The organism is Mycobacterium yunnanensis (genome assembly GCF_025823185.1).
GTDB classification, from domain to species: Bacteria; Actinomycetota; Actinomycetes; order Mycobacteriales; family Mycobacteriaceae; genus Mycobacterium; species Mycobacterium yunnanensis.
The window spans coordinates 1-55,995 of record NZ_JACKVK010000009.1 but is presented as its reverse complement, the minus strand read 5'-3'; the positions used below and the strand labels follow the sequence as shown (position 1 = coordinate 55,995).

The window sequence follows — 55,995 nt, the reverse complement described above, 5'->3', positions numbered from 1 at the left end:
CCTCCGGCCATGCCCACCTCGACGCACACGTCCAGTGGGCGGCTGGACCCGGCGGCGGCCAACGCGCTCGTCGCGAGTTCGACCCCGCGAATCGAGTCGACCCAGCACACCACGTGGAAGTCCGGGTCCTCGTCCAGTTCGGTTGCCAGCCAACGCAACCCGGCCTCGTCGACCAGTTCGTTGGCCAGCACCACGCGGTCGACGCCGAACGCGCGGAACACCCGCACCTGGCTGATCGTGGCAAGGGTGACGGCCGTGGCACCGACGCCGAACTGCCGGGCCAACAGCTGCGGGGACATGTGGGTCTTGCCGTGTGGCGCCAACTCGACACCACGGTCTCCACACCACGCCGCCATCGTCGCGAGGTTGTGTGCGAGGGCGGATTCGTCGAGCACGCACAGCGGTCCGACTGCGCCGTCGTCGAACGGGTCGACGGCGTCGGCGCGCACCTGGGCCGGCGTGCGACCCCACCAGCGGGTGGGGAGTCCCTTGTACCGCCAGTCCAGCGGTTCGTCGGACAGGGCGGCGACCTTGGTCTCGTCGACGGTCGCTGGCACGGTCGCGGGCATCGGACCATTGAAGCCTCATTTAAGCTGGCACGTCGTGAGCTCCGCAGATGTCCCCGACGCCGGCCAGAAGAACGACGACTCCGATCTTCCCGAGCAGTTCCGCATTCGGCAGGCCAAGCGGGAGAGGTTGCTCGCCGAGGGGCGCGACCCGTATCCGGTCGAGGTGGCTCGCACCCACACGCTCGCCGAACTTCGGCTCGAGCACGCCGATCTGGACGTCGACGTGGCGAGCGGTCACATCGTCGGAGTCGCCGGGCGCGTGGTGTTCGCGCGCAACTCCGGCAAGCTGTGCTTCGCCACGCTGCAAGAGGGTGACGGCACCCAGTTTCAGGCGATGATCAGCCTCGACGGCGTTGGCAAGGAGTCGCTGGACGCCTGGAAGGCCGACGTCGACCTTGGTGACATCGTCTTCGTCCACGGTGAGGTGATCAGCTCTCGACGTGGGGAGTTGTCCGTTCTCGGCGACTCGTGGCAGATCATCTCCAAGGCCCTTCGCCCCCTGCCCGTCGCACACAAGGAACTCGGCGAGGAGACCCGGGTCAGGCAGCGCTACGTCGACCTGATCGTGCGTCCGGAGGCTCGCACCATCGCCCGTCAGCGCATCGCTGTGGTCCGGGCGATCCGGTCGGCCTACGAGCGCCGCGGGTTCCTCGAGGTGGAGACGCCGATGCTGCAGACGCTCGCCGGCGGTGCCGCGGCGCGGCCGTTCGTGACGCACTCCAACGCGCTGGACGCCGACCTCTTCCTGCGGATCGCGCCGGAGTTGTTCTTGAAGCGGTGCCTGGTGGGCGGTTTCGAGAAGGTGTTCGAGATGAATCGAAACTTTCGAAACGAAGGCGCCGATTCCACGCATTCGCCGGAATTCGCCATGCTCGAGACTTATCAGGCCTTCGGAACCTATGACGACTGCGCGCTCGTGACGCGTGAGGTTATTCAAGAGGTGGCCGACGAGGCGATTGGCACCAGAAACGTCCCACTGCCCGATGGCACTACCTACGACCTCGACGGAGAATGGGCGACGGTTGAAATGTACCCGTCGCTGTCCGAAGCACTCGGTGAGGAAATCACCCCGGATACGCCGGCCGATTACCTCTGGTCGATTGCCGAGGCACGCGGTGTCGAAATCCCGCGTGACCGTGGTTTCGGACACGGCAAATTGGTGGAGGAACTGTGGGAGGACGCGGTCGGTGCCGACCTGTGGGCGCCCACGTTCGTGCGCAACTTCCCCGTGGAGACCTCACCGCTGACCAGGGAGCACCGCAGCATTCCCGGCGTGACGGAGAAATGGGACCTCTACGTCCGTAGATTCGAATTGGCCACGGGCTACACCGAATTGATCGACCCGGTGGTGCAGCGGGAGAGGTTCGAAGCCCAAGCCAGGGCCGCTGCCGCCGGTGACGACGAGGCAATGATCCTCGACGAGGACTTCCTGGCGGCATTGGAGTACGGCATGCCGCCGACCGCTGGCACGGGAATGGGTGTCGACCGCTTGCTGATGGCGCTGACGGGCTTGTCGATTCGCGAGACGGTTTTGTTCCCGCTGGTGCGCAGGCAGGGCTAGCCGAAGGCATTTCATACTTTTGTGTTGAATTGCCCGGAAACGTATGCCAACATTGGTCAGGGTTTCAAGCGAAGTATGACTCGCGCCCGTGCGGAAAGGGCAGTGTGAGCCAATGGCAAAAAAGGTGACCGTCACGTTAGTCGATGATTTCGACGGTGAGGGTTCTGCCGACGAGACCGTCGAATTCTCTCTCGACGGCGTCAGCTATGAGATCGATCTGTCGTCGAAGAATGCCACGAAACTTCGTGGCGATCTCAAACAATGGGTCGAGGCGGGCCGCCGAGTGGGTGGCCGACGCCGCGGTCGTTCGGCCGGGTCGGGTCGTGGTCGCGCCACCATCGACCGGGAACAAAGCGCTGCCATTCGGGATTGGGCGCGCCGCAACGGCCACAGTGTGTCCACGCGCGGTCGCATTCCCGCCGACGTCATCGACGCCTTTCACGCGGCCACCTAGTTGCCGGCCGTAGCGCCGGCCACCATCGACACTGCCCCCTGCTGAGCTTTCGCTAGCGGCGAAGCGTTGCCGCGCTCGTCGTGGAACCGATCCCCTCCCGTCGAGCGTTGGAACGCGTGCGGCTGGGAAACGGTCATCGTTTGGTCTTTCACTAGGAGAGGACAAGCGGGGCACCCCGAGCCGCCGCCCACTACAGTGGACGTCAAGTGCAGTGCACGGTTAGCCGTGTCGAGGACTGCACTATCTACGGAGGGCAGGTAACCACCGATGTTCGAACGCTTCACAGACCGCGCACGGCGCGTCGTCGTCCTGGCTCAAGAAGAGGCCAGGATGCTGAACCACAACTACATCGGCACCGAGCACATCCTCCTTGGCCTCATTCACGAAGGCGAGGGAGTGGCGGCGAAGTCGCTCGAGTCGCTGGGAATTTCGCTCGAGGGTGTCCGCAGCCAGGTCGAGGAGATCATCGGGCAGGGGCAGCAGGCCCCGTCCGGACACATCCCCTTCACCCCGCGCGCCAAGAAGGTGCTCGAGCTGAGCCTGCGCGAAGCGCTGCAACTCGGCCACAACTACATCGGCACCGAGCACATTCTGCTCGGCCTGATTCGTGAGGGCGAAGGCGTCGCCGCTCAGGTGCTGGTCAAGTTGGGCGCCGAGCTGACGCGCGTGCGCCAGCAGGTCATCCAGCTGCTGTCGGGCTACCAGGGCAAGGAGACCGCCGAGACCGGTACGGGTGGCCGCGGGGGCGAGGCGGGCAACCCGTCGACGTCGCTGGTGCTCGACCAGTTCGGTCGCAACCTGACCGCAGCCGCCATGGAGGGCAAGCTCGATCCCGTCATCGGCCGCGAGAAGGAAATCGAGCGGGTCATGCAGGTGCTGAGCCGCCGCACCAAGAACAACCCGGTGCTCATCGGCGAGCCCGGCGTCGGCAAGACCGCCGTCGTCGAGGGTCTCGCCCAGGCGATCGTGCACGGCGACGTGCCGGAGACGCTCAAGGACAAGCAGCTCTACACGCTCGATCTCGGCTCGCTGGTCGCGGGCAGCCGTTACCGCGGTGACTTCGAGGAGCGCCTGAAGAAGGTCCTCAAGGAGATCAACACCCGCGGCGACATCATCCTGTTCATCGACGAGCTGCACACGCTCGTCGGCGCGGGTGCCGCCGAGGGTGCCATCGACGCGGCCTCGATCCTGAAGCCGAAGCTGGCCCGCGGCGAGCTGCAGACCATCGGCGCGACCACGCTCGACGAGTACCGCAAGTACATCGAGAAGGACGCCGCCTTGGAGCGTCGCTTCCAGCCCGTCCAGGTGGGCGAGCCGACGGTCGAGCACACCATCGAGATCCTCAAGGGTCTGCGCGACCGGTACGAGGCGCATCACCGCGTGTCGATCACCGACGGTGCGATCGTCGCGGCCGCCACGCTGGCCGACCGCTACATCAACGACCGGTTCTTGCCCGACAAGGCGATCGACCTGATCGACGAGGCCGGCGCCCGGATGCGCATCCGCCGGATGACCGCTCCGCCAGACCTGCGCGAGTTCGACGAGAAGATCGCCGACGCCCGTCGCGAGAAGGAATCTGCGATCGACGCGCAGGACTTCGAGAAGGCGGCCAACCTGCGCGACCGCGAGAAGACGTTGGTCGGGCAGCGCGCCGAGCGGGAGAAGCAGTGGCGCTCCGGTGACCTGGACGTCGTGGCCGAGGTCGACGACGAGCAGATCGCCGAGGTGCTCGGCAACTGGACCGGCATCCCCGTGTTCAAGCTGACCGAGGCCGAGACCACGCGTCTGCTCCGCATGGAGGACGAGATCCACAAGCGGATCATCGGCCAGGTGGACGCCGTCAAGGCCGTCTCGAAGGCGATCCGTCGCACCCGGGCCGGCTTGAAGGACCCCAAGCGTCCGTCGGGCTCGTTCATCTTCGCCGGCCCCTCGGGTGTCGGCAAGACCGAGCTCTCCAAGGCGCTGGCCAACTTCCTGTTCGGTGACGACGACGCCCTGATCCAGATCGACATGGGCGAGTTCCACGACCGCTTCACGGCGTCGCGGCTCTTCGGTGCTCCTCCCGGGTACGTCGGCTACGAAGAGGGTGGCCAGCTCACCGAGAAGGTCCGCCGCAAGCCGTTCTCCGTCGTGCTGTTCGACGAGATCGAGAAGGCTCACCAGGAGATCTACAACACGCTCCTGCAGGTGCTCGAGGACGGCCGTCTCACCGACGGTCAGGGCAGGACGGTGGACTTCAAGAACACCGTGCTGATCTTCACCTCGAACCTCGGTACGTCCGACATCAGCAAGGCGGTCGGTCTCGGCTTCACCCAGGGTGGCGGCGAGAACAACTACGAGCGGATGAAGCTCAAGGTCAACGACGAGCTGAAGAAGCACTTCCGCCCGGAGTTCCTCAACCGCATCGACGACATCATCGTCTTCCACCAGCTCACGCAGGACGAGATCGTCCAGATGGTGGAACTGATGATCGCCCGCGTCGGCAACCAGCTCAGGGCCAAGGACATGACCATGGAGCTGACGCCGAAGGCGAAGGCGCTGCTGGCCAAGCGTGGCTTCGATCCGGTGCTGGGTGCGCGGCCGCTGCGTCGCACCATTCAGCGCGAGATCGAGGACGCGTTGAGCGAGAAGATCCTCTTCGAGGAGGTCGGCCCGGGTCAGCTCGTCACCGTCGACGTCGACAACTGGGACGGCGAAGGGGCCGGCGAGGACGCGGTGTTCACCTTCTCCGGTGCCACCCGGCCCGTGGTCGACGCCCCGGACCTGGCTCCGGCAGGCGCCGCGGAGTAGTCCTCGGCTCGACCCAGTCCTATCCAAATGGGCGGTATCCCTCGCGGGGTGCCGCCCATTTGGGCATCTGTGCCTATGATGCTCGAGTACCCGACGTACTGAGGAATGCTGGTGAAAATCCAGAGCGGTCGCGCCACTGTGAAAGTCAGACCCGACGTACGTCACCCCTGAAACGGGACGCGAACTCCCGAAAGGACTCATCGAGATGACTACGTCGGACACTCGCCGGAGCGCTGCTCCCGCAATCGACTTCACCGCCACCAAGGCAGCCCTGTGGCTGTCGCTGACGGCTTTCTTCGCCCTGCTGGTGCTGTACTTCGTCGGCGTCGACCAGGGCGCCACGTCAGTGTTCGGCGACAACATGTACATCCACGAATTCGTGCACGACGCACGTCACCTCCTCGGGTTCCCCTGCCACTGACGGGCAGGAGACCCACGATGGAAAAGCGAATCATCGGGCGCGGCCTTCTGGCTGGCGCCGTCGCAGGCGTGCTCGCGTTCGTCTTCGCGAAGATCTTCCTCGAGCCCGTGATCGGCCGGGCGATCGACTTCGAGGACGGCACGTCCGCCGCGCACGAAGCCATGGAGATGGGCGCTAGTGGCGGGCACAGCCACGGTGAGGGCGGCGAGCTGTTCAGCCGTGGCATCCAGTCGACGGTCGGCATGGGCTTCGGCGTGCTCTTGTTCGCCGTCGCGATGGGCGCCTTGTTCGCCGTGGTCTTCGCGGTGGCCTACGGCCGGGTCGGCAACGTGTCGGCCAGGGTGCTCTCGGTCTTGGTGGCGGCCGCAATGCTGGTCTCGCTGTGGATCGTCCCGGCTCTGAAGTATCCGCCGAACCCGCCTGCGACCAGTGAAGACTCGACGATCTTCCAGCGTTCGATGCTCTACCTGCTGATGGTGGGACTCTCGGCGCTGCTGATGGTCGCCGCGGTGTACCTCGCGCGCCAACTGGTCCCCAAGCTCGGCGCCTGGAACGCGACGCTGGTCGGCGGTGCGTCCTACCTCGTCACGGTCTTCGTGGTGATGGCGGTCCTGCCGTCGATCGACGAGACACCTGGACCCATGGTGAACGGGGCAGGCACGATCGTGTTCCCCGGCTTCCCGGCGGTGGACTTCTACGAGTTCCGGCTCTACACCTTCCTGACCCAGCTGATCGTGTGGACGACGATCGGCCTGGTCTTCGCCACGTCGATCTCGAAGGTGTTGGACGGCAGGAGAAGCGAGCCGAGCGCCAACGCCGCGGCGTGAGAAGACGTTGAGTGAGATCGTCCGGCTGACCCTTGTGTCGCACGCGATGACCGATGCGATGGCGGCCGGACGATTCCCGCGCGACGAGCCTCTCAACGCCCTCGGACAACGTCAGGTCGACGCCACCGTCGACCTCGGCGTCGTCGACGCGGCGGTCTGCGCGCCGGAAACGCGGGCACGCCAGACCGCCGAACGTCTCGGTGTGCGCGTCGAGACCGAGCCCCGGTTGGCGGACCTGAATTGCGGTGCGTGGCGCGGCAGTGTGCTCGGTGGCGTCGACGCCGGTGAGCTGACGGTGTGGCTCACCGATCCCACCAAGGCTCCGCACGGCGGGGAGTCGGTCGCCGACCTCGTCACGAGGGTGGGCGGCTGGCTGGACTCGCTGTCGGACCGCCGGGGGCGCCTGGTCGCGGTGACCCACCCCAGCGTCGTCCGGGCGGCGGTGATCCATGCCCTAAATGCGCCACTGGCGTCGTTCTGGCGCGTCGACGTGGGACCCGTGTGCCGCACGGTGATGCACTTCCGCGGGGGTGCGTGGACGCTGCGGTCGACCGGGTGAGGTCGCTCAGCCGGGTTGGACGAGGCTGAATGCGCCCTGGGCCACCGACAGCAGCCAGCTGGCCGCGGTCAGGCTTCGGAACTTCGGCCAGTTCAACTGGAAGCTGACCACCCACGGCTGCCCCGTCCGGTCGACGGCATACCAGCTGAAGCCGATGTCCCCTGGCAGGTTTCCGCCCTTGGCGCCGATGTAGGTCCACTTCGTCTTGTCCAGCTCGATGCCGGGCGTCTCGGCCAGGATGTCCTTGATCGGCGCCGCGGGCCCGACGGCTGCGCCCTGCAGCGCGGCGTGCACGCGGCAGATGTCACCGGCGGTGCCATACCACTCGGCGCCGTACGGCGAGGCAGGCGTATGCGTTCGCGTCGGATCCGGTTCGTAGTGGCGGGAATCGGTCTGCGCCATCAGGCGCGCGCGATCGGCGGCCGAGCCGGTCTTCCACTGTTCGCGGATGTCGGGGGTTCCCCAGCCGACCGAGAACATCTGGTGGGTGGTGGGGAACGGCGTGAGGCTGGCGGGATCGTGATGGCCGGCGTGAATGAGGGCGCGATGCAACGCATCCGGGCCGACGCGGGCCATCAGCATGTCGGTGGCCATGTTGTCGCTGGCCGAGATCATCTGCTGCGCAGCATCTCTCACCGACACCCTGGACCCAGGAGGCAGGGTGTCGAAGCCGGCCGATCCGACCGCCTTGTCTTCCTTGGTGATGGTCAGCTGGTCGTTCCACGCGACCCGGCCCGCGTTGACCTCGTCGGCGAGTGCCAGTAGAACGTAGAGCTTGAAGATCGAGGCCAGCGGCAGCGAGTCGTCGACGTTGCTGCCCGCCACCTTCGTGCACGTGCCGTCGACGACCTTCGACACCTGATAGGAGTAGCGGGCCCCGGTCTTGGTCAGCTCGGCGTCGACGTCGGACCACTGCTTGATGGTGGCCTTCTTCAGGGTGACCTCGAAGCGGTCCACCATCCCGGCGTCGTCGGTGCGCAGCTCGACGTCCTGCCCGACGCCGTAGGACGTCAGCAGGTGCAGGGTGGCTTGCCCCGCGCCGTAGTCGATGCCCGAGACGGTGAACGGCCGGTCCCACCACATCCGGTCCATCATGAACGCGACGTCGTTCACCTGAGGGGCCGCCGCGAGGGTTGCGACGCCCGGCACGCCAATCGGCCAGTCGGAGTTGAGCATGTCCACCGTCTGCTTGGCGCGCAGTCCCGGGGGAGTGTTGGTTTGGATGCGCGCGCCGTAGGCGGCCTCGGCCGGACCGGTCGGGCCGGTGTTGGCGCAGCCAGACGCCAGCGCGGCGATCAGGGAGGCGGCCAGCCCGATCGCCGTCGCCCGCCGTCGCACCTAGCTACGCCCCCGACCGTTGGACGTCGAGTACGACCTCGAATTCGAGGAGTGACGCGCCGGTGGCGACGGGGTTCGCGCGCTGTCCGGCGTGCGCCTCGACCGCGGGACCGCTGGCCCAGGCCTGGAACGCCTCCTCGGATTCCCACTGCGTCACCACGAAGTAGCGATCGTCGCCCTTGACGGGGCGCAGCAACTGGAAGCCGAGGAACCCGGGCTGGCCGTCGACGGCGTGCGCGCGGTTGGCGAACCGCTTCTCCAATTCGGGTCCTGCGTTGGGCGGAACCTCGATTGCGTTGATCTTCACGACTGCCATGGGCTCTACGTTACCGGTCCGTTATCTGGAGTCGGCGAGCTGCTGTCAGGATGTCGGACATGCGTTCGGGGTTGCTCGAGGGTCGCGGCGGTGTGGGCGAGCCGATCGTTCTGGTGCACGGTCTGATGGGCCGCGGGACGACGTGGTCGCGCCAGTTGCCGTGGTTGACCGCGCTGGGGGAGGTCTACACCTACGACGCTCCGTGGCACCGCGGGCGCGACGTCACCGACCCGCACCCGATCAGTACGGAGCGCTTCGTCGACGACCTCGCCGAGGCCGTCGCCGCACTGGGCCGGCCCGCCAAGATGGTCGGACATTCGATGGGCGGTCTGCATTCCTGGTGTCTGGCCGCGGCGCGTCCGGAGTTGGTGTCGGCGTTGGTCGTGGAGGACATGGCCCCCGACTTCCGAGGCAGGACCACCGGACCGTGGGAGCCGTGGTTGCGGGCGCTGCCTGCCGAATTCGCGTCCGAACGGCAGGTGCTCGACGAATTCGGGCCCGTTGCCGGGCGGTACTTCGTCGAGGCCTTCGATCGCACCGAGATGGGGTGGCGGTTGCACGGCAGGCCCGAGCGGTGGATCGAAATCGCCGCGCAGTGGGGCCATCGGGACTACTGGCAGCAGTGGCAGGCGGTGCGCGTGCCCACGCTGCTGGTCGAGGCGGGCAACTCCGTCACCCCGCCGGGGCAGATGGAGCGGATGGGCGCCACCGGGTTTCGGGTCACCCATCTGCGGGTGCCTGGCGCGGGCCATCTGGTGCACGACGACGCGCCACGGCAGTACCGCGATGCGGTGGAACCGTTCTTGGCTCAAAACCCTTAGCGGCGTTCGCCCCTCGCGCCCGAGCTCGGCCAGGAGGGCTGATGCTCGAAGCGGGTCCGCGCTGCGTCGACCTCGTGCAGCACGCGGTAGTAATCGGGATCGCCGAACTCTCGCAGCAGGGCACTGCGGACGGAGTCGTTGCGGTGGCTGGCCCAGCTCAGCAGCGCGGCGAGGGCAAAGGGGGCGGACAGGATGAGGAAGGCGAGTATCACGTTCATGGCAGCAATTATTTGACCGAAAACATTCCGCCAACAGTGGCAGTACGGACGGGGTCCGCTAAAATGCTGCCATGCTCAAGAGTGTGTCCGTCTTGGCGCTCGACGGGGTCACCCCGTTCGAATTCGGCGTCGTCTGCGAGGTATTCGGCATCGACCGCACCGCCGACGGCGTGCCCAACTTCGACTTCAAGGTGTGCGGCCCCGAGGCAGGACGGCCCCTGCGGATGTCGGTGGGTGCGCACCTGACACCCGACCACGGGCTGGACGCCCTGGCCGGCGCCGATCTCGTCGCCATCCCCGCGTTCCACCGCAGCGATTACCCCGAGGAGGCCCTCGCCGCGGTGCGGGCCGCAGCCGAGGCCGGGTCGACGATCCTCACCGTGTGCTCGGGGGCGTTCGTGCTGGGCGCGGCGGGGCTGTTGGACGGCCGCAAGTGCACCACCCACTGGATGCACGCCGACGAACTCGCGCGGCAGAACCCGACCGCCCAGGTCGACCGCAACGTTCTCTTCGTCGACGACGGCAACCTCATCACGAGTGCGGGGACCGCCGCCGGCATCGACGCCTGCCTGCACCTGGTGCGGCGCGAACTGGGCAGCGAGGTCACCAACATCATCGCCCGCCGCATGGTCGTCCCACCGCAGCGCGACGGCGGTCAACGGCAGTACATCGAACAACCCATCCCGGTTCGTTGCTCGGACGGCTTTGCCCCCCAACTGGATTGGATCCTCAGCAATCTCGACGCGCCGCACTCCGTCGGCTCGCTGGCCGCTCGGGCGAGTATGTCGGCGCGTACCTTCGCGCGCCGGTTCGTCGAGGAGACCGGTCGCACCCCGATGCAGTGGGTCACCGACCAACGGATCCTCTACGCCCGGCGACTGCTCGAGGAGACCGACCTCGACGTCGACCGGGTGGCGGACAAGGCGGGCTTCGGCACCGCCACGCTGCTGCGGCACCACTTCCGCAGGATCGTCGGCGTCACGCCGTCGGACTATCGGCGCCGGTTCTCCAGCGACGAATCCGCTTGTGCCGCAACGGCGTGACCGCTACGGCGAGTAGACGCACCAGGTACCGGGCACGCCCCTGAGGCGATGCTCGCCGCGTTCGGTGAAGACCCGGTGCGAGCCGGTGACGATCTCGCGCACCGTCGAGGAGACCAGGATCTCTCCTGCCCCGGCCAGCGCGGTGATGCGAGCACCGATGTGCACCGCCATGCCGGCGATGTCTTGGCCGCGGACCTCGACCTCCCCGGCATGGATGCCGACCCGGACGTCCACCCCGAGGGTCGCGACCGCGGCCACGATCTGTTCGGCGCAGTCCAATGCGACGCTGGGACTGCTGAAGGTGGCGACGAAACCGTCACCGGCGGTGTTGACTTCGCGGCCGCCGTAGCGTGCCAGCTCCCGGCGCACCAGGCTGTCGTGGCTGTCGAGGAGGTCGCGCCAGTGGTCGTCGCCGAGCGCGGCGGCGCGCTGGGTCGACCCGACGATGTCGGTGAACACGATCGTCGTCAGCACGCGTTCGGCGTCCGAGCCCCCGCGTGAGCCGGTGACGAACTCCTCGATCTCGGCAAGGATCGGCGTCGCGTCCCCCACCCAGTACAGGGTGTCGGCGCCCGGCAGTTCGACGTAGCGCGCACCCGGAATGTGCTCGGCGAGGTAGCGGCCGTGGCCGACCCCGACGAAGGTGGCGTCCTCACGGTGCACGATGAGCGTGGGCGCCTTGATGGCGGGCAGTTTGTCCCGCACGTCGGCGTCGGTGAGCGCCTGACTGGACCGCCTCGCCATGCTCGGGGAAGCCGCCCGGTTGCCTGCGGCGTCCCACCACGTCCGGAACACCTGATCGCGCGCGACCGACGGCGCGACCATGGCGAGCACGTCGACGCCCTGCTCCACGGCGTCGGCCTGAACGGCCGCCGTGGCGAACGAACCGGCGGCGTGGGGGTGAGCGCCCACCGGGTAGTCGGGTGCCCACACCACGCGGGCAGCGCCGTTTACCACCACCAGGTTGGCCACGCGCTCGGGGCGGTCGGCGGCCAGGAAGAGCGCGCTCATCGCGGTGTACCCCGAGCACATGATGGTGGCGCTCTCGCAGCCGACGGCGTCCATGACCGCGACGGCGTCCTCCGCCCAGCAGGCGGGCGTGATCTTGTCCGCGCCGATGCGCGAGGACATCCCCATACCGCGGTGGTCGAAGCGGATCACCCGGCAGAACGACGACAAGCGCCGGTAGAAGCGGTACATGGACGGTTCGGAGTCGATCGAGTCGACGGGGACGAACGGTCCCGGCATCACGACGAGGTCGACGGGACCGTCACCGATCACCTGATACGCGATGTCCAGATCGCCCCGCGACGCGTAACGAGTCCGCGGAGCCCGCGAAACGGGTACGGCCACCAGGTCAGGCTAGTTCACCAGCACGTTCGAGGTCCCGGCTTCACCGCCTTCTCCGCTGAGCGCGAACAGCCCGTCGGCGGTCTGCTCGACCAGGCCGTCGACGAGCAGTGAGTCCAGTGCGCGGTCTCGCTGCGCGGGATCGGTCAGCCACACCACGTCCAGCGCGGCGCGCGCCACCGGGGCCTCGTTGGCCCGCAGGACGTCCAGCAGTTTGCCGCGGACCTGGCGATCGGTGCCTGCGAACTTCTGGACGCGCCTTGCCGGCTCGGTGGACGGCGGGAAGCCGGCCGAGCGCCAGGCGCAGATGCTCAGCGGGCACACCCCGCACTTGGGTGAGCGGGCCGTGCAGACGATGGCGCCCAGCTCCATCAGGGCAATCGAGAACTCGGGCGCACGTTCGTCGTCGGGCAGGATGGCGTCCACGTCGGCGAGGTCGCGGACGCTGGCGGGGGAGTCGGCGCGGCCGTGCACCACCCTGGCGACCACCCGCCGAACGTTGGTGTCCACCACGGGAACTCGCTTGCCGTAGGCGAAGCAGGCGATGGCCCGTGCGGTGTAGGTGCCGACGCCGGGCAGCGCCAGCAGGGCGTCGACGTCGTCGGGCACCACGTCTCCGTGCTCGGTGGCGATCACCGTCGCACATTCATGCAGGCGCTTCGCCCGACGCGGGTAGCCGAGCTTTCCCCACGCCCGCAGGACGTCGGCGGCGCTGGCGGCGGCGGTCGCCGAGGGGGTCGGCCAACGGGCCACCCAGTCGCGCCAGATGGGGTTCACTCGCGCGACGGGAGTCTGCTGCAACATGAACTCGCTGACCAAGATTTGCCAGGCCGGAACGCCAGGCTGACGCCACGGCAGATCACGCCGCGCATGTGAATACCATTTGAGCAGTTCACCCGCGTCGACCATCAGGACGGACTCCAGGCAGAATGTGGCCATGCCGAATACGAGTCCGATAACCGCATGGAAGGCACTCACCGAGGGTAACGAGCGCTTCGTCGCCGGTACCCCTGAGCACCCGAGCCAGAGCATTCAGCATCGCGCCAGCCTCGCCGAGGGGCAGAAGCCGACCGCTGTCCTGTTCGGTTGCGCTGACAGCCGCGTCGCCGCCGAGATCATCTTCGACCAGGGTCTTGGCGACATGTTCGTGGTGCGCACCGCCGGTCACGTGTTGGATTCCGCGGTTCTGGGTTCCATCGAGTACGCGGTGACGGTGTTGAACGTGCCGCTCATCGTGGTTCTCGGGCATGACAGCTGCGGTGCGGTCAAGGCGACGCTCGACGCGCTCGACGACGGCGCGGTGCCGGGCGGTTACGTTCTCGACATCGTCGAACGCGTCACCCCGTCGATCTTGCTGGGCCGCAAGGAGGGCCTGACGAGGGTCGACGAGTTCGAGGCTCGACACGTCACGGAGACCGCGAAGCAACTCGTCAGTCGGTCCAAGGTGGTGTCCGACGCCATCGAGTCCGGCAAGCTCGCCATCGCAGGCGTGACCTATCACCTCGCCGACGGTCGGGCGGTTCTTCGCGAACACGTGGGTGACATCGGCGCAGGCTAAGGGGCGACACGCCGGGCGAGGTCAGACGGCTAGGTGTGAGCTGGCCTTACCGTAGATTCGTGCTGGAAACTGAACCGCATCACCCGCTGCCGCCGGAGATCTACCGGCGGAGACGGTTCCTCGCGATCGGCGTCGGGGCACTGGCCCTCGTCATCGTCATCGCAATCTCGGTGGTGGTGTTCTCCAACAGCACCGGCGGAGACTCGACCGCCACGCAGCCGTCCACGACGGCGACCCCCGCGGCGACGCAGCTTCCCGGCGCGAATCCCGAGGTCAAGACCCCGATCCTGCCGCCGGCTCAGCAGTCGCCGTCGCCGACTCCGACCCCTGCGTCGGCCGTCGTGCCGCCGCCGGTGCTCAAGGAGGGCGACGACTGCCCCGACTCGACCCTCGCGGTCAAGGGCATCACCAACCAGCCGAACTACGTCGTCGGTGATCAGCCGAAGTTCACGATGGTCGTCACCAACATCGGCCTGGTGGCCTGCAAGCGCGACGTCGGCGCCGCGGTGCTGGCGGCCTACGTGTACGGCCTGGACAACAACCGCCTGTGGTCCAACCTCGACTGCGCGCCGTCCAACGAGACCCTGGTCAAGCAGTTCAACCCCGGTGAGCAGGTCACCACCGAGGTCACCTGGACCGGAATGGGCTCGGCCGCCAACTGCCCGCTCCCTCGCCAGCCGATCGGTCCCGGCACCTACAACCTGGTGGTCCAGTTGGGCAACCTGCGGTCGGCGACGGTGCCGTTCACCTTGGCCGCGCCGGCCAACGTGCCTGCCGGCGAGGCGCCCCCGGCTCCCACCGACGCGCCCCCGCCAGAGGTGCCCGCACCCGCGCCCGCCGGCAACTAGTCACGCGGCGTCGAAGGCTCAGCTCAGGCGAGCTGGTCGGCGATCGTCGACTCGGCCAGCTGGGACAGTCCCTCACGAATGTGCCTGGCCCACATCGACCCGATGCCGTCCACCGACTGCAGATCGTTCGCACTTGCCGCCAGCACGCCCTGGAGCGACCCAAAGGACCGGACCAGCAGGTCCACGTGGGCGAACTGCAGCCGTGGGATGCCGGCCATCGCGCGGTATCCCCGGGAGCTCATGGCCGAGTCTTGCGCCTCGAGCGTCGAGGGATAGCCGAAGACCCGTGCCAGGGCGGTGAAGTCGAGGAGCTCGTTGTCGCTGAGGGTGTCGAGCTCGTCCAGCGTCGCGAGGACCTGCGCGGTCGAGGGCGGGTCCGGATTGGCGTGGTAATCCCTGGCAATCAGCTCGCGGGCGGTGTCGTTGTCTCCGACGAGCTCCTCGAGCTGCAGTTTGAGCTGACGGCCGTCGGTGCCCAGTTCGACCACGTCGGCGTCGATCTCGAGGCTGATGCGACGCACCATCTCGAGGCGCTGCACCACCGTCATGACGTCGCGCAGCGTGACGAAGTCCTCGATCTCGGCCGTGGACAGCTGCCGGTTGACCTCGTCGAGGCGCGTCTTGTAGCGCTCCAGGGTGGCGATCGTCTGGTTGGCCCGCGACAGGATGGTCGCCGAATCGGGCACCACGTGTCGTTCGCCCGCCACGTAGACCGTGACGATGCTCATCGAATGGCTTACGGAGACAACGGGATAACCGGTCTGCACGGCAGTGCGCTCGGCGGAGCGGTGCCGCGTGCCCGACTCGTCGGTCGGGATCGAGGGATCGGGGACGAGCTGGACGTTGGCGCGCAGGATGCGGGTGCCGTCGCTGGACAGCACGACCGCGCCGTCCATCTTCGACAGCTCGCGCAACCGCGTCGGCGCGTAGGCGATGTCCAGTGCGAAGCCGCCGTCGCAGATGGCCTCGACCGAGTCGTCGAAGCCAAGCACGATCAGGGCACCGGTCCGGCCACGCAGGATGCGTTCCAGACCGTCGCGCAGCGCGGTGCCCGGTGCGAGCTGCCCGAGGGTCTCACGCAGCGTCGGTCGAGCAAGCTGGACGACGTTGCCGCGTCCGCCCCTGGCAGCCTTCACGGCCATCACCACTCCTAGCGTCGGCCGCCATTGTCCCTCACATTGTCGGAGATGTTCCTCAGCACCCGCAAGGCGCCCGAGATGTTGTCGGCCGACTGCACGGCCAGACCGGCAGGCACGTCCGTCACCCCCGGCGGCACCACCGCGCACGTGAACCCCAGCCGCGCAGCCTCGGCCAGGCGTCGGTCCATGCCCGTCACCCGGCGCAGGTCGCCGGCGAGGCCGACCTCGCCGATGGCCACCACCGTCGTCGGCATCGGGATGTCGGCGTAGGCCGAGGCGATTGCCAGGGCCACCGCCAGATCCGACGACGGATCGGTCAGGCGCATGCCGCCGACCGTCGAGAGGTAGATGTCGTTTTGTCCGACGTTGAGGTGCGCGCGCTTCTCCAGCACCGCGGTGATCATCGCCGCGCGGGCCGAGTCGATGCCGCTGACCGCCCGCCGCGGATTGCCCGCGGATGCGGAACCGATCAGTGCCTGGACCTCACCGATGAGCGGCCGCTTGCCGTCGAGGGTCACCGTCACCGACGTTCCAGGCACCGGTGCCGGACGCTGGTCGAGGAACAACCCCGACGGGTCGGCGACGCCCTCGATTCCGTTGTCGTGCAACAGGAAACAACCGACCTCGTCGGCCGCGCCGAAGCGGTTCTTGACCCCGCGCACCATGCGCAGCGCCGAGGCCCGGTCACCCTCGAAGTGCATCACGACGTCGACGAGGTGCTCGAGGGACCGAGGGCCGGCGATCGCTCCCTCCTTGGTGACGTGGCCGACGAGGATGATCGCCGCCCCGTTGGATCCGGCAGCCTTCGCGTGCGAGGTCAACGCGGTGGTGACCGCGCGGATCTGGGTGACGCCACCGGTGACGCCGTCGGCCTCGGTGGTCGACATCGTCTGCACCGAGTCGACGACGATGAGCGACGGTCGTACCTGTTCGATGTGGCCGAGCGCGGTCTGCAGGTCGGACTCCGCGGCCAGGAACACCTCGTCGTGGGTGCAGCCGGTGCGTTCGGCGCGGAGCCGAATTTGTCCGGCGGACTCCTCGCCGGACAGGTACAGGGCGCGCCGACCGGACCGCGCCCAGCGATGGACGACCTCGAGCAGCAGCGTCGACTTCCCGACGCCCGGCTCGCCCGCCAGCAGCGTCACGGAACCGGGGACCAGACCGCCGCCGAGCACCCGGTCGAGTTCGTCGACGCCGGTGCTCACGTGTCGGGTGACGCCAGGATCTATCGAACTGATCGGAACGGCGGGCGAACTGGGTGCCACCGCGCGGTTGGCGACCCCACCGGAGATCGGGGTGAGCATCGGGATCTCGTCGACGGTGCCCCAACTACCGCAATCGGGGCAGCGCCCGACCCATTTCGCGGTGACGTGCTGGCACTCCGAACAGCGGTGCTGCGAACGAGCCTTGGAACCGACCTTTGCCACGTGTCGACCGTATCGGTCCGCACCGACAGATCGGCCGCGCTGAAGGTCAGTGACCGCCCGTGTCGGTCTCGGCGCCTGCCTCGACGGCGGCCTCGCGCCGCGGGGCCTCGCCTGCCGAGATCGGGACGTTGACCTGAGTCTGGCCCGACCGCTGGAACGTGAACGTGAACGGGTAGTTGATGCCGTTGGTGATCGGCTTGGTCAACCGGACCACGGCCTCGGCCGTGTCGGCGCCCTCCGTGGCGTCTAGCGCACTGGGCACACCGTCGGGCGTCCCGACGATCAGGGTGCCGCCAGCGGGCACGCGGAGGTCGCCGGTGAGGCTCACGGTGCCGATGTCGGACGTGATCGACACCAGCCGATCCTCGTTCTCGGCGGACTCGTTGACCGCCACGAACAGCACTTCGGCCTGGTCGCCGGGCCGGACGAAGTCGGAGGTCTGCGGTGCGCGCAGATGGACGTTGCGCAGCGCGATGCCCGAGGTGGGGTCGCCGACCCAGGCGAGGGTTCCGTTGACGGCCGGCTGCTGCGACGCGGTCTGCGAGATCTGGCCCGCGCCGCAACCGGACAGGACGACGGCGGCGGACAGGCCGCACGCCGCCAGTGCGACCACGGAAGTCCGCGATGTCGAGAGGGTCACTGCAGCCTCCTGCTTGGCGACGGGACGACGGTGACGTGCATCCCGAGTGTCGACTATGCAGAGTAGTAGGTGCCGGCGAGGGGCGGTAGGCGAGGGCTCGTCGAACTGCCAGGAGACGGGGTCTCGGCCCTCGCCGAGGACGCGTCCCCAGGGTGCGCCGATGGGCGGCCCGGGGTTGCCCAGTGATCTGCGCGTTGCACGGATTCCTGGCCGTGTCAACCCCTAGTTGTCACCCGCGGTGCCCCTGACCTGCAACGTTGCGCAACACCCGTCGTAGCCCCGTGCTAACATTGGGTTGTGAAAGGGGCTCTAATCTGATGATTTTCAAGGTCGGAGACACCGTTGTCTATCCACATCACGGTGCTGCATTGATCGAGGCGATCGAAAGCCGAACCATCAAGGGCGAGCAGAGGGAATACCTCGTCTTGAAGGTTGCGCAGGGCGATCTCACCGTCCGAGTTCCCGCGGACAACGCCGAGTACGTCGGCGTCCGCGACGTCGTCGGACAAGAAGGTTTGGACAAGGTCTTCCAGGTGCTGCGCGCGCCCCACACCGAGGAGCCGACCAACTGGTCGCGTCGGTACAAGGCCAACCTGGAGAAGCTGGCCTCCGGTGACGTGAACAAGGTCGCCGAGGTCGTGCGTGACCTGTGGCGTCGCGATCAGGAGCGTGGGCTGTCCGCGGGCGAGAAGCGCATGCTGGCCAAGGCCCGGCAGATCCTGGTCGGCGAGCTGGCCCTGGCCGAGAACACCGACGAGGAGAAGGCCGAAACCATCCTCGACGAGGTTCTGGCCGCCGCGTCCTGACGTCGCGCCGCGCCTCGAGGTGCGGCCTGGTTCGATGAACATCAGGATCGGTCTTGGGACCGACGTACACCCGATCGAGGCAGGGCGGCCGTGTTGGCTGCTGTGCCTGTCGTTCGAAGATGCCGACGGTTGTGCTGGGCACTCCGACGGGGACGTCGCCGCGCACGCATTGTGCGACGCCCTGCTCAGCGCAGCCAGTCTCGGCGACCTGGGTTCGGTCTTCGGCACCGACCGTCCGGAGTGGCGTGGTGTTGGCGGTGCCGACATGCTGCGCCACGTGCACGGACTCTTGCGCGACGAAGGCTTCCGAGTCGTCAACGCCGCGGTCCAGGTGATCGGCAATCGGCCCAAGATCGGTCCACGCCGCGCCGAGGCGCAACGCGTGTTGTCCGGGTTGCTCGACGCGCCGGTGTCGGTGTCGGCGACCACCACCGACGGGCTCGGCTTGACCGGGCGCGGGGAAGGGCTGGCCGCAATCGCGACGGCCCTGTTGACCACAGACGAGCAAGGATGACTGTTGAGCACTGACGGGCCGGTAAGCTGGCCCGTCGTGACCGTTGCGCCCCTGCGAATTCACGACACCATGACGGGTGTGGTGCGCGATTTCGTGCCCCTTCGTGACGGACACGCGTCGATCTATCTGTGCGGCGCCACCGTTCAAGGCTTGCCCCACATCGGCCACGTCCGCAGCGGCGTCGCGTTCGACGTGCTCCGTCGATGGCTGACGGCCAAGGGTTTCGACGTCGCGTTCATCCGCAACGTCACCGACATCGACGACAAGATCCTCACCAAGGCCGCCGACGCCGGCCGACCCTGGTGGGAGTGGGCGGCGACCTTCGAGCGCGCCTTCAGCTCGGCCTACGACTCGCTCGGCGTGCTGCCGCCGTCCGCCGAGCCGCGCGCCACCGGCCACATCACCCAGATGGTCGAGTTGATCGAGCGCCTGCTGACGGGCGGCCACGCCTATACGGGTGACGGCGACGTCTACTTCGACGTGCTGAGCTACCCCGAGTACGGCCAGCTCTCCGGCCATCGCATCGACGACGTCCACCAGGGTGAGGGCGTCGCCACCGGCAAGCGCGATCCGCGGGACTTCACCCTGTGGAAGGGCGCCAAACCCGGTGAACCGTCGTGGCCGACGCCGTGGGGTCCCGGTCGGCCCGGGTGGCACACGGAATGCGTCGCGATGTGCGAGGAGTACCTCGGCCCCGCATTCGACATCCACGCCGGTGGCATGGATCTGGTGTTCCCGCACCACGAGAACGAGATCGCCCAGGCACGGGCCGCTGGCGACGGCTTCGCCCAGTACTGGATGCACAACGGCTGGGTCACCATGGGTGGCGAGAAGATGAGCAAGTCCCTGGGCAATGTGTTGTCGATTCCGGCTGTCCTGCAACGGGTTCGGGCCGCCGAGCTGCGCTACTACCTCGGCTCCGCGCATTACCGGTCGATGCTGGAGTTCTCCGAGACGGCGCTACAGGACGCGGTCAAGGCCTACACCGGCATCGAGGACTTCCTGCACCGGGTGCGCAATCGGGTGGGCACCGTGGTGCCCGGCGACTGGACCGAGAAGTTCGGCGCGGCACTTGACGACGACCTGGCGGTCCCGACTGCGCTGGCCGAGGTGCACGCCGCGCGGGCCGAGGGCAACCGCGCGCTGGACACCGGCGACCACGACACGGCGATGACGCACGCCAGATCCATCAGGGCGATGATGGGCATCCTCGGCTGCGACCCGCTCGACGAGCGGTGGGAGTCGCGCGACGAGACGTCGGCTGCGCTCGCCGCCATCGACGAGCTCGTCCATTGGGCCCTGGCGGGTCGCGCGGAGGCCCGTGAGCAGCGAGACTGGGCGAAGGCCGACGAGATTCGCGATCGACTCAAGGCGGCGGGCATCGTCGTCACCGACACCGCCGACGGACCTCAGTGGGAGCTCGGCGACGGGAGCAACAAGTAATGGCAGGCAACTCCCAACGGCGCGGCGCGGTCCGCAAGGCGGGCACCAAGAAGGGGCCGACGACCGGTTCGGGCGGCGTGCGCAGGCGCGGGCTGGAGGCCAAGGGCGCCACCCCGCCGGCCAGCGCGCGACCGCACCACCCCGCCGGCAAGCGCGCGGCGGCTGCGGCCCGCAAGGATCAGGGGCGGCACAAGAAGACCGACGAGACCGAGGTCGTGCTGGGCCGCAACCCCGTCCTGGAGTGCCTGCGCGCCGGTGTGCCTGCCACGGCGCTGTGGGTGGTCCTCGGCACCGAGTCCGACGAGCGGCTTACCGAGTCGGTGCAGCGTGCTGCGGACAAGGGCATCGCCATCCTCGAGGTGCAGAAGCACGACCTCGACCGCATCAGCGCGAACGGGCTGCACCAGGGCATCGCCCTGCAGGTGCCGCCGTACGACTACGCCCATCCCGACGATCTGCTGCGGGCGGCCAGGGCCGATTCCACGCCGGCGCTTCTGGTGGCGTTGGACAACATCTCCGACCCCAGGAATCTCGGGGCAATCGTGCGGTCGGTGGCCGCGTTCGGCGGCCACGGTGTGCTGATTCCGCAGCGCCGCTCGGCGTCGGTGACGGCGGTCGCGTGGCGGACCAGCGCGGGTGCGGCGGCGCGACTGCGCGTCGGGCGCGCCACCAACCTCACCAGGACGCTGAAGAGCTGGGCCGACGAGGGTCTGCAGGTGGTGGGTCTCGACGCCGGTGGTGACACCCAGCTCGACGAGCTCGACGCCACCGTGCCGATGGTCGTGGTGGTGGGCTCCGAGGGCAAGGGACTCTCACGCTTGGTGCGGGAGAACTGCGACGCAATCGTCTCGATCCCGATGGCCGGGCCGACGGAATCCCTGAACGCCTCCGTCGCCGCCGGTGTGGTGCTGGCCGAGATCGCTAGGCAGCGGCGCTAGCCGTCTGCTTGGTCTCGGGCATGAACCGGGCGTAGAGCACCAGACCCACGGCCGCGATGGCGGCCAGCGTCCAAAACGCGATCGTGTAGCCCTCGGCGACGATGACGAAGCCCGCCACCGTCGCGCTGAGCGACGCGCCGAGGCCTTGCACGGTCGCGACGGCGCCCTGTGCGACGTTGAACCGCCCCGATCCGCGGGTGAGGTCGGCGATGACGATCGGGAACAGCGCTCCGAAGATGCCCGCGCCGATGCCGTCGAGGGCCTGCACGGCCAGCAGCCAGGCCGCGTTGTCCGACACGGTGTAGAGCAGGCCGCGCAGCGTGAGTACCGCGAACGCCACCAGGAAGATCGGTTTTCGGCCCCAGCCGTCGGCCTTGCGTCCCACGACGATCGCCACTGGCACCATCACCAGTTGGGCGGCCAGGATGCACAGCGCAACCAGAGACGTGGCGCTGTCCTTGCCGACCACGCGGGTCAGCAGTTGGCTCACCGAGGTGAGCATCGCCGCGTTGGCCAGATGGAACGTGAAGGCGATGATCGCGAAGATCAGCAGCGGACGGTTGGTCACCAGCGTCGTCCACGCGCCGACGGACGCGCCGCCGTCGTCGTCGGGGGTGAGGCCGCGGGCTAGGTCGTCGTCGATCTCGTCGCCGCGGATGCGCATGGTGGCCACGACGCTGAGCACGGCCAGCACACCCATCAGCCAGAACACCACGACCGGGCCCATCGACCAGGCCAGCAGCGCGGCGACGCCGGCGGCGGTGGCGTTGCCCGCGTGGTTGAAGGCCTCGTTGCGACCGACCCTTGGCGCGAACATCTTCGGGCCCATCAGGCCGAGGGTGACCGCGGCGATGGCCGGTGCGAAGACCGCCGCGGCGAGCGAGGCCACCGACTGGCTGACGGCGATCAGGGCGAAGCCACTGACGAAGGGCAGTACCACCGAGCTGACGGTGACTGCCAGGGCGGCGACGACGATGATCGCGCGCCGGTTCTTCACGCGGTCGATGAGAATCCCCGCCGGTGTTTGGGAGAGCAATCCGACGATGCCGGCGATCGTGATCACCGTTCCGACGGTCGCCTCGTTCCACCCGTGCTCGGGACCGCGCACCGCGAGGAGGTAGATCGCGAGATAGGGCCCCAGTCCGTCGCGGACGTCGGCGAGGAAGAAGTTGACGGCGTCCAGCGCGCGCAACGACTGGCGTGAGGGCATTTCGAGCAAACTACCGCACCCCGACCGATGCGGTCCGGTCCCATACCCGGCGTCCCGAACACGTCAGATTCGGCAGGCCATGGTCAGGTCCACGGGTCGGCGCGTTCGAACGCCGTCGGAAAGTGCAGTGCCACGCCGTCTTCGGCAGCGAGCCTGGACAGAGTTCGCATCGACGCGTCGAGGTCGTCGGCGGCATACGGCAGCGCCCGCAGCGGCTCGTGCAACGGCCGGAAGAAGTCGTCCCAGTGGATGACGACGACGCGGCGTGCGCCGACCGCGCGGACCGCCTCCTGCCAGTAGTCGACGACGTATCGTTCGGGTTGCAGGCCCAGTTGCCCGACGCCGAGGTAGACCACGTCGGCCCGCCTGCCGCGCAGCGCGCCGGGCACGAACCCGGCGCTGCCGACGACCAGCAGGCGTCGCCCGGACGGCCGATGGTGAATCAGCGTCGACCACGCTTCGCCGCATCGGTAAGCCGAGGCACGCACCGGCGGGACGACGGGTGCGTCGACGACGCCGGGGAAGCGGTCGGGCGGGCAGTGCGAACCCTCGACGAGTGTTACCTCGAACGCTCCCAACGAGATCGGCTCACCGGAGGTGGCGACGGTGAGTCGGTCGTCGGGCAGGCCCGCGCCGCGACCCAGGTGTGCCGCCGAGGTGCCGCCAACCAGCCTGCCCCCGGTGCGCTGGGCCACCACCGCGGAGTCCATGGCGTGGTCGAAGTGGGTGTGGACGGGGAGGACCGCCTCGAGGCGGTCGACGTTCAGGCGGGCCAGGCAGCCGTCGATCCGAGCCACCGACGGGGCGATGCTTCGGGTGCCCACCGCGAGAAGGCTTGGGCGGGAGAAGAATCCGTCGGTCATGAGGGCGGATTCGCCGTCGTCGACCAGCAGTGTGGTGACGCCGGCCCAGGTCACGGTCAGCGGCGAGGACGCGGTGGCGGGGGGTTGGTCGAAGAGCTCGCGGTAGGCGGCGAGGTCCGGCCTGCCGAGTTTGAGCCTCATCGGGTGAACGCTCGCAGGGTGACGCCGTCGGCGCCGAGACGGTCGCGCACGGCCGTCGCGCTCCGGACCGCACCGGGTGAATCACCGTGCACGCACACCGATTCGGCCGCGATCGCCACGGTCGACCCGTCGACGGCCTCGACCGTCCCGAGGCCCACCATCGACGACACCCGGGCCGCGATGGCGTCGGCGTCAGTGAGAACGGCGCCCGGCTCGCGCCGGGAGACCAGGGTGCCGTCGGGCTGGTAGGCGCGGTCGGCGAAGGCCTCGGAGACGGTTCGCAGGCCCAGAGCGTCGGCGGCGGCGAAGAACGCCGAACCGGTCAGGCCGAGTACGGGCAGGCCCGGGTCGACGGCGTGCACGGCCGCGGCGACGGCGACCGCTTGGCCCTCGTCGCCGACGATCGTGTTGTACAGCGCCCCATGGGGTTTCACGTAGCTGACGCTGGACCCGGCGGCGGTGGCCAGGGCCTGCAGGGCGCCAATCTGGTAGATCACGTCGGCGGTGAGGTCCTCGGCGGTCACGTCGACGTAGCGTCTGCCGAACCCGGCGAGGTCGCGGTAGGCGACTTGTGCGCCGATCCGCACGCCGCGTCGGGCCGCGGCGCGGCACACCCGCAGCAAGCCGGCCGGATCACCGGCGTGGAATCCGCACGCCACGTTGGCACTGGTGACGACCTCGAGCATGGCGTCGTCGTCACCGAGTGTCCACACCCCGAAGCCTTCGCCGAGGTCGGCGTTGAGGTCGACGGTCACGGTGGACACGTCGTCGAGCCTACGGCGGGTGCCGTGGATCCCCAGCCGTTCTCGGCGACGAATTCACCGAGCGGGCGCGCGTGCGTCCAGTCGTCGATCTCGAGTGCGGGCCGGTCGGGAAAATCTGGGACGGGACCCAGGCACAGGATGGCGACCGGTTGGGCGTCGTCGGGCATGGCGAGCAGCGCGCCGAGGCGGTCCGGGTCGAAGATCGACACCCACCCCATGCCGAGGCCCTCTGCGCGGGCGGCCAGCCACAGGTTCTGGATGGCGCATGACACCGAGGCAAGGTCCATGTGTGGCAGGGTGCGGCGGCCGAAGACGTGCCCGTCCCGCCCGTCCCGAAGTGCGACGACCAGCAACTCGGCGCAGTCCAGCACGCCCTCGACCTTCAGGCGCAGGAACTCCTCACCCCGGGGCCCCAGCGCCGCCGCGGTGCGCCCCCGTTCGTCGGAGACGAGGTCGTGGATCCGGTGCCGCAGGGCGGTGTCGGTGATGCGAATGAATCGCCACGGCTGCATCAATCCGACGCTTGGCGCGGCGTGGGCCGCGGCCAGCAACCGAGCCAGGACGTCCTCTGGAACCTCACCCGGGACGAAGCGCCGCATGTCGCGCCGCTCGGCGATGACCCGGTACACGGCCCGTCTCTCCGTCGCGCTGAACGCGTGCTGCTCGGCCACGCCGGTCAGCGTACGTTCAAGCGGGTGAGATCCGAGGTACTGGTCACGGCAAGCGAACTCGACGAACTGATCGCCTCCGGCACACCGCCGAGGATCCTGGACGTGCGGTGGCGGCTGGACGCACCCGACGGCCGGGCGGCCTACGAGTCGGGCCACGTCCCCGGCGCGGTGTACGTCGCCCTGGACGACGAGTTGAGCGATCACGGCGTCACGGGCCGGGGTAGACACCCACTGCCGTCGGGCGCCGCACTGCAGGCCGCGGCGCGGCGGTGGGGCATCCGGGACGGCGGCGCGGTGGTGGTCTACGACGACTGGAACCGGGCGGGGTCGGCGCGGGCCTGGTGGGTGCTGAAGGCGGCGGGCTTGGCCGACGTGCGCATCCTCGACGGAGGCCTACCCGCGTGGACGGGACCGCTGGAGACCGGAGTCGTGCGCCCGGAGCCGGGTGACGTCGTCCTGGCCCATCACGATCTCTACGCAGGCGCGCTGCCGACCCTGAGCGCTGACGACGCCGCGGCCCTCGGCTCCCGGTTGGCCGACGCGCGGGCGCCGGAGCGCTTCCGGGGCGAGGTCGAGCCGGTGGACCCCGTCGCCGGTCACATCCCCGGTGCCGTCAACGTGCCGAGTACGTCGTTGCTCGACGCCGACGGCCGGTTCCGCCCGACGACGGAGTTGGCCGACGCGCTTGGCGCCACGGCGGGGGCGTATTGCGGGTCGGGCGTCACCGCCGCGGTGACGGTCGCGGCGCTGGCGGTCGTCGGGGTGGACGCGGCGCTGTTCCCTGGATCGTGGTCGCAGTGGTCGGGAGAACCGGCGCGCCCGGTCGCTACGGGCGGCTGACGCGACGGCGGCTGCCGATCGCCCAGCAGGCCAGGAAGATTGCGAACGAGATCGTGGTCACGAACACCGAGACGGGCACCCCGGGGGCCAGGGAGAGCAGGATGCCCCCGACCGCGGAGATCTCGGCGAACACCACGGAGGCGACGATGGCCGCCGGCGGTGAGGTGAAGATGCGGGCCGCCGCAGCGGCGGGGGTGATGAGCAGAGACATCACGAGAAGGGCGCCGACGATCTGCACGCCCTGGGCGGCCGCGACGCCGACCAGCGCGGCGAAGACGATGCCTAGTGCGCGCACGGGTACGCCGCGGCCCGCCGCCACCTCGGGGTCGACGGTCGCGAACAGCAGCGGGCGGTAGCTCACCGCGAGGACGGCCGCCACCAGGACGGTGATCACGCTCAGAAGCGCCAGACCCGAGTAGCCGACGCCGACGATCTGTCCCGTCAGCAGGGCGAAGCTGGTTCCCGTGCGCCCCGGGTAGAGGTGGATGAAGAGCACCGCAAGGCCAAGGCCGAAGGCGAGCACGACGCCGATCGCGGAATCCCGCTCGCGGGTCCGTTGTCCGAGGAAGCCGAACAGCACTGCGGCCAAGGCACTTCCGACGAGCGCGCCGAGGCCGACGTTGAGCCCGGTGAGCAAGGCGAACGACGCACCGGTCAGGGACAGTTCGCTGGAGCCGTGCACGGCGAAGGACATCTGCCGCATGACGATGAACGGTCCGATCGCACCGGCCAGCAGCGCCAGCAGGGCCGCCGCGAGCAGCGCTTGCTGCACGAAGTCGCGCCGCAACAGGTCCACGGTGACGTCGAAGGCGAACAGCTGCGAGAGCAGTTCGGTCAGCCGGTCAGTCATGGTGATGTCCGCTCGCGTGCTCCGAGTTGTCGTGCGGGGTCTCGCAGTGCTCGCCCACGACGACGTACTGCTCGCCGATCTTCACGACCTGGACGTCGGCGCGGTAGAGCTCGGAGAGGGTCTCCGACGTCATCACCTCGGCGACGGTGCCGACGCGGAAGCGACCGTCGACCAGATAGAGCACCCGGTCGACGTAGGGCAGCACGGGGTTGACCTCGTGGGTGACGAACAGGACCGCGGTCCCGGCCTCGCGGCGCCGCTGGTCGATGAGCGCGGAGATCAGCCGGGCGTTGGCCGGATCGAGGTTGAGCAGTGGCTCGTCGCACAGCAGCAGGGCGGGGTCGGTGGCCAGGGACTGGGCGATGCGCACGCGCTGGAGTTCACCGCCCGACATCACCCCGACCGGCAGATCCCCGAGGTGAACGCCGTCGACCTGCTGCAGTGCGGTGGCGACGACGTCCCTCTTGGCGGCGCGCTGGCGGGGTCCGGTCAGGCCCCACCGGTGGCCGTCGTAGCCGAGGCCCACCAGATCGCGTCCGCGCAGCGTCAGGTTGCCGTCCATCGAACGATGTTGTGGCACATAGCCAATTCGTCCGGTGACGGTGGCGGTGCCGCCGCTGAGCGGCATCTGTCCGAGAAGCACCTTCAACAGAGAGGTCTTGCCCGTGCCGTTGGGGCCGAGGACCGCGATGAACTCACCGGCCCGCACGTCGAGGGTCAGGCCGGCCCACAGCACGCGGTCGCCGAACGCGAGGTGGGCGTCGGCCAGCTCGACGACCGTCATCCCGCCACGGCCGGGGCGCGGTCCAATTGGTCGGCGAACTCCGCGGCGGTACGCCGCTGCCAGCCGAGGTAGTCCAGGCCGTCCTGCAGCGTCTCGTCGACGGTGATGACGGGGACGCCCGACGTACGGGCGGCGTCTTGGATCTGGTTGGTCACGGGTGTCTCGGTCTGCCGGTTGAGCACCACTGCCGACACCCGATGCGCGGTGATCAGGTCGAGCATCGCGGCGACGTCGGCGGGCGCGGGGTCGTCCCCCTCCTCCACGGCGCTGGCGAAGGATGCGGGGGTGCGGTCGGCGATGCCGGCGGTGGCCAGCATGTAGTGCGCGACGGGTTCGGTCGCGACGACGGCGACGCCGGGGTGCTTACGCCCGATCGCGCGCTCGGACTCGGCGATCGCGTCCGCCTGGGCACCGAAGGAGGCCGCGTTGGCGCGGTAGGTGCTCGCGTTGGCGGGGTCGTCGGTCGCGAGGTGGTCGGCGATGCTCGCCGCCACGGCCTTGGCCGTCGCGAGGTCGTAGAACACGTGCTCGTTGGCGGGTTGGCCGTCGGATGGCTTCGCGGTCAGCGAGTAGGCGTCGACGGTGGTGACGTCCGGGTGGGCGAGCAGCACGTCATCGGCCCATTGGTCGTAGTGGCCGCCGTTGTAGACGACCAGGGTGGCATCGGCCATGGCGGCGGCGTCCGACGCGGTGGCCTCGTAGGAGTGCGGGTCGGCCGAGGCGCTGGTCAGGATGGAATGAACCGTTGCATGGTCGCCCGCCACCGCGGTGGCGATGCTGCCCCACACGTCGGTGGAGGCGACGACGGTCGGGTGGCTCTTGTCGCCAGTGGCGGGACTTCCGCACGCCGATGCGCCGAGCACGGTCACGGCAACGGCGACGGCGACGGCCAGCGGCAACGTGGATCGGACGAGGTGGCGACGACGCACGCGTGAACTCCCTGTACAAATGAAAATCGTTTCCAAAATGTTAGGGCATGGGCCGCTCCTCGGGCAAAGGCACCGCACATGGGGTCGACGAACCCAGAACCATAGGGGAATCCCCGATGCGACCACGGGCCGTCGGGGACGATCATCGTGACAGACGACGTCGTAAGGACAACGTCGGGCGCGAAGCGGCGAGGGGCATCGGCGGTGAGCAAGGTGAAACGCCTCCGGTGCGCGGGGGCCCTCGCGGCCGCCGTCGGATTCGGCTCGGTCGCGATGATCCACCCGGGCATCGCGCTGGCCGATCCGTCGGCCGACCCGGGCGGCGCGTCGCAGGTCGAGAGTCCGGGATCGGGGGACCCGGGCTCGAAGACGGGGTCCGAGGTGGTGTCGTCTGGGGGGTCGGCACCACCTATGGGGGCGGGCTCCGTCGTTGCCGGGTCGGGGTCTGACGTGTCGTCGGGCCCCGGCCAGGCCTCCGGGTCGACGACGTCGTCGTTCGACCCGGCGCCCGGGGTCTCCATTCAGAGTTCGGGCGGCGCGCTGACCTCCGTCCTCTACGGCACCGATCCCGGTCACCCCGAGGCGACGACGGTGGGCGATTCGTCGGCGGGGGGTTCGTCCACGGCGTCGACCTCCAGTGCGTCGACCTCCAGTGCGTCGACCTCCACCGCGACGACGACGTCGGCCCCGGCCACGACGACCCCGGTCGCCGCCCAGTCGGTCTCGGCGGTCGAGCCCGTCGAGCCGGCGGTAGCCGTCACCGAGACCCGCGTCGCCGCGCGAGGTGTGGCGGCACCGTCGGGGGACGTGGTCCGCGCCGGAATCGTCGACGACGTGCTCGCGTCGACGTCGTCGACGCCTGCCCGCACGACGATCTCGCTCCTGGCGGCTGCCAACGGAACGCCGTCGGGCGCCGGTGACCATTCGTCGACCGTAGGCGGCGCCGCCGAACCGGTCCTCGTCGCCGCCCGACCGCCGGCCGCGACGCCCACCGACGACGGGCCTGCGCCCGAACCGGTGGCGACCTTCACCGGCATCCTCGCCGCGGCCTTGGCGCCGTTGGTGGTCCCGGTGCCCGGCAGCCCGGTCGACGCCCCCACGCTTTGGGTGGTCCTCGCGTGGGTGCGGCGCCAATCCGAGGGTGTCCCCGTGGGACGAGGACGGTCCCCGGTCGCGGCGCCCAGGCAGACCGAGATGGTGCTTGCCGACCCGGCAGCTCCCCGGGCGGTGGTCGACGGGGTCGACCGGACGACGGGGCGCGTGCAGGGGCACGTCGACCTCGGCGGCTCCGAGCCGGACGGCTCGCCGACCCATGCGTTGGTCGGCCATCTGGACCCGCGGGTGGGCGCCGCCACCGTCGACCCCGACTCCGGGCAGTGGACCTTCACCCCCACCCCCGCCGCCCGCCTGGCGACGCATCTGCAGCTGGGCGCCGGCGTCGTGACGTTCGCCGTCGGCACGTCCGACGGTCGGACGGTCGACGTCGAGGCCCCCGTCGACCCGGCTGAAGCCGTCGTGACCGGGACCATCGACGTCGGCTCGGGCCTGACCTACGGCATGGCGGTCATCGGGGACCGGCTCTACGTCCTCAACGGTTCCGACGACGCCGCGGGCAACGGCTCGGTGAAGGTGGTCGACGCGCCGACCAGATCGGTCGTGGGTTCGGTCGAGGTTGGCGGCATGCCCTTCGCGATGGCGGCCAGTGGCCGAATGCTCTACGTCGGCAACGCCGACGACGGCACGGTGTCGGTGATCGACTCGCGGACCAACGCCGTCGTCGACGTCGTGCACGTGGGGGCCAACCCGTTCGGCCTCGAGGCCACCGCCGACCACCTCTACGTGGCCGATCTCGCGGGCACGGTGTCGGTAATCGACTTGGCCGACAACACCGAACTGGTCCGCATCCCCGTCGGCGGCGACCCCTTCGCACTGGCCGCCACGGCCGACCGCGTCTACGTCACCAACTACGGCGGCGGCACCGTCGCGGTGCTCGACTCGACCACCAACACGGCCGAGGGCGCCGAGACGGCCGGCTACCCGTACTACGCCGCCGTCGTCGGCAAGCGGCTGTACGTCGTCAACGTGGCCACCAACGCACTCACCGTCGTCGACCGGTCCACCACCACCGCGGTCGACGTCGACCCCAAGACCCGTGCCCTGGACGCGATCCCACCGGATGCAGCGCCGGTCGACATGGTCGTGCGTGGTGATCGCTTGTACCTGAGCAACATTCACTGCGGCACCGTCACCGTCGTCGACGTCGCCACCAACCGAACCGTCGAGAACGTCGGGGTCGGCATTCAGCCCGGACTGATCGCCGCGAGCCGCGACGGCCGTACCGTCTACGTCTCCGACGTCATGGGCGGCACCGTGCGAGTCATTACCAGCGTGCGCCACGCAGCCCAGTCGACGGTGTGAACTGCGCCGAATCCGCTAGCGTCATACTCCATGTCCAGAGGACCAGCGCCACGCCGGCGCGCAACCCTGGCGTCGCTGGCCGCCGAATTGAAGGTCTCGCGCACCACCATCTCCAATGCCTACAACCGGCCGGATCAGCTCTCCGCCGACCTCCGCGAGCGCGTGCTGGCCACGGCCAAGCAGCTGGGCTACGCCGGACCCGATCCCGTCGCCCGATCGCTAAGGACCCGCCGGGCGGGCGCCGTCGGCCTGATCCTCACCGAGCCGCTCAACTACTCGTTCCGGGACCCGGCGGCCTTGGACTTCGTGGCGGGGCTGGCCGAATCGTGTGAGGCGGTCGGACAGGGACTCCTGCTGGTCGCCGCAGGCCCCAACCGCAGCGTGAGTGACGGCACCGCCGCCGTGCTGTCCGCAGGCGTCGACGGGTTCGTCGTCTACTCGGCCTCAGACGACGACCCCTATCTGCAGGTGCTCGCCCAGCGAGCGCTCCCAATCGTGGTCGTCGACCAACCTCGCGACGTCCCGGACGCGTCGAGCATCGGCATCGACGACCGGGCCGCGATGCGCGGCGTGGCCGAGCACGTGATCGGACTCGGCCACCGCCACATCGGCGTGTTGACGATGCGCCTGGGACGCGAATGGCCGCACGGTGACGCCCAGGCTGCCGAGGCCGACGTCCAGCGGATGGACAACCCGCACTTCTACGTTCAGCGGGAACGCATCCGCGGAACGCTCGAGGCGATGGAAGCCCATGGCCTGCAGCCTGATTCGTTGACCGTCGTGGAGAGCCGCGAACACCTGCCCACCTCGGGCGGCGCGGCGGCCGAGGTCGCGTTGGAGATCAACCCGCGCATCACCGCGCTGATGTGCACCACCGACGTCCTGGCGCTCTCGGCGATGGACTATCTGCGGGGGCGGGGCATCTACGTGCCGGGGCAGATGACCGTCACCGGATTCGACGGCGTGCCAGACGCCTTGGCGCGCGGGCTGGTGACGGTCAAGCAACCGAGCGTCGAGAAGGGCCGCCGGGCAGGGGAATTGCTGCACACCCCGCCGCGATCGGGGCTCCCCGTCGTGGAGATCCTCGACACCGAGTTGGTGCGCGGCCGTACCTCGGGCCCGCCGGCCTAGCCTCGCCGACGCTCGAGCAGGTGGTGCAGCGACTCCGCGACGTCCTGGGGCGAGTCGACCCGGTAGGCGGCCAGCGTCTCGCCGGGGCCCACCTTCACGCCGACGTCGTCCCCGACCATCCGCCGGAACGCCTTCTCGTCGGTCACGTCGTCGCCGAAGAACACCGCAACCGTGGCGTCGGTCTGCGCGCGAATGACGTCGACCGCCTCACCCTTGTCGGTGGTGATGACGGCGAATTCGAGCACGTCCTTGCCCGCGGTGATCTCGACGCCCGAGGCGACGCCCACCGCGCGGGCCGCGTCCAGCACCGCCTCACCGTCGGAGGGCGAGGCGTTGCGGACGTGGATCGCCACGCTGGCGGGTTTGGGCTCGACCGTCACACCGGTGCGGTCCGCGGCAATCGCCTCGAGTTCGGAGGTGATGTTCGCCAGCAGCGCCTCGTCGACCTCCAGGGCGAAGCCGCTGTCGAATTCCGCGCCGTGGCTGCCGACGAGGTGGACGCTCGACGGCATGCCGGAGTACGCCCGCAAGGTGGCCAGCGCGCGCCCGGACACCAGGGCGACGTCAGTGGACGGCAGCTCGGCCAAGGCGCGCAGCGCGTCGGCGGCGCGGGGCAGCGGGCGAGCCGTGGCGGGATCGTCGACGAGGGGCGCGAGGGTGCCGTCGAAGTCGGAGGCGACGAGCAGCCGCGCGGCGCCCGCGGCGACGTCGAGGGCGCGGACGAGGTCTGCCGGTAGGTCACCCACGGGTCAGATCTTAGGGTGCTCCCCGTCGCCGATGAGCAGTCGCACCGCGAGATCCAGACGCTTGCTGACGTCGGTGGCCGAGGCGCGTCGAGTCAGCCACGCCAGCAGGTTGGACAGCCACACGTCGGAGATGACGCGGGCGATGTGGAACTGGTCTTCGGTGGGCTCGCCGTCGCTCATGGCGCGGGCGAACATCGAGTCCATCAGCTTGCCGACGTGATCGACCTCACCCGCGGCCGAGGCGTCGGCGAAGACGAATGCCCGCGTCATGGCCTCGGTGAGCAAGGGGTTGCGCTGCATGGAGCGGTTGAGCTTTCCGACCATGATGTTGAGTCGCTGATACGGGGTTCCGCCCGTCAGGGACGCCCGATCGGTCTTGGCGTCGATGCGTTCGAACTCCCGGCCCAGTGCGGACACCAGCAGGTGCACCTTGGAGGGGAAGTACCGGTAGAGGGTTCCGACGGCGACGTCGGCGCGCTCGGCGACCGCACGCATCTGAACTGCCTCGTAGCCGCCCTTGGACGCGATGGCGAGGGTGGCGTCGAGGATGCGCTTGCGCCGCTCGCGCTGCGCTTCGGAGCCAAGTTCGGACTCGGCCAGGACGGCCACCTTGGTCACCTGGCGGGGACCGGTCGACGACGACGCCCCTTGCCCCGGGCTGGTTGGTGCTCGATCGCTTGCTGGCACGGATGAACCGGACATGCGGTTGGCATCTCCTTCGTAGGACGCATTAGGTGAAAACGATACGCACGCGAACCAGGAATGTCCCACCTCCGTGCCCCCGGGTCACCGACCTGTCCTGCAGTGTTGCCAGTCGACTTGACGTTCGAACAGTGTCACCATTAGAACACGTTCTAGTGAGAAGCATCGTCTTCTCTCCGAGACCCAGGAGGGCCCGACGATGGCTTCGACAGGTTCGGTGTCCACCAGCATCACCGACGAGCAGTTTGCCGTGCGGGACCTCGTCCGGGACTGGGCGACCTCTGCCGGCGCCGTCGCGGCGGTGCGCGGCGTCGAGGCGGGCGACCCCGACGCGTGGCGGCCGGTGTACGACGGCTTCGCCGCGCTCGGCACGTTCGGGGTGGCCGTGCCCGACGAGCTGGGCGGTGCGGACGGCAGCGTCGAGGACCTGTGTCTGATGGTCGACGAGGCCGCCGCGGCCCTCGTGCCAGGCCCGGTCGCGACCACGGCCCTGGCCACCCTGGTGATCACCGACGAGAAACTCCTCGACGCGCTCATCTCCGGGCAGCGCACCGCCGGGGTGGCCCTGGGTGCCGACATCGCCTTCGACGGTGCGACGGTCACCGGCTCGGCGAAGTACGTCCTGGGTGCGGTGGTGGACGGGCTGCTGGTGCTGCCGACCCACGACGGCTGGGTGCACGTCGACGCGACCGCCGCCGGGGTGACGGTGGAACCGCTGCAGGCCACCGACTTCTCCCGCCCGCTGGCCCGCGTCGAGCTGACCTCGGCCCCGGCCACCAGGATCGACCTGCCGCACCAGCGGGTCGTCGACCTGACCGCGACCCTGCTGGCCGCCGAGGCCGCCGGGCTGGCGCGGTGGTGCCTGGAGGAGGCCACCGAGTACGCGAAGGTGCGCGAGCAGTTCGGCAAGCCGATCGGCAGCTTCCAGGCGGTCAAGCACATGTGCGCCGAGATGCTCTTGCGCGCACAACAGATCGCCGTCGCCGCCGCCGACGCCGCGAGTGCGGCACCCGAGGGGGACGCCGACCAGCTGTCGATCGCCGCCGCCGTAGCCTCGGCGATCGGCATCGAGGCCGAGAAGGTCAACGCCCGCGACTGCATTCAGGTGCTCGGCGGCATCGGCATCACCTGGGAGCACGACGCGCATCTCTACATGCGGCGCGCCTACGCCAACGCCCAGTTCCTCGGCGGCCGGTCGTCGTGGCTGCGGCGGTGCGCCCGGTTGACGCGCGACGGGGTGCGGCGTCGGCTGCACGTCGACGTCACCGAGGGTGAGGACATCCGGGCCGAGGTGGCCGACACCGCGGCAGGCATCGCGGCGCTGCCGGAGGAGAAGCGTCAGGCCGCGCTGGCCGAGGCAGGCCTGATGGCACCGCACTGGCCCGAGCCCTTCGGGCGCGGCGCCTCACCAGCGCAGCAGTTGGTCATCGACCAGGAACTGGAGGCGGCGGGCGTGGTGCGGCCCGACATCTCGATCGGATGGTGGGCGGCGCCGACCATCCTGGGGCACGGCAGCCACGAGCAGATCGAGCGGTTCATCCCCGGCACGCTCGACGGCGACGTCTACTGGTGCCAGCTGTTCAGCGAGCCGGGCGCCGGATCGGACCTGGCGGCGTTGCGTACCAAGGCAATTCGAACCGATGGTGCGCACCCGAGAAGCGATGGACGGCCAGGCTGGTTGCTCACCGGTCAGAAGGTGTGGACGTCGAACGCGCACCGCGCCGACTGGGGCATCTGCCTGGCCAGGACGAACCCGGACGTCCCGAAGCACAAGGGCATCACGTACTTCCTGGTGGACATGAAGTCGCCGGGCATCGACATCCGGCCGCTGCGCGAGATCACCGGTGAGGCCCTCTTCAACGAGGTCTTCTTCGACGACCTCTTCGTGCCCGACGAGATGGTGGTCGGCCCGGTGGACGGCGGCTGGCCCTTGGCTCGCACCACGCTGGCCAACGAACGGGTGGCCATCGCCACCGGTGGCGCGCTCGACCGCGGGATGGAGCACCTCCTCGACGTGCTCGACGACGACCTCGACCCCGCCGAGGCCGATCGCCTCGGAGTGCTGATCGTGGCGGCTCAGGTCGGCGCGCTGCTGGATGCGTTGATCGCGCAGATGGCGGTCGGCGGTCACGACCCGGGTGCCGCGTCGAGTGTGCGCAAGCTGATCGGGGTGCGGTACCGCCAGAACCTCGCCGAGGCGATCATGGACTCCCGCGACGGCGCGGGCATCGTTGACTCGCCCGACGTGCGCTACTTCCTCAACACGCGGTGCCTGTCGATTGCCGGTGGCACCGAACAGATCCTGTTGAATCTCGCCGGTGAGCGGCTGCTGGGGTTGCCGCGTTGACCCGTCAGGTGCGCACGGGACGGCGGTAGGTCAGCTTGTCGATGTCGCGGCCGTATTCGTCGACCGCCGTGACGTCCATCTCGCTCATCAGCGTTCCCGGTCGCACGTCGACGCGGACGAAGGCGTAGTTGGCGAAGCGCACGCGCGACCACGCCACCGCCTCGGTGGTCTTGGCCCCCGATGCCGCGTCCCACACGTAGCTGTTGGGGACGAACGTGTCGGATAGCTCACTGCCGCGGTAACTTTCGCGCTCACCGTCCTGGAAGGAGTAGCGCGGACGCCCGCCGCTGCCGACGGTGTAGTACACCGTGCCGTCGGTGTCCGGGTAGACCGTTCCGTTGTCGGGCGCCACCGTGGTTGGAGCGCCGGCCCGGATCGGGTCGGTGCGTTCGAAGACGTGGTTGTGGCCCTGTAGGACGAGGTCGACCCGATGGCGGTCGAACAGCTCGGTCCACGCCGCGCGGACGCCGCCGTCGCTGGCGTGTTGCTTGGTGGTCGAGTACGCGCAATGGTGGAAGAAGCAGACGATGAAGTCGACGTTCGGGTTGGCCCGGTGCGCAGCCAACGTGCGTTCCACCCAACGGTTTTGGCTTCCGCCGGAGTAGCCGGTGTTGGCGCGGATCTCGTAGCTGACGTCGTTGGCGTCCAGGGAGAGCACCGCGACGTTGCCGTAGGTGAACGAGTACGCCGACGGGCAGGCCGCGGGCCCGTTGCCGGGGAAGTCCAACCGCGCCAGGTGGCCGCCGTAGCCGTGGTCGGAGTACGCGGCCTCCATGTCGTGGTTCCCGGTGGCGAACATCCACGGCGTAGTCGACGCACTGGCCTCGATGGAGCCCAGGTAGACGTCCCAAACGAAGGGGTTGTACTTGTCGAAGCCCTTGGGCGGGTCGGACTTCGTGGGCACGAACGTCGGCTTCAGCCCGGCGCCGCTGGGATCGGCATAGGCGATGTCGCCCGCGAGGACGTGAAAGTCGGGGCTCGACGCGATGATCTGGTTCAGGAGGTTGGCGGTGTGCGGCGCGGACGGGTCGTCGTCGCTCGCGTAGTAGGCGTCGTCGTACAGCCCGGGCGGCAGGCCAGGGGGCAGCACCGGGGTGTCGTCGGTGCCCTGGTCGCCGATCATCGTGAAGCGGAACGGCGCCAATGCGTTTCGTGCCGTCGGCATCGCCGTGGACGTCGAGCGGACGTCACCGACGAAGCCGTCGTCGGTGCGCCAGCGATAGAAGTGCGATGCGCGACCCGCGAGGCCGTCGACGGGAACGTGGGCGTAGAACTGCTCTGCGGCCAGCACACCGCCGCGGCTGTCGGGAATCTGGGTCACCAGGTTGCGCACTTCGGCCTGGGTGGTCGCCCCGAGGTCCGCCGTTGGCCCGTGGTCGACGAAGATCTTCTGGCCCTTGGGATTTCGCGAGAGCTGGGCGGCGAAGCGCAACTGACTCGAGGCGTCGGCACCGTAACCCACGCGTCGGTTGGCGACCGTCAACGGCGCCTCTCGTGCGTAGGCCCGCGCGCCGAAGGGGGAGATGCCGACGGCGCCGATGGCCGCCGCGGCGGCCGATCCGACGAGGAAGTTTCGGCGGGACACCGGGTGGCGACGCAGGTAGCCGCGATGCCACTCGTACTGCTCGGCCATCGTCATGCGCGAGGCGAGCTCGCGGGGGAGACCGGTGTCGGGGACGTCACCGTCGGGGTTCAGGCGTTCGGCATCCACCACTTCGATGGTGTCGCACCCGTGTCCGTTGCGCGCGCCGTACGGGGAAACCGGGGGCGAAGCGTGGGTGAACGTCTGGTCATCGCTTCGTAATGACTTCTCGGGGACGAGGCCTGGCGCCTCGGCCGACGCGGAGGACACTGGTGAGATGGCGAATCGCACGAGGTTGACCCTCGGTAGTGGTCTCGGGGTGCTCGGGGTGGCGGCCGCGTTGTTCATCGGGGTGCAGTCCGGCGCCATCACCGCCCCTGCCGTACTCGCGGGCATGGGAACCGCGGCACCCGTCGTCGTCCCCGACCCGACGGTCGACGAACCACGGGCGGCGCCCGGCACCTCGGAGACCGCGGTGCTCGCCGGGGGCTGCTTCTGGGGCGTCCAGGGGGTCTTCCAACACGTCGAGGGCGTGACGATGGCCGAGTCGGGCTACGCGGGCGGGCAGCAGTCGACCGCCGACTACGAGACCGTGAGTACCGGCACCACCGGGCACGCCGAATCCGTGCGCATCACCTACGACCCGGCCCAGGTGACCTTCGGTCAGCTGCTGCGGATCTACTTCTCGGTGGTGACGGACCCGACGCAACTCGACCGGCAGGGGCCGGACGAGGGCACGCAGTACCGGTCGGCGATCTTCGCCCAGAACGCGACTCAGCAGCGCGTCGCCGACGCCTATCTCGCGCAGCTGTCGGCGGCAAAGGTGTTCGACCGGCCGATCGTCACGAAGGTCGAGCCCGACACGGGGTTCTTCCCCGCCGAGCAATACCACCAGGACTATCTGAACTCGCATCCGACGAGTGCCTACATCATGGCCAACGACATGCCGAAGGTCGACGCGCTGAGGAATCTGTTCGCATCGGAGTACCGGGCGCAGCCGGTTCTCGTCGGCGACCTCGGTTGAGGATCAGGAGTACGTGGTCTGCGCGCACGCCGTGGGCGTGGTCAGGTTGATGCCGCCGTACACCACCTGGATGTAGGCGCACGCGATGAATCCGGCGTCGGTGTTGGGTTGCCCGGTCTCGAACTGGACGGTGCGGGCGTCGCCGCGCATGACGGGCGGGTTGCCCGCAAAGTAGACCGTGGCGAACTCGGTGTCGCTGATCGACTTGAACATCCGGGTGTTGGCGGCGTCGAAGTCCGCGTCCATGTAGACCATCCGGTTCGTCGACCGGATGGTGGTGTTCTGCTTGCCGTAGAAGTCCGACGGGAATCCGGTGGTGCCGTCGGGGGTGAGAACGTCGGCCAGGGTGTCGAAGTAGCACCTGTTCTCGGCCTTGACGCAGTTGGCCGTGACGTGGATCTGCACCGTGTGGGTGTCGTCGATGGCGATGCCACGGGTGGCGGTGTTCGTCGCGGCGGCGGACTGCGCCGTCGGGCACAGGACGCCGAGTGCGAGCATGGTCGCTGACATCGCCGCGAGAGTTCCAGCCCTGCGCATCACGTTGCTCCTCTGCGGTCCAGCGAATGTTAGCCCGCAGGTCATTCGTCGTAGGTGACTTCCACCGAATCGGATGCCGGTTTGGCTTGGCAGGCCAGGATCAGCCCCTCGGCGAGGTCGGAGGCCTCCAGCACGTCGTTGACCTCCATGTGCACCTCGCCGCTCTTGACGAGGACGGCGCATGCGCCGCAATGGCCTTCGCGGCACGAGAAGGGCGCGTCGAGGCCCTTGTCCAGCAAGACGTCGAGCAGCTTGGCGTTGCGGGGCCACCGGATGTCCTGGGTCTCTCCGTCGAGGGTGACCACCGCAGTCGCCGGAGCGTCGTCGCCCTCGTCCTCGTCGATCACGACCGCGGCGAAGGGGTCGGACTCCAGAGACTTGAACACCTCTAGGTGGACCCGCTCGGGGGCCGCACCGGCGACGCCGAGCGCCTCCTGGGCGGCCACCATGAACGGGCCCGGCCCGCAGATGAACGTCTCGCGGTCGACGTAGGGGGCGACCAGGTTGACCAGGGCGGCGGCACTGGGCAGCCCTTGGACCGATTCGATCCAATGCACCGCGGTGAAGCGGTCGGGGTACTTGGTGGCCAATTCGCGCAGGGCGCCGGCGAAGATCACCGACTTCTCGTCACGGTTCGCGTAGACCAGCGTGACCTTGCCGGACCCCTCCGACAGTGCCGACTTGAGGATGGCCATCATCGGCGTCACGCCGCTGCCGGCCGCCAGCAGCAGGAAGTCCGTGTCGAGTGTGGCGGGCACGAAGGTGCCCGACGGCGCGAGCACGTGCATCCGCATTCCGGGGTGCGCGTTGTCGCACAGCCAGTTCGACGCGTAGCCCCCTGCGGTGCGCTTGACGGTGACGGTCAGCGCTTCGTCGCCGAACGGCGAGCTGCACAGCGAGTAGCAGCGGGCGACGGATCCGGTGCGGTCACTCGGCACCCGCAGGGTGAGGAACTGACCCGGTTGGTGACGGAGTCGTTCGGCGGGAATCTGCGACCCGTCGGGCACGTCGAAGACGAGCGACCGCGCATCGGCGGTTTCCTCGACGACGTCGGCCAGTTGCAGCTCGAGCACGTGGGTGCCGAGCGGCTCGTCCGTCACGGTCGGTCCTCCATCAGTCGGTGAAAACTAGAACATGTTACAAAAACGTACTTCCGCAGGTCTAGCCATCGTAGGTGCGACTTGCTCGACACAAATCGTAACGTGTTCTAATCTTGAGGAAGTCCGTGATCCACACCTCGATGCCCGGAGGCAACCAGTGACGTCTATTGAACAACGCGACGTGCAATCGGTCCTAGACGGCATCGACGATTTGTTGCCGCTGATCGCCAAGCGCGCCCAAGCCGCCGAGGACCTGCGACGCATCCCCGACGAGACCATCGAAGACCTCGACAGGGCCGGATTCTTCAAGCTCCTGCAGCCCGAGCAGTGGGGTGGTCTGCAGTGCGACCCCACCTCGTTCTACGAGGCGGTTCGCCGGCTCGGCAGCGCGTGCGGTTCGACCGGCTGGGTGAGCTCCATCATCGGCGTGCACAACTGGCACCTCGCCCTGTTCGACCAGCAAGCCCAAGAGGAGGTCTGGGGGGAGGACTCCTCGGTCCGCATCTCCTCGTCCTACGCACCGATGGGCGCGGGCACCGTCGTCGACGGCGGCTACCTGGTCAGCGGTGCGTGGCAGTGGTCGAGCGGGTGTGACCACGCGACGTGGGCGTTCCTCGGTGGGCCGGTCATCAAGGACGGCCGCCCGGTCGACTTCGGCAGCTTCCTCATCCCCAGGTCGGACTACCGGATCGACGACGTGTGGCACGTGGTCGGCCTCAAGGCCACCGGCAGCAACACCGTCGTGGTCAAGGACGTGTTCGTCCCCACGCACCGCTTCCTGTCCTACAAGTCCATGAACGACCGGACCGCTGGTGGCCTGCAGACCAACACGGCGCCGGTCTACAAGATGCCGTGGGGCACCATGCATCCCACGACCATCACCGCCCCGATCATGGGAATGGCCTACGGCGCCTACGACGCGCACGTCGAGCATCAGGGCAAGCGCATCCGCGCCGCGTTCGCCGGGGAGAAGTCCAAGGACGACCCGTTCGCCAAGGTGCGCATCGCCGAAGCGGCGAGCGACATCGACGCCGGGTGGCGGCAGCTGATCGGCAACGTCGGTGACGAGTACGCGCTCCTGACGGCGGGCCAAGAGATCCCGTTCGAACTTCGCGCCCGCGCCCGTCGCGACCAGGTGCGTGCGACCGCCCGCGCGATCGCGTCGATCGATCTGCTCTTCGAGGCCTCCGGTGCCACCGCGCTCGAGACCGACAAGCCGGTCCAGCGGTTCTGGCGCGACGCCCACGCCGGCCGGGTGCATGCCGCCAACGAGCCCGAGCGCGCCTATCTCATCTTCGGGAACGAGGCCTTCGGGCTGCCGCCGGCCGACACGATGGTCTGATCGTGACAGCGCTGCAGGAGATCACGTTCGAGTCGACGAGTCGCTACGCGCAAGTACGGGACGACATGCGCCTGCACTATCACGAAGCGGGCGTGGGGAACCGAGAGACGGGCGGCACCGTCGTGCTCTTGCACGGCGGCGGGCCGGGTGCGTCCAGCTGGTCGAACTTCTCCAAGAACATCGCGGTCCTGGCGCAGCACTTCCACGTGCTCGCCGTCGACCAGCCGGGGTACGGCGAGTCCGACAAGCACACCGAACACGAGCAGTACAACCGCTACAGCGCGCTGGCCCTGCTGGGTCTCTTCGACCATCTCGGCATCGAACGTGCTGCGCTGGTGGGCAATTCGCTGGGCGGCGGCACTGCGGTGCGCTTCGCGTTGGACAACCCGAAGCGGGCGGGCCGGCTGGTGCTGATGGGCCCGGGCGGCCTGAGCGTCAACCTCTTCGCGCCCGATCCGACCGAGGGCGTCAAGCTGCTCGGCAAGTTCACCGTCGACCCCACGCGCGAGAACATGGAGAAGTTCCTGCGCATCATGGTCTTCGACCAAAGTGTCATCACCCCCGAGCTCGTCGACGAGCGCTTCGCGATCGCCAGCCGGCCGGAATCCCTCGCGGCGGCCAAGGCGATGGGAAAGTCCTTCGCGGGGGCGGACTTCGAGCTCGGCATGATGTGGCGCGACGTCTACAAGCTGCGTCAGCCGGTGCTTCTCATCTGGGGCCGCGAGGACAGGGTGAACCCCATCGACGGCGCCCTGGTCGCCCTCAAGCAGATTCAACGCGTGCAGTTGCACGTGTTCGGCCAGTGTGGGCACTGGGCGCAGCTGGAGAAGTTCGACGAGTTCAACCAGCTGACCATCGACTTCCTGGGGAGTTAGACCATGAGCATCAAGGCGCTGGGGTACATGCGCATCGAAGCGACCGACGTGTCGGCATGGCGCGAATTCGCGCTGAAGGTGCTCGGCATGGTGGAGGGACCCGCCCCCGACAAGGCGCCGACCGAGGGCGCGCTCTATCTACGCATGGACGAGATGGCCGCCCGGCTGGTGATCGTGCCGGGTGAGCACGACCGTCTGCTCGTCTCCGGCTGGGAGGTCGCCGACGCACCCGCTCTGCAGGTCTTGCGCGAGACGTTGGCCAAGGCCGGCGTCGAGTTCACCGAGGGCACCCGCGAGGACAAACTCGAACGGCGCGTGGAGGGACTGATCCGGTTCGTCGACCCCGCGGGCAACGTCCTGGAGGCGTTCCACGGCGCCCAGTATCTGGGTCGACGGTTCGTCAGCCCGTACGGCCACGAGTTCGTCACCGCCGAGCAGGGCCTCGGGCACGTGGTGCTCACCTGTGACGACGACGCCGCGGCCCAGGCGTTCTATCAGGATGTGCTGGGTTTTCGGCTGCGGGACTCGATGAGCCTGCCGCCGCAACTGGTCGGCCGTCCTGCCGACGCCGATCCGATCTGGCTGCGCTTCTACGGCTGCAACCCGCGCCATCACGCGCTGGCGTTCATGCCGATGCCCAACCCGACCGGGATCGTGCATCTGATGGTGGAGGTCGAGGAAGCCGACGACGTCGGCCTCTGCCTGGACCGCGCGCTGCGCCGCAAGGTGAAGATGTCGGCGACCTTGGGCCGGCACACCAACGACAAGATGTTGTCCTTCTACATCAAGACTCCCGGTGGTTTCGACATCGAATTCGGTTGCGAGGGGCTCGAAGTCGAAGACAACAGTTGGGTGGCGCGGGAGAGCACCGCGGTGTCGTTGTGGGGGCACGACTTCAGCGTCGGCTTCAAGTAGCGACCATGCCCCAACCCGTCGACGCGCGTACGTTCCGGCACGTGCTCGGTCAGTTCTGCACGGGCATCACCATCATCACCACCGTTCACGACGGCCAACCCGTCGGCTTTGCGTGTCAGTCGTTCGCGGCGCTGTCGCTCGATCCGCCGCTGGTGTTGTTCTGCCCGACGAAGCAGTCCCGGTCGTGGCAGGCCATCGAGGCCAGCGGGCGGTTCTGCGTCAACGTGCTGCATGAGGATCAACGCGACGTCTCGGCGCGCTTCGGGTCGAGGGAACCGGACAAGTTCGCCGGGGTGGACTGGACGCCGTCACACCTGGGATCGCCGGTGCTGACCGGCGCGTTGGCCCACATCGACTGCACGGTGGCCTCGGTGCACGACGGCGGCGATCACTTCGTGGTGTTCGGGGCGGTGCACGACATGTCGGAGCCCGCCAAGGAGAAGCCGCGGCCGCTGCTGTTCTACCGCGGTGAGTACACCGGCATCGAGCCGGACAAGAACACGCCTGCGCAGTGGCGCGACGACCTCGACGCGTTCCTGACCGCGACGACGGCCGACACCTGGCTCTAGCGAAGAACTACACGCGTGTAATTCATCCACACTGTGCACAACTCCTGTGGACGAACTCGACGACGTGATCGGCGACCTCCCGGTGACTGACGTCGTTCAGGATGTCGTGGCCGCCACCGGCCATCTCGACCAGCGACAACGGCTCGATCTGCTCGGCGTATGCCCGCAGCGCGCCGATGGGTGCGATCGGGTCGTTCGCGCCGTGGACCGCCAGCGTCGGAATGGCGAGCGTTGGCAGGGTGGTGCCGAAGGTGTCCCAACCCCGGTCCAGTTCGCGCGCCAGCGGGCCGCCGTCGGCGTCGACGAAGGCCAGTGGGTCGTTCTCCATCGCGTCGAGGTAGAAGGGGTCGGCCGAAAGCTGGTTCGGCGCGATCTCGAAGGTCGAGTCGACGTCGACCAGTCCCGGGACCGGGATCAGGGGTGCACCCGAGATCACCGCGGCAGGGTAGGCATCCGGAGCGGCCAGCACCTTCCACAGAGTCGCCACCGCGCCGAAGGAATGCCCCTGGGCGATCAGCGGCACGTCGGGTGTCTCGGCCCGAGCCAGTTCGGCCAGCCGATCGGCGAGGGCGACACTCGCCTCGAGCGACCCGAAGTCGCCGCGCTCGCCGGGGGTCAGGCCGTGACCGAACTGGTCGACCGCCCAGAGGTCGATCCCGGCGGCGTTGAGGGCGAAGCCGTAACGGTGGTAGAGCCCGGTGTGCTCACCGAAGCCGTGCAGGAAGACGACCGCCGCCCGGGGGTCCGGTGAGGCCCAGTGCCGGTAGTAGGCGCGTCCGTCGTCGGTGTCCAGGAAGGGCATGCGTCGACCCCATCAGGCGGGTGGCGATCGCGCAAGCGTTACGTCCACTGTTGCCACTGCGTTAAGGATTTCACCAATCCATTGTTTTATTTCGGACGTCCGCATACTTTAACCACTGGGCGCCGACGCCCGAGCCATCCGGCATGAATCCTGCGCGACCTCAGGGAAGAAGCCCGAATGTCATCACCCACGCCGCCCACCACGTCCGTCGACGACGTCGAGCCGCATTCGTCAACGGATGCAACGCAATTCAAGGCCAATCTGGGGACGGGCCGGGTGGCGTTGCTGGTCATCGCCTGCGCCGCCCCGCTGGGTTCGGTCATCGGAAACACCCCGATCGGGTTCACGCTCGGTAACGGTGCGGGGCTGCCGATCATCTTCGTGATCGCCGGTCTGGTGCTCTGCTGCTTCGCGGTCGGCTACGTGGCCATCAACCGGGCGGTGCCCGGTGGCGGCGGGTTCGCGCGCTACGTGCACGCCGGCTTCGGGCCAGGGGCCGGGCTCGGTGCGGCTTACGCCACCACCCTGTCCTACGGTGCTGGAACCATCGGAATCACGGCCGCCGCAGGGTATTTCGCCGACGTCATCGCCCAGGGGCACGGTCTGCACCTGCCCTGGTGGCTCTACTCCGTCGTGGCGTTGCTCGTGGTCGGCGTGCTGGGCAGACACGCCGCCGACCTCAGCGCGACCGTCCTGCTCGTCATGATCGTCGCCGAGTTCGCGATGCTCGTCGTCCTGGACATCCTCATCCTCGCCCACAGCGGTCTGTCCGCACTCCCGCTGGACATCTTCACGCCCCAGCAGGTCTTCTCGGGCAGCATCGGTCCGGCGTTGATGATCGCCTTCACGTCCTTCATCGGCATCGAGTCGGCAGTCATCTACGCCAACGAGGCCCGCAATCCCGGCAAGACCGTCCCCCGCGCGATCTACCTCTGCGTCGGCGTCATCTCGGTGTTCTACTTCCTCACCGTCTGGCTCATCGTCGGCTCGATCGGCGTGAACCAAATCGTCCCCACGGCCAACGAATCCCAGGGTGATCTGTTGTTCGTCCTGTCCGGGCAGCAGGGCGGTCCGCTCCTGACGACGCTGATGCAGGTCTTCTTCCTCACCAGCGTGCTGGCCTCGCTGGTGGCCCTGCACAACGCGACCACGCGGTATCTGCAGACGATGGGCACGCAGGGCACGATGCCGAAGTTCCTCGGCAGGTTGCACACCCGCTATCAGGGGCCGGCCCGTGCCAGCGAGGCGCTGTCGCTGCTGACCGCAGTCATGGTCGCGGTCTTCGTGCTCGTCGGCGCCGATCCGTATCTGGGCGTCTACACCAGTCTCGGTGGCTTGTTCACCGTCGGCATCGTCGCGATGCAGGGCGCGGTCGCCGTCACCGTGGTCGTGTTCTTCCGTCGCCGCAAGGACCGTCGTCTGTGGAAGACGTTGGCGGCGCCGCTCATCGGGGCCATCGGTCTGCTGGTCGCCACCGGATTGATCATCGCGAACTACTCCGTCCTGACGGGCACCGAGGACACCGTGCCCAACCTGCTGCCGTGGTTGATTCCGCTCGCGTTCGTCGTCGGATTCGTGGTTCACCGCCTTCGCCGGGATGCCGTCGTCGACTTCGACCCGGCGCCCGCACCACAGGAACACGGGTGAGGGTTCTGGGGTCCGTCGCGGTCCTCGGGCCGCACATCGTCGACGTCCTCGGACGGCCGGTCTCGCACATTCCGCCCGGGCAGGGCAGCCTCCTGCTCGACGAGATCCGCGTGACGGTGGCGGGCACCGGTGGCGGTGCCGCCGTCGACCTGGCCAAACTCGGGTGTGCGGTCTCCTCGTTCGGCGCGATCGGGAACGACGTCCTCGGCCAGCTGCTCCAGACGCAGCTCTCGGCGCACGGGGTGGACACCGCCGGTCTGGTGATCCGCCAGGACGCGGTGACGTCGTCGACGATCCTGCCGATCCGGCCCAACGGCGAACGGCCGGCGCTGCACGTGCCGGGGGCCACGACGTCGATGCGTGCCGAGGACATCCGCGGTGCCGACCTGCTGGCGGCCGACGCGGTTCTGTTCGGCGGGCCGGAGACCATGCCGCTGCTCCTCGAGCCCGCCGGTGTCGCCATGATCGAGGCGGTGCACGCGGCGGGCACGCCCGTCTTCGTCGACCTGCTGTACCCGGCGTGGCCCGCGACCCTCGACCTACTCGGCCCGCTGCTGCCACTGGTCGACTGGTTGATGCCGAACGAGGAGCAGTTGCGAGGTCTCACCGGCCTCGACGACGTGGTCGACGCGGCCCGGGCACTGATCGCGCGCGGCGTCGGCGCCGTGGCCGTGACGGTCGGCGCCGACGGCGCCCTTCTGGTGCGTCCCGGCGCCACCCCCACCTGCGTGCCCGCGTTGCCGACGACGGTGGTCGACACCACCGGGTGTGGCGACTCGTTCAACGCCGGCATGATCGCCGGGCTGCTGGCCGGGTGCTCGCCCGAGGACGCCGCGCTGCTGGGATGCGCCTGCGGGGCCCTGGTGGCGTCCGGTCTCGGCTCGGACGCCGGCATCGACGACCTCGCCGGCGTGCTCGCGCTGCTCGCCGCACACCATCCCGACGCGGCCGACCGCATCCGGCTCGCCGTCGACCACACCGGACGGCTCGCCGTCGACCACACCTGACGGCTCGCCGTCGACCACACCTGACACCCAGAGGAGCGAGAATCCATGACCACCGAACTCGGCACGGGAATCGACCGCCGCCAGCGCAGCGCCGACTCCGAATTGCGCCGGCGCGCACAGGCCGTCGTCCCGAACGGCATGTACGGCCACCAGAACATGAATGCGCTGCCGGCCATCCCCCAGTTCATCGCGCGCTCCCGCGGGGCCCGGCTCTGGGACGTCGACGGCAACGAGTACGTCGACTTGATGTGCAGCTGGGGTCCGGTGATCCTCGGCCACGACGATCCCGTGGTCGAGCAGGCGGCCGAGGAGCAACGGCGTCGGGGTGACTGCCTCAACGGCCCCGCGCCTATCCTGGTCGAACTCGCCGAGGAGCTGGTGCGGACCGTCGAGAACGCCGACTGGGCGATGTTCGCCAAGAACGGCACCGATGCGACGACCATGTGCTGCACCATCGCTCGCGCCGAGACCAAGCGTGACCTGATCCTCGTCGCCGAGGGCGCCTATCACGGAGCCGCGCCCTGGTGCACGCCGTTCCCGGCGGGTGTCACCGCGGCCGACCGAGCCAATCTCCTGCACTACCGCTACAACGACGTCGACTCCCTCCGCGCCGCGGTCGGCGAGCGGGCGGCCGACGTCGCGGCCGTCATCGTCAGTCCGTTCCGGCACGACGCCGGTTTCGACCAGGAACTCGCCGACCCCACCTTCGCGCGCGACGTGCGGGCGTTCTGCGACGAGATCGGTGCGGCGTTGATCCTCGACGACGTGCGGGCCGGCTTCCGGCTCAACCACGGTGGCAGCTGGGATGCGCTGGGCGTCTACCCGGACCTCACGCCGTGGAGCAAGGCCATCGCCAACGGTTACCCGTTGGCGGCGGTGACGGGCACCGACCGGTACCGCGACGCGGCCGGCGGCATCTTCGTGACCGGGTCGTTCTGGATGGGCGCGGTGGCGATGGCCGCCGGGCTGGCCACGCTCGGCGAACTGGCGCGCCGCGGCGCGGTGGCGCACATGCGGGACGTCGGACACCAGCTGCGGTCCGGCGTCCTCGACGCCGCGAGCCGGTGGGGTTTCGACGTTCACTACACCGGGCCCGCGCAGATGCCAAACCTGTTGTTCTCCAACGACGTTGACCACGAGCTGTCGATCGCGTTCAGCGCCGAGGCGCAGGCTCGCGGAGTGTACGTCCACCCGAAGCACAATTGGTTCGTCTCGGCTGCGACGACACCCGACGACTTGGACATGGCTCTGACCGGGCTCGAGGGTGCCTTCGCCGGCCTGCGTGCCCGTCATCCCAGCACCACCCGATGATGGCGGAGTCGACGGCCGATGTGCTCGAGCTGCGTCTCGACGTCGCCCTCGCGTGTCGCGAGTTGGCAAGTCACGGACTGGCTTTGGCGGGGGCAGGCAACGTCAGCGCGCGATCCGACGAGTACGTCCTGGTGACGCGGGCGGGCCTGCGCCTGGAGTCGGCCACGTCGGAGGACGTCACGGTGTTGACCCTCGACGGCGACGTCGTCGACGGTCTGCGGCCGTCGTCGGAGACCGGGCTGCACCTGGGGGTCTACCGCCGGTCGTCGGCCAGGGCGGTCGTCCACACCCACGGCCGCAGTTCGGTGGCCGTGGGTCTGGTGTCCGATCGAATGCCGTTGGTGCACTACAACCTCGTGCGGTTGGGTGGTGCGATTCCGACCGTCCCCTACTTCCTCTTCGGATCCGACGAACTCGCCGCCGCCGTCGGTGACCAGGTCGCCGAGGGTTTCGGCACCGTGCTGCTGCGCAACCACGGCGCCGTGAGCACGGCGGGGTCGGTCGCCGAGGCCGTGGAGCACGCATGCCTGATCGAGTGGCTGTGTGACGTGCATCTGGCGGCGAGCAGCCTGGGCACGCCCGCGCTGCTGAGCGAGGACGATCTGCTCGCGGTGGTCGAGCAGTCGATGCGGCTGTCCTACGGTCGCTGAATTCGGTCCGCCAATAGACTCGGGGCGCAGCCACGACTCGAGGGGACGCCATGCCGAAGATCGTCGACCACGACGAACGTCGCGAGGAGATCCTGAGCGCGGCCATCCGGGTCATCGTCGACGTGGGTCTGGACCACACGACGACGAGGGCCATCGCGCACGAGTCCGGATACTCGAACGGCGTGCTGAGCCACTACTTTCAGGACAAGGACCACATCCTGCAGTCGATCCTGGTGAAGACCCACCGCGAATTCATGGATCGGCTGGCCGACAGCATGCGCGGCAAGGACGAGGTCGGCCAGCTGTGGGCCATGCTGATGGAGAACCTCCCCCTCGACGGCGAGCGCCGCGTCGAGACCCTGATGGAGATCACCTTCTGGCCTCGCGCGCTGTCCAACCCGGCGTTGCGGGAGTTTCAGCGCGAGGCGGCCAGTGAACTGCTCGCCAAACTGCGCAGCCTCATCGCCGACGTCCGCCGGGCTGGCCGGCTCGACAGCGAGCTGACCGACGCCGACGTCGCAGAATTGCTCATCGCCGTCATCGACGGGATCTCGGTGCACGCGGAGTTGTTCCCCAAGCGGCTGCCCTCGGTCCAACAGCGCAAGCTCATGCGTGCGCAGATGACGGCGTTGGGGTTTCACGTCGACGCTGAGGTGGCGTCGGTCGCGACGTGACCGGCGGCTACGCGCCGAGCAGTACGTCGCGCTGGTCGTCCATGCGGGCGCGGATGGCGTCGAGGAGCGCAATCACCTCCGGCCTGCGCAGTGTCTCCGCGCGGGCCACCAGCCAGTAACTCAGGACGAGGGCGACGTCGTCGCGGAGCACGCGGATCAGATCGTCGTGCCGATCGGCCATGAAGCACGGCAGCAGCCCGAGCCCGGCGGCCGCCCGCGTCGCCTCGACGTGCACGAAGACGTTGGTCGAGGTGACCGATTCCCGCATGGCGGGGGCGAAGGTCCGCGCCAGGTCGAGGTCGTCGACCTGCAACATGGAGTCGATGAAGTAGACCAGCGGGTGGTCCGCGAGGTCGGCCGTGGTGGTGGGTGAGCCGTGGGTGGCGAGGTAGTCGCGCGATCCGTAGAGACCGAGGCAGTAATCCCCGAGCCGGGTCGCCTCTGCGCGGTGCACCTGCGGTTCGCCGACGACCACCTCGACGTCGAGCCCCGAGCGCTGCTGGGTCACCCGGCGGGTGGCGGCGACGATCTCGACCGACACCAAGGGGTGCCGCTGCTGAACCTCGGCGGCGGCCGGGGCGGCGATGTACGCGCTGAACCCGTCGGTCGCCGACATGCGCACCACGCCCTCCAACGACCGCGTACCTCGCGGGCCCGCCAGCGTGCGCATGGCGGATTCGACGGTCTCCGCCGCGGCGAGGGCTTCGCGGCCCAGTTCGGTGAGCTCCCAGCCCGCGGCGCTGCGGACCAGCAGGCGTCCGCCGACGGAGTGCTCGAGGGCGGTGATGCGACGCGAGATCGTGGTGTGGTTGAGGCCCAGTTCGTCGGCTGCGGAGACGAAGCGCCCCGACCGGCCGACGGCCAGAAGGATGAGCAGGTCGTCGGCGCTCGCTCGTTTCGGGTCGGCCACGTGTGCATTTTTGCAGACGGCGACTGCATCGATGGGCATTGCGACGATCCGTTCGGTGCAGGAATACTCAGCAGTGAGTGTGTGCCGCGTCACAGCAGAGTGGGAGAGACCAAATGGGCAAGCCAGTACCGACCGGGTTGCGCCGCGTCGTCGCCGCGTCCATGGCGGGCACCGTCGTCGAGTGGTACGAGTTCTTCCTCTACGGAACGGCCGCGACCCTGGTCTTCAGCAAGGTGTTCTTCTCGCCGACGACCAGCGATCTCGACGCGATCCTCGCCGCCTTCATCACCTATGCGGTCGGCTTCGTCGCCCGGCCGCTCGGCGGGGTGGTCTTCGGTCACTACGGCGACAAGTACGGCCGCAAGAAGCTGCTGCAGTTCTCTTTGCTGCTGGTCGGTGCGGCGACGTTCTTGATGGGTTGCCTACCGACGTTCGGCCAGATCGGGTACTGGGCGCCTGCGCTGTTGGTGGCGCTGCGTTTCATCCAGGGCTTCGCCGTCGGCGGGGAGTGGGGCGGAGCCGTGCTGCTCGTCGCCGAACACAGCCCCAACCGGGAGCGCGGGTTCTGGGCCAGCTGGCCGCAGGCGGGCGTGCCGGCAGGCAACCTGCTGGCGACCATCGTGCTGCTGGTGCTGACGACGACGCTGTCGGACGCCGCGTTCCTGTCGTGGGGCTGGCGGGTCGCGTTCTGGCTGTCGGCAGTGGTCGTGCTGGTTGGCTACTACATCCGCACCAAGGTCACCGACGCGCCGATCTTCGTCGAGGCGCAGCAGGAGGCCGAACGACTGAAGGCGACGTCGCTCAGCGTCGTGGAGGTGCTCAAGCGCTACCCGCGGGGTGTCTTCACCGCGATGGGTCTGCGCTTCGGCGAGAACATCATGTACTACCTGGTGGTCACGTTCTCCATCACCTATCTCAAGGTTCAGGTCGGCGCCGACACCAGTTCGATCCTCTGGTATCTGCTGGTCGCGCATGCGGTGCACTTCGCGGTGATCCCGTTGGTGGGCAAGCTCGCCGACCGCCTCGGCAGGCGTCCGGTGTACTTCGCGGGTGCGGTGCTGGGCGCCACGTGGGGCTTCTTCGCCTTCCCGATGATGAACAGCGGCAACTACGCGGTGGTCACCGCCGCGGTGACCATCGGGCTGGTGTTCCACGCCGTGATGTATGCGCCACAGCCGGCGATCATGGCCGAGATGTTCCCCACCCGGATGCGGTATTCCGGTGTCTCCCTCGGCTACCAGGTCACGTCGATCGTCGCGGGCTCGCTGGCGCCGATCATCGCCGTGAAGCTGCTCGACGTGTACGACTCGTCGGTGCCGATCGCGATCTACCTGGCCCTGGCCTGTGCGGTCACCTTGATCGCGGTGGTCTTCACCCGCGAGACCAGGGGCATCGACCTCAAGTCGCTCGACGACCGTGACGCCGTCGACGTCGCCGAGGAGCGTCAGGCCACGGTCGGATGACGGGATTGGACGGACGCACCGCCCTGGTCACCGGTGGTGCGAGTGGCATCGGCGCGGCCTGCGCACGTGAGTTGGCCCGCCGCGGAGCGACCGTGACGATCGCCGACGTCGATGCCGCCGCAGCCGAGACCCTGGCCACGGAGATCGGCGGAAGGCCTTGGGACGTCGACCTTCTCGACGTCACCGCGCTGGAGGATCTTCGACTGGAGTGCGATGTCCTCGTCAACAACGCGGGGGTGCAGAGCATCGATCCGATCCCCGACTTCGACCCCGGACGTTTCCGCTCGATGCTGGCGCTCATGGTCGAGGCACCGTTCCTGTTGATTCGCGCCGCGCTGCCGCACATGTACGACGCGGGCTTTGGCCGGATCGTCAACGTCTCGTCGGTGCACGGGTTGCGCGCGTCGGAGTTCAAGGTCGCCTACGTCACGGCAAAGCATGCGTTGGAGGGACTGTCGAAGGTGACCGCCCTCGAGGGCGGACCGCACGGGGTGACCAGCAACTGCGTCAACCCCGGGTACGTGCGAACACCGCTGGTCACCAAGCAGATCGCCGACCAGGCCCGCAACCACGGCATCGACGAGCAAGAGGTGCTCGAACGAATCCTGTTGTCGGAGAGTGCGATCAAGCGGCTGGTGGAACCCGAGGAGGTGGCGTCCCTCGTCGGCTATCTCGCATCGGCCGACGCGGGCATGGTCACCGGCGCCTCCTACACGATGGACGGCGGGTGGAGCGCGCGCTAGGTGCTCACCGCTGTCCGGCGAGCCAGGGGCCCATCCGGGCGATCGCCTCGGTGACCTCGGAGGTGGCTCCGGCGAACGACATTCGCACGTATCCGCCGCCGTGCACGGTGTCGAAGTCGATGCCTGGCGCGATCGCGACGCCGGTGTCGGCCAAGAGGCGGGCGCAGAAGTCCAGCGAGTCGGTCGAATAGTCCGACACGTCGGCGTAGACGTAGAACGCGCCGTCGGCGGGCGCCAGCCGCGGCAGGCCGATCTCGGGTAGACCGTCGAGCAGGATCCGCCGGTTGACGGCGTAGTCCTCGACGAGCGCATCGGCTTCGGCGACGGACTCTGGCGTGAACGCGGCCACGCCCGCGAGTTGCGGCAGCGTGGGGGGACAAATCGCGAAGTTTCCCGCCAGCCGGTCGACGGCGCGGTGCAGATCTGGTGGCACCAACAGCCATCCCAGCCGCCAGCCCGTCATGGCGAAGTACTTCGAGAAGCTGTTGACGACGATGGCGTCCCGTGAGGTCTCCCACGCGCAGCTGGTCGTGGGTGCGCCGTCGTAGACCAGCCCGTGATAGAGCTCGTCGCTGACCAGTTGGACCCCGGATCCTTCGCACCAGGTGGCGATGGCGGCGAGGTCCGCGGGCGGTATGACGGTGCCGGTCGGGTTGGCGGGGCTGGCGAGGATCACGCCCGTGATCGGCGGCTCGATGGCAGCCAGCATCTCGACGGTGGGCTGGAACCGGGTCTGCGGTCCGCAGGGCACCTCGACGACCTCGCAGCCCAAGGCGGAGAGGATGTTTCGATAGCAGGGATAGCCGGGACTGGGGACGGCGACGCGGTCTCCGACGTCGAAGCAGGCGAGGAACGCGAGCAGGAATCCGTTGGTGGATCCGGTCGTCACCACGACGTTCGCGGGGTCGACCTCGATGCCGTATCGCTGGGGATAGGACGCTGCGATGGCCTCGCGTAGCTCCGGAATGCCGAGTGCCACGGTGTAACCGAGATTGTGCGTGGCGAGTGCGTCGACCGCAGCGGCGCGAACGGGAGCGGGCGCCTGCGCGCTGGGTTGGCCTGCCGACAGGTTCACCAGGTCGCCGTGGGAGCGTTGCCGTTCGGCGGCACTCAGCCAGACGTCCATGACGTAGAACGGCGCAATGCCGGCCCGCACCGCGACGCGATCACTCATCCGAGCCAGGCTAGCCGGTCCGTCGGACGGCACTCAGGCGGCGTCGCGCCAGGCGAGGTAGTTGGCGAAGGCGGTTTCGACGCCGCTGCGACGTCGGTGTGAGCCGGGTAGTGGTGGTGACTTGGAGTGGTGGCGGGCGCCGGTGGGGGTGGTGAATTCGGCGGTGTGGCGGCCCGTGTGGTCGATGCTGGTGGTGACCGACCAGCCGGGGGCTTCCTTGGCGTAGTTGCAGGCTTCGCATTCACCGAGCCCGTTGGCGGCGGTGGTGGGCCCACCGCGGGCGTGCGGCTGGGCGTGGTCGGTGTGGCGGATGGGGGCGTCGCAGTACGGGGTGCGGCAGGTGTCGTCGCGGGTGGCGATGAACCGGGCCAACCCCTTCGGGAACGCCCTGGCGCGGGATTCCATCGCGATCAACGCACCGGAGTCGGGGTGGCGGTAGAGCCGGCGCAGGGTGGCCGTGGATCGGTCGTCGGTGGCGGCGCCGTCGACGAGTTGGCACCATCGCGATCAACGCACCGGAGTCGGGGTGGCGGTAGAGCCGGCGCAGGGTGGCCGTGGATCGGTCGTCGGTGGCGGCGCCGTCGACGAGTTGGCAGGCGATGGCGGCGGGGATGGGTCCGTACCCGGGCACCCGGGCCGGTGCCTGGTCCCCGCCGAGGAGGGTCTCGTCGGTGATGACGACCTCGACCGCGATGGGCACGGGAACCTCGGCGGGTCTTCCGGTGACGCGTTCGACGAGGGTGTCGGCCATGACCTGACCCCGGGAGCGTCCGTCACCACACGTGTCGGGCGGGTCTTCCGGTGACGCGTTCGACGAGGGTGTCGGCCATGACCTGACCCCGGGAGCGTCCGTCACCACACGTGTCGGCTTCCCGCCGCAGGGTGGCGTAGACCGCGACGCCCTGGGTCATGGGGAGCAGGGCGGTCACGTAGGTCATCGCATCCGGGGCGGGCCGCACCCACACGGAGCGCTCGGTGTCGGCGCGCACGGCCCGGTCGACCACGGCGTGCGGGTCGAGTTCGTAGGCGATGGCCTTGGCGTCGGCGGTGATCCGCTGATCACCCTTGCCGTCCAGCCCCGCGAGATCCGCGCACATCGGCGCGCACGGCCCGGTCGACCACGGCGTGCGGGTCGAGTTCGTAGGCGATGGCCTTGGCGTCGGCGGTGATCCGCTGATCACCCTTGCCGTCCAGCCCCGCGAGATCCGCGCACATCCGGGCATCGAGGATCCTGCGGTCGGCGACGTCGAGGCAGGCCGATTCCCGGACGATGAGGGTGGCCCGCCATTCCGACAACGCCCCGGCGCGCAACGCGGCCAAGGTGTGGGGCATCTCGTGGACCAGGGCACGGGCGAAGCCGAGGTGGCGGCCACCTTGGTTGGGGGAGTCCCGGCGGGCCAGGGCGATCTCGCTGCCCAATCCCTTGCCGCGTTTCGCGGTGGGGATTCCGGCGGCGGCTTCCCGAGCCCGACGCGCTTGGTCCAGGGTGGCGGTGAGGACGGCTTGCTCGGCGGCGGCCGCGGACTTGGCGCGCTCGAGCGCGGCGATGCGGTCGACCAGCCCCGCCTCATCATCGCTATCGAACATGTGTGCGACTGTAGCCGAGGGGTATGACAAGTCCATGTGTGATGTCTCAGGACTTGGGTGACAGTTCTGCATCAGGACATTGGTGACAGTTGATGTGTCAGGACTTC

54 protein-coding genes and 2 pseudogenes (1 of these 56 only partly in view) are annotated in these 55,995 nt (G+C 68.8%); 30 read left to right on the top strand and 26 right to left on the bottom strand.

The genetic code is table 11. From position 1 onward, the window contains the following. Positions 1-569, bottom strand: partial view of an alanine racemase gene (locus H7K45_RS17210; RefSeq protein ID WP_263997104.1) — the beginning only. 682 nt of this gene lie to the left of the window's left edge; only the first 569 of its 1,251 coding nucleotides appear in the window; it begins with the start codon at positions 567-569; its stop codon lies beyond the left edge, outside the window. A 34-nt stretch (positions 570-603) separates the two neighbouring features. Here H7K45_RS17210 and lysS point away from each other — a divergent pair, with 34 nt between their 5' ends. The 6 genes from lysS to H7K45_RS17180 all read left to right on the top strand — a co-directional run bounded on the left by lysS (position 604) and on the right by H7K45_RS17180 (position 7,181). After that, the gene (lysS, locus tag H7K45_RS17205; protein ID WP_263997103.1) at positions 604-2,130 is read left to right on the top strand and encodes a lysine--tRNA ligase; all 1,527 of its coding nucleotides are present in this window, start codon (positions 604-606) and stop codon (positions 2,128-2,130) included. Positions 2,131-2,242: 112 nt separating this feature from the next. Then, complete coding sequence (lsr2, locus tag H7K45_RS17200) at positions 2,243-2,584, top strand: histone-like nucleoid-structuring protein Lsr2 (RefSeq protein ID WP_263997523.1); 342 nt, start codon at positions 2,243-2,245, stop codon at positions 2,582-2,584. 267 nt (positions 2,585-2,851) lie between these two features. Beyond that, positions 2,852-5,374, top strand: a complete 2,523-nt coding sequence (gene clpC1 / locus H7K45_RS17195) for an ATP-dependent protease ATP-binding subunit ClpC (protein ID WP_263997102.1) — start codon at positions 2,852-2,854, stop codon at positions 5,372-5,374. A 205-nt stretch (positions 5,375-5,579) separates the two neighbouring features. Further along, positions 5,580-5,795 (top strand): CbtB domain-containing protein, encoded by a 216-nt coding sequence (locus tag H7K45_RS17190; protein WP_263997101.1) that lies wholly within the window; start codon positions 5,580-5,582, stop codon positions 5,793-5,795. A 17-nt stretch (positions 5,796-5,812) separates the two neighbouring features. Continuing rightward, positions 5,813-6,622, top strand: a complete 810-nt coding sequence (locus H7K45_RS17185) for a CbtA family protein (protein WP_263997100.1) — start codon at positions 5,813-5,815, stop codon at positions 6,620-6,622. A 7-nt stretch (positions 6,623-6,629) separates the two neighbouring features. Beyond that, positions 6,630-7,181: a histidine phosphatase family protein gene (locus H7K45_RS17180; protein ID WP_263997099.1), complete on the top strand. Its 552-nt coding sequence runs from the start codon at positions 6,630-6,632 to the stop codon at positions 7,179-7,181. A gap of 6 nt (positions 7,182-7,187) precedes the next feature. On the opposite strand, the gene H7K45_RS17175 is transcribed toward H7K45_RS17180, so the two are convergent. Both H7K45_RS17175 and mhuD read right to left on the bottom strand, forming a co-directional pair. After that, positions 7,188-8,519 (bottom strand): serine hydrolase, encoded by a 1,332-nt coding sequence (locus tag H7K45_RS17175; RefSeq protein ID WP_263997098.1) that lies wholly within the window; start codon positions 8,517-8,519, stop codon positions 7,188-7,190. Positions 8,520-8,523: 4 nt separating this feature from the next. Beyond that, positions 8,524-8,835, bottom strand: coding sequence for a mycobilin-forming heme oxygenase MhuD (gene mhuD / locus H7K45_RS17170; protein ID WP_263997097.1), 312 nt, complete (start codon positions 8,833-8,835; stop codon positions 8,524-8,526). A gap of 59 nt (positions 8,836-8,894) precedes the next feature. On the opposite strand from mhuD, the gene H7K45_RS17165 reads away from it, so the two are divergent. Beyond that, the gene (locus H7K45_RS17165; protein ID WP_263997096.1) at positions 8,895-9,656 is read left to right on the top strand and encodes an alpha/beta fold hydrolase; all 762 of its coding nucleotides are present in this window, start codon (positions 8,895-8,897) and stop codon (positions 9,654-9,656) included. Here the strand turns inward: H7K45_RS17165 and H7K45_RS17160 are convergent. Then, positions 9,653-9,874, bottom strand: a complete 222-nt coding sequence (locus H7K45_RS17160; RefSeq protein ID WP_263997095.1) for a hypothetical protein — start codon at positions 9,872-9,874, stop codon at positions 9,653-9,655. The genes H7K45_RS17165 and H7K45_RS17160 overlap by 4 nt on opposite strands. Positions 9,875-9,945: 71 nt before the next feature. Between H7K45_RS17160 and H7K45_RS17155 the strand changes: the two genes are divergently transcribed. Further along, positions 9,946-10,917 (top strand): helix-turn-helix domain-containing protein, encoded by a 972-nt coding sequence (locus H7K45_RS17155; RefSeq protein ID WP_263997094.1) that lies wholly within the window; start codon positions 9,946-9,948, stop codon positions 10,915-10,917. Between the two features lie 3 nt (positions 10,918-10,920). Here H7K45_RS17155 and lipJ read toward each other — a convergent pair whose 3' ends face one another. Both lipJ and H7K45_RS17145 read right to left on the bottom strand, forming a co-directional pair. After that, on the bottom strand, positions 10,921-12,270 hold the full coding sequence (gene lipJ / locus H7K45_RS17150; RefSeq protein WP_263997093.1) for a bifunctional lipase/adenylate cyclase LipJ: 1,350 nt from the start codon (positions 12,268-12,270) through the stop codon (positions 10,921-10,923). 9 nt (positions 12,271-12,279) lie between these two features. Continuing rightward, positions 12,280-13,206: an iron-sulfur binding domain-containing protein gene (locus tag H7K45_RS17145; RefSeq protein WP_263997092.1), complete on the bottom strand. Its 927-nt coding sequence runs from the start codon at positions 13,204-13,206 to the stop codon at positions 12,280-12,282. Here H7K45_RS17145 and H7K45_RS17140 point away from each other — a divergent pair. Both H7K45_RS17140 and H7K45_RS17135 read left to right on the top strand, forming a co-directional pair. After that, the gene (locus H7K45_RS17140) at positions 13,205-13,825 is read left to right on the top strand and encodes a carbonic anhydrase (protein ID WP_263997091.1); all 621 of its coding nucleotides are present in this window, start codon (positions 13,205-13,207) and stop codon (positions 13,823-13,825) included. The two genes, H7K45_RS17145 and H7K45_RS17140, sit on opposite strands and share 2 nt — an antisense overlap. Positions 13,826-13,884: 59 nt before the next feature. Then, positions 13,885-14,673 (top strand): hypothetical protein, encoded by a 789-nt coding sequence (locus H7K45_RS17135; RefSeq protein ID WP_263997090.1) that lies wholly within the window; start codon positions 13,885-13,887, stop codon positions 14,671-14,673. A 23-nt stretch (positions 14,674-14,696) separates the two neighbouring features. Here H7K45_RS17135 and disA read toward each other — a convergent pair whose 3' ends face one another. Genes disA through H7K45_RS17120 form a run of 3 tightly spaced genes read right to left on the bottom strand, consistent with a single transcriptional unit; the run spans position 14,697 to position 17,879 of the window. Beyond that, positions 14,697-15,815 (bottom strand): DNA integrity scanning diadenylate cyclase DisA, encoded by a 1,119-nt coding sequence (gene disA / locus H7K45_RS17130; protein WP_263997089.1) that lies wholly within the window; start codon positions 15,813-15,815, stop codon positions 14,697-14,699. 8 nt (positions 15,816-15,823) lie between these two features. Further along, the gene (gene radA, locus H7K45_RS17125; protein ID WP_263997088.1) at positions 15,824-17,239 is read right to left on the bottom strand and encodes a DNA repair protein RadA; all 1,416 of its coding nucleotides are present in this window, start codon (positions 17,237-17,239) and stop codon (positions 15,824-15,826) included. 46 nt (positions 17,240-17,285) lie between these two features. Next, positions 17,286-17,879: a copper chaperone PCu(A)C domain-containing protein gene (locus H7K45_RS17120; protein ID WP_263997087.1), complete on the bottom strand. Its 594-nt coding sequence runs from the start codon at positions 17,877-17,879 to the stop codon at positions 17,286-17,288. A 317-nt stretch (positions 17,880-18,196) separates the two neighbouring features. Here H7K45_RS17120 and carD point away from each other — a divergent pair, with 317 nt between their 5' ends. Genes carD through rlmB form a run of 4 tightly spaced genes read left to right on the top strand, consistent with a single transcriptional unit; the run spans position 18,197 to position 21,580 of the window. Beyond that, positions 18,197-18,685, top strand: a complete 489-nt coding sequence (carD, locus tag H7K45_RS17115) for an RNA polymerase-binding transcription factor CarD (protein ID WP_149481142.1) — start codon at positions 18,197-18,199, stop codon at positions 18,683-18,685. A gap of 34 nt (positions 18,686-18,719) precedes the next feature. Beyond that, positions 18,720-19,199, top strand: coding sequence for a 2-C-methyl-D-erythritol 2,4-cyclodiphosphate synthase (gene ispF / locus H7K45_RS17110; protein WP_263997086.1), 480 nt, complete (start codon positions 18,720-18,722; stop codon positions 19,197-19,199). Positions 19,200-19,235: 36 nt separating this feature from the next. After that, a complete protein-coding gene (gene cysS, locus H7K45_RS17105) occupies positions 19,236-20,642 on the top strand; it encodes a cysteine--tRNA ligase (RefSeq protein WP_263997085.1) in 1,407 nt (468 codons plus the stop codon). Further along, positions 20,642-21,580 carry a 23S rRNA (guanosine(2251)-2'-O)-methyltransferase RlmB gene (rlmB, locus tag H7K45_RS17100; RefSeq protein WP_263997084.1) on the top strand — a complete coding sequence of 313 codons (939 nt, stop codon included), beginning with the start codon at positions 20,642-20,644 and terminating at the stop codon, positions 21,578-21,580. Before cysS ends, rlmB begins: the two co-directional genes overlap by 1 nt. On the opposite strand, the gene H7K45_RS17095 is transcribed toward rlmB, so the two are convergent. From H7K45_RS17095 to bluB, 4 genes are all read right to left on the bottom strand, one after another. Then, the gene (locus tag H7K45_RS17095; protein WP_263997083.1) at positions 21,564-22,790 is read right to left on the bottom strand and encodes an MFS transporter; all 1,227 of its coding nucleotides are present in this window, start codon (positions 22,788-22,790) and stop codon (positions 21,564-21,566) included. The two genes, rlmB and H7K45_RS17095, sit on opposite strands and share 17 nt — an antisense overlap. Positions 22,791-22,873: 83 nt before the next feature. Then, positions 22,874-23,794 (bottom strand): MBL fold metallo-hydrolase, encoded by a 921-nt coding sequence (locus tag H7K45_RS17090; protein ID WP_263997082.1) that lies wholly within the window; start codon positions 23,792-23,794, stop codon positions 22,874-22,876. After that, a complete protein-coding gene (locus tag H7K45_RS17085; RefSeq protein ID WP_263997080.1) occupies positions 23,791-24,558 on the bottom strand; it encodes a LamB/YcsF family protein in 768 nt (255 codons plus the stop codon). Before H7K45_RS17085 ends, H7K45_RS17090 begins: the two co-directional genes overlap by 4 nt. Further along, positions 24,546-25,229: a 5,6-dimethylbenzimidazole synthase gene (gene bluB, locus H7K45_RS17080; protein WP_372512569.1), complete on the bottom strand. Its 684-nt coding sequence runs from the start codon at positions 25,227-25,229 to the stop codon at positions 24,546-24,548. Before bluB ends, H7K45_RS17085 begins: the two co-directional genes overlap by 13 nt. 24 nt (positions 25,230-25,253) lie before the next feature. Here bluB and H7K45_RS17075 point away from each other — a divergent pair, with 24 nt between their 5' ends. Further along, complete coding sequence (locus H7K45_RS17075) at positions 25,254-26,069, top strand: sulfurtransferase (protein WP_263997079.1); 816 nt, start codon at positions 25,254-25,256, stop codon at positions 26,067-26,069. Here H7K45_RS17075 and H7K45_RS17070 read toward each other — a convergent pair. Genes H7K45_RS17070 through H7K45_RS17060 form a run of 3 tightly spaced genes read right to left on the bottom strand, consistent with a single transcriptional unit; the run spans position 26,056 to position 28,632 of the window. Further along, complete coding sequence (locus H7K45_RS17070) at positions 26,056-26,919, bottom strand: metal ABC transporter permease (protein WP_263997078.1); 864 nt, start codon at positions 26,917-26,919, stop codon at positions 26,056-26,058. The two genes, H7K45_RS17075 and H7K45_RS17070, sit on opposite strands and share 14 nt — an antisense overlap. Further along, complete coding sequence (locus H7K45_RS17065; RefSeq protein WP_263997077.1) at positions 26,912-27,703, bottom strand: metal ABC transporter ATP-binding protein; 792 nt, start codon at positions 27,701-27,703, stop codon at positions 26,912-26,914. The genes H7K45_RS17070 and H7K45_RS17065 overlap by 8 nt, the downstream gene beginning before the upstream one ends. After that, positions 27,700-28,632: a metal ABC transporter solute-binding protein, Zn/Mn family gene (locus H7K45_RS17060; RefSeq protein ID WP_372512567.1), complete on the bottom strand. Its 933-nt coding sequence runs from the start codon at positions 28,630-28,632 to the stop codon at positions 27,700-27,702. The genes H7K45_RS17065 and H7K45_RS17060 overlap by 4 nt, the downstream gene beginning before the upstream one ends. A 213-nt stretch (positions 28,633-28,845) precedes the next feature. Here H7K45_RS17060 and H7K45_RS31535 point away from each other — a divergent pair, with 213 nt between their 5' ends. Both H7K45_RS31535 and H7K45_RS17050 read left to right on the top strand, forming a co-directional pair. Continuing rightward, positions 28,846-31,050, top strand: a complete 2,205-nt coding sequence (locus tag H7K45_RS31535; RefSeq protein WP_263997076.1) for a hypothetical protein — start codon at positions 28,846-28,848, stop codon at positions 31,048-31,050. A 30-nt stretch (positions 31,051-31,080) separates the two neighbouring features. Next, positions 31,081-32,181, top strand: coding sequence for an Rv3575c family transcriptional regulator (locus H7K45_RS17050; RefSeq protein ID WP_263997075.1), 1,101 nt, complete (start codon positions 31,081-31,083; stop codon positions 32,179-32,181). Here H7K45_RS17050 and otsB read toward each other — a convergent pair. Together otsB and kstR are read right to left on the bottom strand one after the other, a co-directional pair. Further along, positions 32,178-32,927, bottom strand: a complete 750-nt coding sequence (otsB, locus tag H7K45_RS17045; protein ID WP_263997074.1) for a trehalose-phosphatase — start codon at positions 32,925-32,927, stop codon at positions 32,178-32,180. The genes H7K45_RS17050 and otsB overlap by 4 nt on opposite strands. Before the next feature lie 3 nt (positions 32,928-32,930). Beyond that, the gene (kstR, locus tag H7K45_RS17040) at positions 32,931-33,536 is read right to left on the bottom strand and encodes a cholesterol catabolism transcriptional regulator KstR (RefSeq protein ID WP_263997519.1); all 606 of its coding nucleotides are present in this window, start codon (positions 33,534-33,536) and stop codon (positions 32,931-32,933) included. A gap of 292 nt (positions 33,537-33,828) precedes the next feature. Here kstR and H7K45_RS17035 point away from each other — a divergent pair, with 292 nt between their 5' ends. Further along, positions 33,829-35,976 carry an acyl-CoA dehydrogenase family protein gene (locus tag H7K45_RS17035; RefSeq protein WP_263997073.1) on the top strand — a complete coding sequence of 716 codons (2,148 nt, stop codon included), beginning with the start codon at positions 33,829-33,831 and terminating at the stop codon, positions 35,974-35,976. Positions 35,977-35,980: 4 nt separating this feature from the next. Here H7K45_RS17035 and H7K45_RS17030 read toward each other — a convergent pair whose 3' ends face one another. Then, positions 35,981-37,615, bottom strand: coding sequence for a metallophosphoesterase (locus H7K45_RS17030; protein WP_263997517.1), 1,635 nt, complete (start codon positions 37,613-37,615; stop codon positions 35,981-35,983). A 220-nt stretch (positions 37,616-37,835) separates the two neighbouring features. Here H7K45_RS17030 and msrA point away from each other — a divergent pair, with 220 nt between their 5' ends. Further along, positions 37,836-38,582 carry a peptide-methionine (S)-S-oxide reductase MsrA gene (msrA, locus tag H7K45_RS17025; protein ID WP_263997072.1) on the top strand — a complete coding sequence of 249 codons (747 nt, stop codon included), beginning with the start codon at positions 37,836-37,838 and terminating at the stop codon, positions 38,580-38,582. A 3-nt stretch (positions 38,583-38,585) separates the two neighbouring features. On the opposite strand, the gene H7K45_RS17020 is transcribed toward msrA, so the two are convergent. Continuing rightward, positions 38,586-39,092: a hypothetical protein gene (locus H7K45_RS17020; protein WP_263997071.1), complete on the bottom strand. Its 507-nt coding sequence runs from the start codon at positions 39,090-39,092 to the stop codon at positions 38,586-38,588. Between the two features lie 68 nt (positions 39,093-39,160). Next, positions 39,161-40,219, bottom strand: a complete 1,059-nt coding sequence (locus tag H7K45_RS17015) for a ferredoxin--NADP reductase (protein WP_263997070.1) — start codon at positions 40,217-40,219, stop codon at positions 39,161-39,163. Positions 40,220-40,376: 157 nt separating this feature from the next. Here H7K45_RS17015 and hsaA point away from each other — a divergent pair, with 157 nt between their 5' ends. From hsaA to hsaB, 4 genes are read left to right on the top strand one after another with little or no spacing between them, the layout of a single operon-like run. Further along, on the top strand, positions 40,377-41,561 hold the full coding sequence (gene hsaA, locus H7K45_RS17010; RefSeq protein WP_263997069.1) for a 3-hydroxy-9,10-secoandrosta-1,3,5(10)-triene-9,17-dione monooxygenase oxygenase subunit: 1,185 nt from the start codon (positions 40,377-40,379) through the stop codon (positions 41,559-41,561). 2 nt (positions 41,562-41,563) lie between these two features. Further along, entirely contained in the window at positions 41,564-42,436 is an 873-nt protein-coding gene (gene hsaD / locus H7K45_RS17005) for a 4,5:9,10-diseco-3-hydroxy-5,9,17-trioxoandrosta-1(10),2-diene-4-oate hydrolase (protein ID WP_263997068.1), read from the top strand. Positions 42,437-42,439: 3 nt separating this feature from the next. Further along, positions 42,440-43,351 carry an iron-dependent extradiol dioxygenase HsaC gene (hsaC, locus tag H7K45_RS17000; protein WP_263997067.1) on the top strand — a complete coding sequence of 304 codons (912 nt, stop codon included), beginning with the start codon at positions 42,440-42,442 and terminating at the stop codon, positions 43,349-43,351. A gap of 5 nt (positions 43,352-43,356) precedes the next feature. Beyond that, positions 43,357-43,920, top strand: coding sequence for a 3-hydroxy-9,10-secoandrosta-1,3,5(10)-triene-9,17-dione monooxygenase reductase subunit (hsaB, locus tag H7K45_RS16995; RefSeq protein WP_263997066.1), 564 nt, complete (start codon positions 43,357-43,359; stop codon positions 43,918-43,920). A gap of 22 nt (positions 43,921-43,942) precedes the next feature. Here hsaB and H7K45_RS16990 read toward each other — a convergent pair whose 3' ends face one another. Then, entirely contained in the window at positions 43,943-44,722 is a 780-nt protein-coding gene (locus H7K45_RS16990; RefSeq protein ID WP_263997065.1) for an alpha/beta hydrolase, read from the bottom strand. A 177-nt stretch (positions 44,723-44,899) separates the two neighbouring features. On the opposite strand from H7K45_RS16990, the gene H7K45_RS16985 reads away from it, so the two are divergent. From H7K45_RS16985 to H7K45_RS16965, 5 genes are read left to right on the top strand one after another with little or no spacing between them, the layout of a single operon-like run. Then, on the top strand, positions 44,900-46,369 hold the full coding sequence (locus tag H7K45_RS16985) for an APC family permease (RefSeq protein ID WP_263997064.1): 1,470 nt from the start codon (positions 44,900-44,902) through the stop codon (positions 46,367-46,369). Next, a complete protein-coding gene (locus H7K45_RS16980) occupies positions 46,366-47,376 on the top strand; it encodes a carbohydrate kinase family protein (protein ID WP_263997063.1) in 1,011 nt (336 codons plus the stop codon). The genes H7K45_RS16985 and H7K45_RS16980 overlap by 4 nt, the downstream gene beginning before the upstream one ends. Positions 47,377-47,421: 45 nt before the next feature. Next, positions 47,422-48,687: an aminotransferase class III-fold pyridoxal phosphate-dependent enzyme gene (locus H7K45_RS16975; RefSeq protein WP_263997062.1), complete on the top strand. Its 1,266-nt coding sequence runs from the start codon at positions 47,422-47,424 to the stop codon at positions 48,685-48,687. After that, positions 48,687-49,337: a class II aldolase/adducin family protein gene (locus H7K45_RS16970; protein ID WP_263997061.1), complete on the top strand. Its 651-nt coding sequence runs from the start codon at positions 48,687-48,689 to the stop codon at positions 49,335-49,337. Before H7K45_RS16975 ends, H7K45_RS16970 begins: the two co-directional genes overlap by 1 nt. Positions 49,338-49,387: 50 nt before the next feature. After that, entirely contained in the window at positions 49,388-50,011 is a 624-nt protein-coding gene (locus H7K45_RS16965) for a TetR/AcrR family transcriptional regulator (protein ID WP_263997059.1), read from the top strand. Between the two features lie 7 nt (positions 50,012-50,018). Here the strand turns inward: H7K45_RS16965 and H7K45_RS16960 are convergent, their stop codons facing one another. After that, entirely contained in the window at positions 50,019-50,960 is a 942-nt protein-coding gene (locus H7K45_RS16960) for a LysR family transcriptional regulator (RefSeq protein ID WP_263997058.1), read from the bottom strand. Positions 50,961-51,034: 74 nt separating this feature from the next. Here H7K45_RS16960 and H7K45_RS16955 point away from each other — a divergent pair, with 74 nt between their 5' ends. Next, complete coding sequence (locus H7K45_RS16955) at positions 51,035-52,384, top strand: MFS transporter (protein WP_263997057.1); 1,350 nt, start codon at positions 51,035-51,037, stop codon at positions 52,382-52,384. Then, positions 52,381-53,127, top strand: a complete 747-nt coding sequence (locus tag H7K45_RS16950; RefSeq protein ID WP_263997056.1) for a 3-hydroxybutyrate dehydrogenase — start codon at positions 52,381-52,383, stop codon at positions 53,125-53,127. Before H7K45_RS16955 ends, H7K45_RS16950 begins: the two co-directional genes overlap by 4 nt. Positions 53,128-53,131: 4 nt before the next feature. Here H7K45_RS16950 and H7K45_RS16945 read toward each other — a convergent pair whose 3' ends face one another. The 3 genes and pseudogenes from H7K45_RS16945 to H7K45_RS16930 form a co-directional block, all read right to left on the bottom strand. Beyond that, the gene (locus H7K45_RS16945; protein WP_263997055.1) at positions 53,132-54,301 is read right to left on the bottom strand and encodes a pyridoxal phosphate-dependent aminotransferase; all 1,170 of its coding nucleotides are present in this window, start codon (positions 54,299-54,301) and stop codon (positions 53,132-53,134) included. A 33-nt stretch (positions 54,302-54,334) separates the two neighbouring features. After that, positions 54,335-55,390 (bottom strand): annotated as a pseudogene (locus H7K45_RS16940) (HNH endonuclease); the annotation flags it as partial. 120 nt (positions 55,391-55,510) lie between these two features. Then, positions 55,511-55,888 (bottom strand): annotated as a pseudogene (locus tag H7K45_RS16930) (HNH endonuclease); the annotation flags it as partial. Positions 55,889-55,995 lie beyond the last annotated feature (107 nt).

Coding starts and splice junctions, on each gene's coding strand:
- lsr2 (WP_263997523.1), top strand. CDS start 2,243: ATGGCAAAAAAGGTGACCGTCACGTTAGTCGATGATTTCGACGGTGAG.
- clpC1 (WP_263997102.1), top strand. CDS start 2,852: ATGTTCGAACGCTTCACAGACCGCGCACGGCGCGTCGTCGTCCTGGCT.
- H7K45_RS17190 (WP_263997101.1), top strand. CDS start 5,580: ATGACTACGTCGGACACTCGCCGGAGCGCTGCTCCCGCAATCGACTTC.
- H7K45_RS17185 (WP_263997100.1), top strand. CDS start 5,813: ATGGAAAAGCGAATCATCGGGCGCGGCCTTCTGGCTGGCGCCGTCGCA.
- mhuD (WP_263997097.1), bottom strand. CDS start 8,835: ATGGCAGTCGTGAAGATCAACGCAATCGAGGTTCCGCCCAACGCAGGA.
- H7K45_RS17165 (WP_263997096.1), top strand. CDS start 8,895: ATGCGTTCGGGGTTGCTCGAGGGTCGCGGCGGTGTGGGCGAGCCGATC.
- H7K45_RS17160 (WP_263997095.1), bottom strand. CDS start 9,874: ATGAACGTGATACTCGCCTTCCTCATCCTGTCCGCCCCCTTTGCCCTC.
- H7K45_RS17155 (WP_263997094.1), top strand. CDS start 9,946: ATGCTCAAGAGTGTGTCCGTCTTGGCGCTCGACGGGGTCACCCCGTTC.
- H7K45_RS17140 (WP_263997091.1), top strand. CDS start 13,205: ATGCCGAATACGAGTCCGATAACCGCATGGAAGGCACTCACCGAGGGT.
- H7K45_RS17145 (WP_263997092.1), bottom strand. CDS start 13,206: ATGGCCACATTCTGCCTGGAGTCCGTCCTGATGGTCGACGCGGGTGAA.
- disA (WP_263997089.1), bottom strand. CDS start 15,815: ATGGCCGTGAAGGCTGCCAGGGGCGGACGCGGCAACGTCGTCCAGCTT.
- carD (WP_149481142.1), top strand. CDS start 18,197: ATGATTTTCAAGGTCGGAGACACCGTTGTCTATCCACATCACGGTGCT.
- ispF (WP_263997086.1), top strand. CDS start 18,720: ATGAACATCAGGATCGGTCTTGGGACCGACGTACACCCGATCGAGGCA.
- rlmB (WP_263997084.1), top strand. CDS start 20,642: ATGGCAGGCAACTCCCAACGGCGCGGCGCGGTCCGCAAGGCGGGCACC.
- H7K45_RS17095 (WP_263997083.1), bottom strand. CDS start 22,790: ATGCCCTCACGCCAGTCGTTGCGCGCGCTGGACGCCGTCAACTTCTTC.
- H7K45_RS17090 (WP_263997082.1), bottom strand. CDS start 23,794: ATGAGGCTCAAACTCGGCAGGCCGGACCTCGCCGCCTACCGCGAGCTC.
- H7K45_RS17070 (WP_263997078.1), bottom strand. CDS start 26,919: ATGACTGACCGGCTGACCGAACTGCTCTCGCAGCTGTTCGCCTTCGAC.
- H7K45_RS17065 (WP_263997077.1), bottom strand. CDS start 27,703: ATGACGGTCGTCGAGCTGGCCGACGCCCACCTCGCGTTCGGCGACCGC.
- H7K45_RS17050 (WP_263997075.1), top strand. CDS start 31,081: ATGTCCAGAGGACCAGCGCCACGCCGGCGCGCAACCCTGGCGTCGCTG.
- H7K45_RS17035 (WP_263997073.1), top strand. CDS start 33,829: ATGGCTTCGACAGGTTCGGTGTCCACCAGCATCACCGACGAGCAGTTT.
- H7K45_RS17030 (WP_263997517.1), bottom strand. CDS start 37,615: ATGACGATGGCCGAGCAGTACGAGTGGCATCGCGGCTACCTGCGTCGC.
- msrA (WP_263997072.1), top strand. CDS start 37,836: ATGGCGAATCGCACGAGGTTGACCCTCGGTAGTGGTCTCGGGGTGCTC.
- H7K45_RS17020 (WP_263997071.1), bottom strand. CDS start 39,092: ATGTCAGCGACCATGCTCGCACTCGGCGTCCTGTGCCCGACGGCGCAG.
- hsaC (WP_263997067.1), top strand. CDS start 42,440: ATGAGCATCAAGGCGCTGGGGTACATGCGCATCGAAGCGACCGACGTG.
- hsaB (WP_263997066.1), top strand. CDS start 43,357: ATGCCCCAACCCGTCGACGCGCGTACGTTCCGGCACGTGCTCGGTCAG.
- H7K45_RS16990 (WP_263997065.1), bottom strand. CDS start 44,722: ATGCCCTTCCTGGACACCGACGACGGACGCGCCTACTACCGGCACTGG.
- H7K45_RS16985 (WP_263997064.1), top strand. CDS start 44,900: ATGTCATCACCCACGCCGCCCACCACGTCCGTCGACGACGTCGAGCCG.
- H7K45_RS16975 (WP_263997062.1), top strand. CDS start 47,422: ATGACCACCGAACTCGGCACGGGAATCGACCGCCGCCAGCGCAGCGCC.
- H7K45_RS16970 (WP_263997061.1), top strand. CDS start 48,687: ATGGCGGAGTCGACGGCCGATGTGCTCGAGCTGCGTCTCGACGTCGCC.
- H7K45_RS16965 (WP_263997059.1), top strand. CDS start 49,388: ATGCCGAAGATCGTCGACCACGACGAACGTCGCGAGGAGATCCTGAGC.
- H7K45_RS16960 (WP_263997058.1), bottom strand. CDS start 50,960: ATGCCCATCGATGCAGTCGCCGTCTGCAAAAATGCACACGTGGCCGAC.
- H7K45_RS16955 (WP_263997057.1), top strand. CDS start 51,035: ATGGGCAAGCCAGTACCGACCGGGTTGCGCCGCGTCGTCGCCGCGTCC.
- H7K45_RS16950 (WP_263997056.1), top strand. CDS start 52,381: ATGACGGGATTGGACGGACGCACCGCCCTGGTCACCGGTGGTGCGAGT.
- H7K45_RS16945 (WP_263997055.1), bottom strand. CDS start 54,301: ATGAGTGATCGCGTCGCGGTGCGGGCCGGCATTGCGCCGTTCTACGTC.